At 69.9% G+C, this 57,671-nt stretch carries 53 protein-coding genes, 1 pseudogene and 1 riboswitch (2 of these 55 running past the window's edge); of the genes and pseudogenes, 18 read left to right on the forward strand and 36 right to left on the reverse strand.

Annotation, left to right across the window (positions count from 1 at the left end; all coding sequences use genetic code 11):
• The 18 genes from C7H75_RS14650 to C7H75_RS14735 all read right to left on the reverse strand — a co-directional run.
• Window positions 1-27 carry the beginning of a cell division protein SepF gene (locus C7H75_RS14650; protein ID WP_005512550.1) on the reverse strand. 561 nt of this gene lie to the left of the window's left edge, so the window shows 27 of its 588 coding nt (coding positions 1-27); the start codon lies at window positions 25-27; its stop codon lies beyond the left edge, outside the window.
• Window positions 28-124: 97 nt separating this feature from the next.
• The gene (locus tag C7H75_RS14655; protein WP_106851512.1) at window positions 125-853 is read right to left on the reverse strand and encodes a YggS family pyridoxal phosphate-dependent enzyme; all 729 of its coding nucleotides are present in this window, start codon (window positions 851-853) and stop codon (window positions 125-127) included.
• Window positions 854-875: 22 nt separating this feature from the next.
• On the reverse strand, window positions 876-1,601 hold the full coding sequence (pgeF, locus tag C7H75_RS14660; RefSeq protein ID WP_005512548.1) for a peptidoglycan editing factor PgeF: 726 nt from the start codon (window positions 1,599-1,601) through the stop codon (window positions 876-878).
• Window positions 1,602-1,612: 11 nt separating this feature from the next.
• Window positions 1,613-2,842, reverse strand: a complete 1,230-nt coding sequence (gene ftsZ, locus C7H75_RS14665) for a cell division protein FtsZ (RefSeq protein WP_013416358.1) — start codon at window positions 2,840-2,842, stop codon at window positions 1,613-1,615.
• 227 nt (window positions 2,843-3,069) lie between these two features.
• Entirely contained in the window at window positions 3,070-3,843 is a 774-nt protein-coding gene (locus C7H75_RS14670) for a cell division protein FtsQ/DivIB (protein ID WP_084845856.1), read from the reverse strand.
• 59 nt (window positions 3,844-3,902) lie between these two features.
• Window positions 3,903-5,399, reverse strand: a complete 1,497-nt coding sequence (murC, locus tag C7H75_RS14675) for a UDP-N-acetylmuramate--L-alanine ligase (RefSeq protein ID WP_005512544.1) — start codon at window positions 5,397-5,399, stop codon at window positions 3,903-3,905.
• Complete coding sequence (gene murG / locus C7H75_RS14680; RefSeq protein ID WP_106852019.1) at window positions 5,396-6,532, reverse strand: undecaprenyldiphospho-muramoylpentapeptide beta-N-acetylglucosaminyltransferase; 1,137 nt, start codon at window positions 6,530-6,532, stop codon at window positions 5,396-5,398. Before murG ends, murC begins: the two co-directional genes overlap by 4 nt.
• A gap of 5 nt (window positions 6,533-6,537) precedes the next feature.
• Window positions 6,538-8,034: a putative lipid II flippase FtsW gene (gene ftsW, locus C7H75_RS14685; protein WP_064078040.1), complete on the reverse strand. Its 1,497-nt coding sequence runs from the start codon at window positions 8,032-8,034 to the stop codon at window positions 6,538-6,540.
• Window positions 8,031-9,542 carry a UDP-N-acetylmuramoyl-L-alanine--D-glutamate ligase gene (gene murD / locus C7H75_RS14690; RefSeq protein WP_106851513.1) on the reverse strand — a complete coding sequence of 504 codons (1,512 nt, stop codon included), beginning with the start codon at window positions 9,540-9,542 and terminating at the stop codon, window positions 8,031-8,033. The genes ftsW and murD overlap by 4 nt, the downstream gene beginning before the upstream one ends.
• A gap of 3 nt (window positions 9,543-9,545) precedes the next feature.
• On the reverse strand, window positions 9,546-10,640 hold the full coding sequence (gene mraY / locus C7H75_RS14695) for a phospho-N-acetylmuramoyl-pentapeptide-transferase (RefSeq protein WP_005512540.1): 1,095 nt from the start codon (window positions 10,638-10,640) through the stop codon (window positions 9,546-9,548).
• On the reverse strand, window positions 10,637-12,157 hold the full coding sequence (locus C7H75_RS14700) for a UDP-N-acetylmuramoyl-tripeptide--D-alanyl-D-alanine ligase (RefSeq protein ID WP_106851514.1): 1,521 nt from the start codon (window positions 12,155-12,157) through the stop codon (window positions 10,637-10,639). The genes mraY and C7H75_RS14700 overlap by 4 nt, the downstream gene beginning before the upstream one ends.
• Window positions 12,154-13,797, reverse strand: a complete 1,644-nt coding sequence (locus tag C7H75_RS14705; RefSeq protein ID WP_106851515.1) for a UDP-N-acetylmuramoyl-L-alanyl-D-glutamate--2,6-diaminopimelate ligase — start codon at window positions 13,795-13,797, stop codon at window positions 12,154-12,156. The genes C7H75_RS14700 and C7H75_RS14705 overlap by 4 nt, the downstream gene beginning before the upstream one ends.
• A gap of 177 nt (window positions 13,798-13,974) precedes the next feature.
• Window positions 13,975-15,852 (reverse strand): peptidoglycan D,D-transpeptidase FtsI family protein, encoded by a 1,878-nt coding sequence (locus C7H75_RS14710; RefSeq protein WP_226347352.1) that lies wholly within the window; start codon window positions 15,850-15,852, stop codon window positions 13,975-13,977.
• Window positions 15,849-16,541, reverse strand: a complete 693-nt coding sequence (gene ftsL, locus C7H75_RS14715) for a cell division protein FtsL (RefSeq protein ID WP_106851516.1) — start codon at window positions 16,539-16,541, stop codon at window positions 15,849-15,851. The genes C7H75_RS14710 and ftsL overlap by 4 nt, the downstream gene beginning before the upstream one ends.
• Before the next feature lie 3 nt (window positions 16,542-16,544).
• Window positions 16,545-17,549: a 16S rRNA (cytosine(1402)-N(4))-methyltransferase RsmH gene (gene rsmH / locus C7H75_RS14720; protein WP_005512535.1), complete on the reverse strand. Its 1,005-nt coding sequence runs from the start codon at window positions 17,547-17,549 to the stop codon at window positions 16,545-16,547.
• Window positions 17,550-17,737: 188 nt separating this feature from the next.
• Window positions 17,738-18,169: a division/cell wall cluster transcriptional repressor MraZ gene (gene mraZ / locus C7H75_RS14725; RefSeq protein WP_005512527.1), complete on the reverse strand. Its 432-nt coding sequence runs from the start codon at window positions 18,167-18,169 to the stop codon at window positions 17,738-17,740.
• Window positions 18,170-18,632: 463 nt separating this feature from the next.
• A complete protein-coding gene (locus C7H75_RS14730) occupies window positions 18,633-19,073 on the reverse strand; it encodes an SCO2097 family morphological protein (protein ID WP_005512526.1) in 441 nt (146 codons plus the stop codon).
• A 248-nt stretch (window positions 19,074-19,321) separates the two neighbouring features.
• The gene (locus C7H75_RS14735; RefSeq protein WP_064078120.1) at window positions 19,322-19,753 is read right to left on the reverse strand and encodes an SAV_6107 family HEPN domain-containing protein; all 432 of its coding nucleotides are present in this window, start codon (window positions 19,751-19,753) and stop codon (window positions 19,322-19,324) included.
• A gap of 256 nt (window positions 19,754-20,009) precedes the next feature.
• Here C7H75_RS14735 and C7H75_RS14740 point away from each other — a divergent pair, with 256 nt between their 5' ends.
• The 5 genes from C7H75_RS14740 to C7H75_RS14760 are packed head-to-tail and all read left to right on the forward strand — an operon-like array spanning window position 20,010 to window position 25,011.
• The gene (locus C7H75_RS14740) at window positions 20,010-20,630 is read left to right on the forward strand and encodes a GNAT family N-acetyltransferase (protein WP_005512524.1); all 621 of its coding nucleotides are present in this window, start codon (window positions 20,010-20,012) and stop codon (window positions 20,628-20,630) included.
• Window positions 20,627-22,264 carry a phytoene desaturase family protein gene (locus tag C7H75_RS14745; RefSeq protein WP_106851517.1) on the forward strand — a complete coding sequence of 546 codons (1,638 nt, stop codon included), beginning with the start codon at window positions 20,627-20,629 and terminating at the stop codon, window positions 22,262-22,264. The genes C7H75_RS14740 and C7H75_RS14745 overlap by 4 nt, the downstream gene beginning before the upstream one ends.
• Complete coding sequence (locus tag C7H75_RS14750) at window positions 22,261-23,061, forward strand: carotenoid biosynthesis protein (RefSeq protein ID WP_081186659.1); 801 nt, start codon at window positions 22,261-22,263, stop codon at window positions 23,059-23,061. Before C7H75_RS14745 ends, C7H75_RS14750 begins: the two co-directional genes overlap by 4 nt.
• Window positions 23,062-23,093: 32 nt before the next feature.
• Window positions 23,094-23,828 (forward strand): LppM family (lipo)protein, encoded by a 735-nt coding sequence (locus C7H75_RS14755; protein WP_049799620.1) that lies wholly within the window; start codon window positions 23,094-23,096, stop codon window positions 23,826-23,828.
• Window positions 23,829-23,841: 13 nt separating this feature from the next.
• Window positions 23,842-25,011: a glycosyltransferase family 2 protein gene (locus C7H75_RS14760; protein ID WP_106851518.1), complete on the forward strand. Its 1,170-nt coding sequence runs from the start codon at window positions 23,842-23,844 to the stop codon at window positions 25,009-25,011.
• Window positions 25,012-25,014: 3 nt separating this feature from the next.
• Here the strand turns inward: C7H75_RS14760 and C7H75_RS14765 are convergent, their stop codons facing one another.
• Window positions 25,015-25,953 carry a methylenetetrahydrofolate reductase gene (locus tag C7H75_RS14765; protein ID WP_013416372.1) on the reverse strand — a complete coding sequence of 313 codons (939 nt, stop codon included), beginning with the start codon at window positions 25,951-25,953 and terminating at the stop codon, window positions 25,015-25,017.
• Between the two features lie 181 nt (window positions 25,954-26,134).
• On the opposite strand from C7H75_RS14765, the gene C7H75_RS14770 reads away from it, so the two are divergent.
• The 4 genes from C7H75_RS14770 to C7H75_RS14785 all read left to right on the forward strand — a co-directional run bounded on the left by C7H75_RS14770 (window position 26,135) and on the right by C7H75_RS14785 (window position 31,518).
• Window positions 26,135-27,256, forward strand: coding sequence for a polyprenyl synthetase family protein (locus tag C7H75_RS14770; RefSeq protein WP_317047790.1), 1,122 nt, complete (start codon window positions 26,135-26,137; stop codon window positions 27,254-27,256).
• A 14-nt stretch (window positions 27,257-27,270) separates the two neighbouring features.
• Complete coding sequence (gene crtI, locus C7H75_RS14775; RefSeq protein WP_175280037.1) at window positions 27,271-28,848, forward strand: phytoene desaturase family protein; 1,578 nt, start codon at window positions 27,271-27,273, stop codon at window positions 28,846-28,848.
• Window positions 28,849-28,933: 85 nt separating this feature from the next.
• Window positions 28,934-30,559: an alpha-(1->6)-mannopyranosyltransferase A gene (locus tag C7H75_RS14780; protein WP_005512512.1), complete on the forward strand. Its 1,626-nt coding sequence runs from the start codon at window positions 28,934-28,936 to the stop codon at window positions 30,557-30,559.
• A 38-nt stretch (window positions 30,560-30,597) separates the two neighbouring features.
• Window positions 30,598-31,518: a phytoene/squalene synthase family protein gene (locus C7H75_RS14785; protein WP_106851521.1), complete on the forward strand. Its 921-nt coding sequence runs from the start codon at window positions 30,598-30,600 to the stop codon at window positions 31,516-31,518.
• A gap of 30 nt (window positions 31,519-31,548) precedes the next feature.
• On the opposite strand, the gene C7H75_RS14790 is transcribed toward C7H75_RS14785, so the two are convergent.
• Window positions 31,549-31,917 (reverse strand): Rv2175c family DNA-binding protein, encoded by a 369-nt coding sequence (locus C7H75_RS14790; protein ID WP_013416376.1) that lies wholly within the window; start codon window positions 31,915-31,917, stop codon window positions 31,549-31,551.
• A gap of 122 nt (window positions 31,918-32,039) precedes the next feature.
• On the opposite strand from C7H75_RS14790, the gene pknB reads away from it, so the two are divergent.
• Entirely contained in the window at window positions 32,040-34,055 is a 2,016-nt protein-coding gene (pknB, locus tag C7H75_RS14795; RefSeq protein WP_084985190.1) for a Stk1 family PASTA domain-containing Ser/Thr kinase, read from the forward strand.
• 73 nt (window positions 34,056-34,128) lie between these two features.
• Here the strand turns inward: pknB and C7H75_RS14800 are convergent, their stop codons facing one another.
• Both C7H75_RS14800 and C7H75_RS14805 read right to left on the reverse strand, forming a co-directional pair.
• A complete protein-coding gene (locus C7H75_RS14800; protein WP_022596552.1) occupies window positions 34,129-35,514 on the reverse strand; it encodes a class II 3-deoxy-7-phosphoheptulonate synthase in 1,386 nt (461 codons plus the stop codon).
• A gap of 90 nt (window positions 35,515-35,604) precedes the next feature.
• On the reverse strand, window positions 35,605-36,096 hold the full coding sequence (locus tag C7H75_RS14805; protein ID WP_005512507.1) for a polyadenylate-specific 3'-exoribonuclease AS: 492 nt from the start codon (window positions 36,094-36,096) through the stop codon (window positions 35,605-35,607).
• Window positions 36,097-36,186: 90 nt separating this feature from the next.
• Between C7H75_RS14805 and C7H75_RS14810 the strand changes: the two genes are divergently transcribed.
• Window positions 36,187-37,500 carry a glycosyltransferase 87 family protein gene (locus C7H75_RS14810; RefSeq protein WP_106851522.1) on the forward strand — a complete coding sequence of 438 codons (1,314 nt, stop codon included), beginning with the start codon at window positions 36,187-36,189 and terminating at the stop codon, window positions 37,498-37,500.
• Window positions 37,501-37,533: 33 nt separating this feature from the next.
• On the opposite strand, the pseudogene C7H75_RS26225 reads toward C7H75_RS14810, so the two are convergent.
• From C7H75_RS26225 to C7H75_RS14850, 8 genes and pseudogenes are all read right to left on the reverse strand, one after another.
• Window positions 37,534-38,373: pseudogene (locus tag C7H75_RS26225) on the reverse strand (DUF8686 domain-containing protein); the annotation flags it as partial.
• A gap of 23 nt (window positions 38,374-38,396) precedes the next feature.
• Entirely contained in the window at window positions 38,397-39,053 is a 657-nt protein-coding gene (locus tag C7H75_RS14820) for a SanA/YdcF family protein (protein WP_084866444.1), read from the reverse strand.
• Window positions 39,054-39,060: 7 nt separating this feature from the next.
• Window positions 39,061-39,789 (reverse strand): lysophospholipid acyltransferase family protein, encoded by a 729-nt coding sequence (locus tag C7H75_RS14825; RefSeq protein ID WP_005512502.1) that lies wholly within the window; start codon window positions 39,787-39,789, stop codon window positions 39,061-39,063.
• A 114-nt stretch (window positions 39,790-39,903) separates the two neighbouring features.
• The gene (locus C7H75_RS14830; RefSeq protein WP_005512501.1) at window positions 39,904-40,890 is read right to left on the reverse strand and encodes an ROK family glucokinase; all 987 of its coding nucleotides are present in this window, start codon (window positions 40,888-40,890) and stop codon (window positions 39,904-39,906) included.
• A gap of 34 nt (window positions 40,891-40,924) precedes the next feature.
• Window positions 40,925-41,302 (reverse strand): hypothetical protein, encoded by a 378-nt coding sequence (locus C7H75_RS14835; RefSeq protein WP_081120730.1) that lies wholly within the window; start codon window positions 41,300-41,302, stop codon window positions 40,925-40,927.
• Window positions 41,299-42,537, reverse strand: a complete 1,239-nt coding sequence (locus tag C7H75_RS14840) for an ArsA family ATPase (protein ID WP_080559243.1) — start codon at window positions 42,535-42,537, stop codon at window positions 41,299-41,301. The genes C7H75_RS14835 and C7H75_RS14840 overlap by 4 nt, the downstream gene beginning before the upstream one ends.
• Window positions 42,534-42,971 (reverse strand): SRPBCC family protein, encoded by a 438-nt coding sequence (locus C7H75_RS14845; RefSeq protein WP_005512497.1) that lies wholly within the window; start codon window positions 42,969-42,971, stop codon window positions 42,534-42,536. The genes C7H75_RS14840 and C7H75_RS14845 overlap by 4 nt, the downstream gene beginning before the upstream one ends.
• Window positions 42,972-43,056: 85 nt before the next feature.
• On the reverse strand, window positions 43,057-43,443 hold the full coding sequence (locus C7H75_RS14850; protein WP_106851524.1) for a polyketide cyclase / dehydrase and lipid transport: 387 nt from the start codon (window positions 43,441-43,443) through the stop codon (window positions 43,057-43,059).
• Between the two features lie 170 nt (window positions 43,444-43,613).
• Here C7H75_RS14850 and C7H75_RS14855 point away from each other — a divergent pair, with 170 nt between their 5' ends.
• Window positions 43,614-45,425 carry an AMP-dependent synthetase/ligase gene (locus C7H75_RS14855; RefSeq protein ID WP_106851525.1) on the forward strand — a complete coding sequence of 604 codons (1,812 nt, stop codon included), beginning with the start codon at window positions 43,614-43,616 and terminating at the stop codon, window positions 45,423-45,425.
• Window positions 45,426-45,507: 82 nt separating this feature from the next.
• On the opposite strand, the gene C7H75_RS14860 is transcribed toward C7H75_RS14855, so the two are convergent.
• From C7H75_RS14860 to C7H75_RS14875, 4 genes are all read right to left on the reverse strand, one after another.
• Window positions 45,508-46,635 (reverse strand): glycosyltransferase family 4 protein, encoded by a 1,128-nt coding sequence (locus tag C7H75_RS14860; protein WP_069856497.1) that lies wholly within the window; start codon window positions 46,633-46,635, stop codon window positions 45,508-45,510.
• A 43-nt stretch (window positions 46,636-46,678) separates the two neighbouring features.
• Window positions 46,679-47,965, reverse strand: coding sequence for a peptidase MA family metallohydrolase (locus C7H75_RS14865; protein ID WP_106851526.1), 1,287 nt, complete (start codon window positions 47,963-47,965; stop codon window positions 46,679-46,681).
• Window positions 47,966-48,145: 180 nt separating this feature from the next.
• The gene (locus C7H75_RS14870; protein WP_044991208.1) at window positions 48,146-49,171 is read right to left on the reverse strand and encodes an NlpC/P60 family protein; all 1,026 of its coding nucleotides are present in this window, start codon (window positions 49,169-49,171) and stop codon (window positions 48,146-48,148) included.
• 267 nt (window positions 49,172-49,438) lie between these two features.
• Complete coding sequence (locus C7H75_RS14875) at window positions 49,439-50,047, reverse strand: C40 family peptidase (RefSeq protein WP_005512488.1); 609 nt, start codon at window positions 50,045-50,047, stop codon at window positions 49,439-49,441.
• A gap of 15 nt (window positions 50,048-50,062) precedes the next feature.
• Window positions 50,063-50,228, reverse strand: a riboswitch (cyclic di-AMP (ydaO/yuaA leader).
• Between the two features lie 480 nt (window positions 50,229-50,708).
• Between C7H75_RS14875 and C7H75_RS14880 the strand changes: the two genes are divergently transcribed.
• Both C7H75_RS14880 and C7H75_RS14885 read left to right on the forward strand, forming a co-directional pair.
• Window positions 50,709-52,442: a DEDD exonuclease domain-containing protein gene (locus tag C7H75_RS14880; protein WP_106851527.1), complete on the forward strand. Its 1,734-nt coding sequence runs from the start codon at window positions 50,709-50,711 to the stop codon at window positions 52,440-52,442.
• Between the two features lie 9 nt (window positions 52,443-52,451).
• Window positions 52,452-52,727, forward strand: a complete 276-nt coding sequence (locus tag C7H75_RS14885; RefSeq protein ID WP_005512486.1) for an Lrp/AsnC family transcriptional regulator — start codon at window positions 52,452-52,454, stop codon at window positions 52,725-52,727.
• Window positions 52,728-52,741: 14 nt separating this feature from the next.
• Here C7H75_RS14885 and trpD read toward each other — a convergent pair whose 3' ends face one another.
• Window positions 52,742-53,833 carry an anthranilate phosphoribosyltransferase gene (gene trpD / locus C7H75_RS14890; RefSeq protein WP_064057677.1) on the reverse strand — a complete coding sequence of 364 codons (1,092 nt, stop codon included), beginning with the start codon at window positions 53,831-53,833 and terminating at the stop codon, window positions 52,742-52,744.
• 79 nt (window positions 53,834-53,912) lie between these two features.
• A complete protein-coding gene (locus tag C7H75_RS14895) occupies window positions 53,913-54,356 on the reverse strand; it encodes a hypothetical protein (protein WP_005512483.1) in 444 nt (147 codons plus the stop codon).
• A gap of 126 nt (window positions 54,357-54,482) precedes the next feature.
• On the opposite strand from C7H75_RS14895, the gene ctaE reads away from it, so the two are divergent.
• The 4 genes from ctaE to qcrB all read left to right on the forward strand — a co-directional run.
• Window positions 54,483-55,094 (forward strand): aa3-type cytochrome oxidase subunit III, encoded by a 612-nt coding sequence (gene ctaE, locus C7H75_RS14900; protein WP_022596569.1) that lies wholly within the window; start codon window positions 54,483-54,485, stop codon window positions 55,092-55,094.
• 63 nt (window positions 55,095-55,157) lie between these two features.
• A complete protein-coding gene (gene qcrC / locus C7H75_RS14905) occupies window positions 55,158-56,021 on the forward strand; it encodes a cytochrome bc1 complex diheme cytochrome c subunit (protein WP_172504533.1) in 864 nt (287 codons plus the stop codon).
• Window positions 56,018-57,154, forward strand: coding sequence for a cytochrome bc1 complex Rieske iron-sulfur subunit (gene qcrA / locus C7H75_RS14910; RefSeq protein WP_005512480.1), 1,137 nt, complete (start codon window positions 56,018-56,020; stop codon window positions 57,152-57,154). Before qcrC ends, qcrA begins: the two co-directional genes overlap by 4 nt.
• A protein-coding gene (qcrB, locus tag C7H75_RS14915) for a cytochrome bc1 complex cytochrome b subunit (RefSeq protein ID WP_013416392.1) crosses the window boundary here: on the forward strand, window positions 57,151-57,671 show its beginning. 1,132 nt of this gene lie beyond the right edge of the window; only the first 521 of its 1,653 coding nucleotides appear in the window; it begins with the start codon at window positions 57,151-57,153; its stop codon lies off the right edge, out of view. The genes qcrA and qcrB overlap by 4 nt, the downstream gene beginning before the upstream one ends.

The raw sequence follows: 57,671 nt of genomic DNA on the forward strand, positions 1-57,671 counted from the left end.
AGCCTTGAACTTGTGCAGGCTGCTCATTGATCGACCTTCCTGGGCGCGGCGGACTGGTACTGGCTAATCCTGCGGTCGACCGCAGAAATCCGGGTGTGACTGGTGTTCCATGTGTGACTGGTGATCATTTCGAGACTATCGGTCGAGAGCCGAGCAGCGCAGTTCCGACACGCACGCACGTCGAACCGTGGCGGACGGCGGACTCCAGATCCCCGGTCATCCCTGCCGACAGCGTCCCCGCACCCGGATGCACCCGCATCAGGTCGGCGTGCACCTCGTGCAACTGCGCGAACGCGGCATCGGGGTCCGCGCCGAGCGGCGGAACCGCCATCAGGCCGGCGAGTTCGAGACCGGGCGCGGACGCCACCCGATCCGCGAGACTCTCGAGGTCCGCGACCGGGACACCACCACGCGACGGATCACCGTCGAGACTGACCTGGACGAGAACCTCGACGGCACTTGAACGCTCCCCCGCGTCCAGCGCGGCAGCGACGGCTCCGGACAGCGCATCGGTGAGCCGGCCGCTGTCGAGCGAATGGAGCGTGTCGGCCCAGCGCACCACGGACTTCACCTTGTTCCGCTGGAGCCGGCCGATCATGTGCCAGCGCACGGGTTCGGTGACGTCGGGATCGGCGGAGAACTCCGCGACCTTGGTGCTCGCCTCCGGTTCCCGTGACTCACCGAACGCCCGGCACCCGAGGTCGTAGAGAACCCGCACATCCGATGCCGGGAAGAACTTGGTCACGGGCAGCAGGGCGACCTCGGACGGCTCCCGACCGGCGTCCCGGCAGGCCGCATCGAGCCTGGCGCGCACGCGCGTCAGGGCCGACGCAACTTCTTCGTGCCTACCCATCCCGACAGTCAACTCTCTTCCGTCACTCCGACCCGGACGGATCCATCCAGATCACGGCGGCCAGCCTTCCGGTCGGTGCGCCCCGACGATGGCTGAACAGTGTCGGATCCTCGATCGTGCAGCGCGGGTCCTCCGCGACCCCGGAGACGCCCGCGGCGAGAAGCTGGCGCCGCAGGCCCGCCCGCAGATCGAGGCCCGGGGTGCCCTTCGCCGTCCGCGTCGCGCTGCCCGGAAGGAACTTCTCGACATCTGCCTGCATCGCGGCCGGCACCTCGTACTGGCGGCCACTGGCCGCGGGTCCGAGGAACGCTCCGATCCGCTCGGGACGCGCGCCCTGCTCGATCATGGCGCCGAGCACCTTCGGGACGATGCCGATGCGGGCACCGATGCGGCCGGCGTGCACCGCGGCGATCACGCCCGCCTCGTCGTCGGACAGCAGGATCGGGACGCAGTCGGCACTCAGCGTCACCAACGCCAGGCCGGGCACCTTCGTCACCAGCGCATCCGTCGCCGGCACGGGGCCGTCGACCGGCCCGTCGACGACGGTCACGTTGCGGCTGTGGATCTGCTCCATCCAGACGAGCCGCTCGAACGGCAGGCCGATGCCTTCGGCCAGTCGACGGCGATTGGCCTCGACCGCCGCGGGATCGTCGCCGACGTGGTCACCGAGATTGAACGAATCGTAGGGTGCCGCGGAGACCCCGCCGGATCGACTCGTGACGACCCGCCGGACCCGAACACCCGTCACAGCTGCCCCGCTCAACGGCGCATGAAGGAAGGCACGTCGACGTCGTCGTCCTCGCCGTCCTCGTTACCGACCGGCACGGCACGCGACCCCGTGGATCCGAGCGGCGGAAGGCTGGATCCGGTGGGCGTACCGACCGGCTCACGCGGGGCCACCGGCGGGGCCGGCGCCGGCTCGGCGGGCGCCGCCGGAGCAGCCGCGGCGGGGCGCTCGGACTGGCCGACCTCACCGGCACGGCCGGCACCGATGTTGCCGCGACCGATCGCGGACTGGACCTCGAGCGGACGCTTCACGGGAGCGCCGCCGTCGAAGCCCGCCGCGATGACCGTGACCCGCACCTCGTCGCCGAGCGAATCGTCGATGACCGTTCCGAAGATGATGTTGGCGTCGATGTGCGCGGCCTCCTGGACCAGCGACGCGGCCTCGTTGATCTCGAACAGGCCGAGATCCGAGCCGCCCGCGATCGACAGCAGCACGCCGCGTGCACCTTCCATCGACGCCTCGAGGAGCGGCGAGTTGATCGCCGTCTCCGCAGCCTTGATCGAGCGGCCCTCCCCGCGGGAGGAGCCGATGCCCATCAGCGCGCTGCCGGCACCGGACATGACGCTCTTGACGTCCGCGAAGTCGACGTTGATCAGACCCGGCGTGGTGATGAGGTCGGTGATGCCCTGGACACCGTTGAGGAGAACCTCGTCGGCGCTGCGGAACGCGTCCATCAGGCTCACCGCGGCGTCACCGAGCTGGAGCAGACGGTCGTTCGGGATGACGATCAGCGTGTCGCAGGACTCGCGGAGCGCGGAGATACCGGACTCCGCCTGCGAGCCACGACGCTTGCCCTCGAACGAGAACGGACGAGTCACGACACCGATCGTGAGAGCGCCGAGCTTGCGGGCGATGCTCGCGACGACGGGCGCGCCACCGGTGCCCGTACCGCCACCCTCACCCGCGGTGACGAAGACCATGTCGGCGCCCTTGAGGACCTCTTCGATCTCGTCCTTGTGATCCTCGGCGGCCTTGCGGCCGACCTCCGGGTCGGCGCCGGCGCCGAGGCCGCGGGTGAGCTCGCGTCCGACGTCGAGCTTGACGTCGGCGTCGGACATCAGCAGAGCCTGGGCGTCCGTGTTGACCGCGATGAACTCGACTCCCTTGAGTCCCTGCTCGATCATGCGGTTGACCGCGTTGACGCCGCCGCCGCCGATACCGACGACCTTGATTACGGCGAGGTAGTTGTGCGGGGGCGTCATGGGCTCTCGCCTTCCGTGAGTGGGTTTCGCGCTCGTACTAAGGGGGTGATTGCCGGAAAACCCTCAACCTCAACCACAGGGTCAAGGTTATGTCAAGTAGTCCCTCGAAGCGAAACGCTATGCAGTGGCACAGCAATCCGCCAGCAGGCGCGCCGACACGCGCCAAGTTTTTGCGGGCATTGGTTGCCGCTGACCTGGATTGCGGTGTGCGGCCCCAGGATCACCCATCACTTTACTGTGGGCAACTCGGGACTCGACACATCGAAGATCCGGCCGGGCTGCGTCAACAGCACGGACACCACCGCCGACTTCCTCTCGGAGCCGTCGGCACTGCCCCACACCACGACACGGCCGTCCACAAGAGTAACCGAGACACTCGAAATCGTCGGCGCGGCAACCTCGGAGACCTGGAAGCGCACGGACTCCGGTAGAGCCCCCAGCACCTCGAGCGCAGCCTGCGTCGCGTGGTCGTCGCGTCCCGGGGTGGGAGTCACCAGACGCACCACACCGAACGGCGGAGGCTCGATCGCGAAATCGACGCCGTTCTCGTCCATGAGGTGGGTGCCCTCCGGGGAATCGAAGAACACCACCGGAATCCGCTCGGTGACCGAGACCACGACGGTCGACGGATACTCGCGCCGCACCCGGGCCTCCGCGACCCGCGGCATGCCGGCGACCCGCTGCGCTGCCGCGGCCGTGTCGACCCGCAGCAACGGCCTGCCCTCCTGGATCCCGGCCTGCGCCAGTACTTCCTCGGACGAGAGCACGCCGTCGCCGACGAACTCGACGCTCCGCACCGACATCAAGGGGCTGAACCACAACGTAGCCGTGAGCGCGACGATCAGCACCGCCACTGTTCCGCCGATCAGGAAGACCTTGCGACGCAACGACCTGGCACGTGCCCGATCGACGGATCCCCGGCCCGACCGCTCCGCCGGCTCCGGCGAATCGACCTGCACGTACGAGCCCTGCGGAACCTGCTCGCTCGGTCGGGAACGCACCCGGCGGTCCCGCCTGGCGTCGGGTCGTCCGCCCCGCGAGCGACTCCGGCGATCGGAGGTCACATCCGCTCCGAACCGGATCCCGCTGCCGCCGAACGACTGCCGTTGGGGCGAGCCCGCAGTGCGTCGAGGATCTGACCACCGAGCATCGTCACGTCGCCCGCACCCATCGTGATCACGACGTCACCCGGTTCCGCCAGGCTCGCGACCTGACGCGGCACCTGCGACCGATCCGGCTGATAATGAACGGGTTTCGTCACCGACTGCGCGACCAGTGCCCCGCTCACCCCCGGCAACGGCTCCTCGCGGGCGCCGTAGACGTCGAGCACCACGACCTCGTCCGCCAGATCGAGCGCCTCACCGAATTCCTGCGCGAACGTGACCGTCCGCGAGTAGAGATGCGGCTGGAACACCACGACGACCCGGCCCGGCTGCCGGTCGTCGTCGACGAGATCGCTTGCCGCACCGAGGACGGCGCGCACCTCCGTCGGATGGTGCGCATAGTCGTCGAACACCCGAACGCCTCGCTCACGCCCGGTGAACTGGAATCGGCGATGGACTCCGCCGAACCCGGCGAGCCCCTCGAGCAGTTCGTCGATCGACGCCCCCGCGCCGCGACCGGCGAGCAGGGCGGCAAGCGCGTTGAGCGCCATGTGCTTTCCGGGGACCCCGAGGCGCAGAGTGCGCGCGGCGTCCTCACCGGCGAACCTGATCTGGGCCACTCCCCCGGTATCGCGGGCCTCCCACGACACCAGCTCGACGCCGACCGGCACGGGACCGGCGGCAGCCACACCGTCCGCGGTGCCGTAACCGACGACGCGGACGTCGTCGCGGCCCGCCTCGATCGTGCGGCGTGCGAGCGCCGCCGACCCGGGATCGTCGAGACACGCCACCAGCAGGCCGCCCGGCGCGATCCGCGCGACGAAGTCGTCGAAGACCTGGACGTACGCGTCGCTGGTGCCGAAGAAGTCGAGATGATCGGCCTCGACGTTGGTGACGATCACCACGTCGGGGTCGTACTGCAGCAGCGAGCCGTCGCTCTCGTCCGCCTCGGCGACGAAGACGTCACCGGTGCCGTGGTGCGCGTTGGTGCCCGCCTCGTTCAGCTCACCGCCGACCGCGAACGACGGATCGAATCCGCAGTGCTGCAGAGCGACCACGAGCATCGAGGTGGTCGACGTCTTCCCGTGCGTGCCCGACACGAGGAGCGTGCGGTGGCCCTGCATGAGGGACGCGAGCACCGCCGGCCGGAGGATCACCGGGATCCCCCGAGCCGCCGCCTCCACGAGTTCGGGATTGTCCTTCGGGATCGCGGCGTGGGTGGTGACCACAGCGGTCGGCCCGCCCGGCAACAGGTCGAGTGCGCTCGCGTCGTGGCCGATCCGCACCACGGCGCCGCGGGCGCGCAACGACAGCACCCCGCGGCTCTCCTTCGCGTCGGAACCGGATACCTGACCGCCGCGAGCGAGCAGGATCCGCGCGATGCCGGACATGCCCGCACCGCCGATCCCGACCATGTGCACCCGCTCGAGCCCCACGGGTAGCTGCTCACTCATCGGTTTCCCCTTGCTACGTCGACAACGATCTGCGCGACCGCAGCGGCTGCACTGCGGTGACCGGCGCCGGCGGCGCAGCGACCCATCTCGTCGAGTCGCGCCCGGTCTCCGAGCAGCGGTACGACGGTGTCCGCCACGAACTGCGGCGTCAGTTCCGCGTCTGCCACGATCATCCCACCACCCGCAGCGGCGACGGGCCGGGCGTTCAGTTCCTGCTCACCGTTTCCGTGTGGCAACGGCACGTAGACGGCGGGCAGACCGACCGCGGACACCTCGGCGACCGTCATCGCACCGGAACGGCAGATCACGGCGTCCGCCGCGGAGTACGCGAGATCCATCTGCTTGAGGTACGGCACCGCCACGTAGGGCGCCGCCGCCCCCGATTCGACGTCGACCGAATTCTTGGGCCCGTACGCGTGCAGCACCGACACACCCGCCGCGGCGAGCTGCGGCGCGGCGCCGACGACGGCCTCGTTGAGCGACCGCGCACCCTGGGAACCGCCGAACACCAGCAGCACCGGTCCTTCGGCGGGCAGACCGAAATGCTCGCGCGCCTTCGCCCGCAGCGCCGCCCGGTCCAGGCCCGTGATCGACGAGCGCACCGGAATACCCACCACCTCGGCGTCCGCCGCTCCCCGGGCCGCAACGCCCGAGCCGGGGACCGCCGCGAGCACGCGTCGGGCCCGGCGGGCGCCGATCTTGTTGGCGATACCGGCACTCGCGTTGGCCTCGTGAATGACGATCGGAATCCTCCGGCGCCGCCGCAGTAACCCGGCCCCGGCCGCCAGGTAGGCCGGCAGCGCGACGTACCCGCCGAACCCGACTATCACGTCGGCGTCGGTGCGGTCGAGCACCTCACGGGTGGCGGCGATGGAGCGTCGCAGCCTGGCCGGCAGGCGCAGCAGGTCCATCGTCGGTTTGCGCGGCAGTGGAACCGGCGGGATCAGTTCGAGGGGGTAACCGCGCTCGGGGACGAGAGTGGTCTCGAGTCCGCGCTGCGTGCCCAGCGCCGTCACCACGGCGGACGGGTCGAGCGCGCGGACCGCGTCCGCCACGGCCATCGCCGGCTCGATGTGTCCGGCGGTCCCGCCGCCGGCGACCACCACCGAAAGGGCAGTGTTCCTGCCGTTCACGCCGCTCACCTACGTATTCCTCGCTCTCCTGGACGCGGGTCGCGCGCACGCGTCGCGCGCCCCCGCTCCGTCATGGGGCTTCGCCCCTCGTTGTCGTCCGGCCGTCGGCCCCTGGCCGGCGGCGTTCGGCGGGCCGTGTCGTGTCCACGGCCCCGTGGTTGTCCGTACGGATTGCCGGCGCCGATCCGCTCGGTCCGAGCGGGGGCCCGCTCGCCGCGCGCCGGCTGGATCTTCCGATTCTCCTGCCCGCGGACCACCGCGGCGCCCCGCTTCCGAGGCGGGATGTACGCCGCCGGCTTCGGCAGCCGGAGCAGGCGCGCGACGCGGCCGTCCTGACCGCTGTGCAGCGCCGACACCGCCTCGGGTTCGTGCCGGGCCGCGTTCGCGACGAGGCCGAACATCAGTAGCGTCGTCGCCGTCGACGTGCCGCCCGCCGACACCAACGGCAACTGCAGACCCGTCACCGGCAGGACGCCGACGACGTAGCCGATGTTGATGAACGCCTGGCCGGTGATCCACGCGGTGGCGGTCGCGGTCAGCAGCTGCAGGAACGGGTCGGCCGACCGGCGAGCGATTCGCAGGCCGGTGTAGACGAACAACGCGAACAGTCCGATCACGGCGCCGGCGCCGATGAAGCCGAGCTCTTCGCCGATGATCGCGAAGATGAAGTCGTTGTGCGCGTTCGGGAGATAACTCCACTTGGCGCGGCTCTGGCCGAGTCCTTCGCCGAACAGGCTGCCGTCGGCGAGCGCGTACTTGGCCTGCCGCGCCTGGTAGCCCGCGCCCTGGGCGTCGTCACCCGGGTTCAGGAAGGACTGGACACGCGCGGATCGATACCCCGCGGTGAGCGCCAGTGTGGTCGCGGCAGTCGCGCCGGCCACCAGCAGGGACAGGAAGATCTTGAGCGGCAGACCGGCGAACCAGAGCAGCGCCAGCAGGATGATCGCGAGCGAGATGGTGGTGCCCAGGTCGGGCTGCAGGACGATCAGGAAGAACACCACCAGCGCCGCCGGCACCAGCGGTATCAGCATCTCCCTGAGCGGGGGGTTCTCGCGCCGCCGCGTAGCGAGGAGATGCGCACCCCACACCGCGAACGCGATCTTCGCCAGCTCCGACGGCTGCAGGGAGATCGGGCCGATCACGAACCAGCCACGCGTGCCCTGGGACTCCGTACCGATACCCGGAATCAACACCAGCACGAGCATCACGATGGTCACGCCGAACGCGGGCAGCGCCCACTTGCGCAGCAGGCGCACCGGAACGATCAGCGCGCAGTAGAAGATCACCAGACCGACCGTGGCGAAGATCAGCTGTGAGACGAACTTGCCGTACGCCGAACCGTCACGAGCCACCGACTCGACACTCGACGACGACAGAACCATCACCAGACCGAGGACGGTCAGCAGCATCGCGATCGTGACGACGAGATGGAACGACGTCAGCGGACGCGCAAGCCACGCACCGATCCTGGTGCGCGGCGCACGTTCGCCGGCCGTGGTCATCCCTCGATCCCCCGGCCGGTGTCGGCAGCGGTCAGCGCGGCGGCCGCCGCGGCGAAACTGCGTCCACGGTGCCCGTACGAGTCGAACATGTCGAGCGACGCCGCCGCGGGCGCGAGCAGGACGACGTCGCCCGGCGCAGCCAGCGCCGCAGCGGTCCGCACCGCCTCCGCCATCACGGTGTCCGCGTCCGCCGCGGGAAGATCGAGGTGGAGCGCCGGGTCGGCGCCTTCCTCGGGCCCGTCCACACCCTCATGGCCCCCATCGTCGCCCGCGCGGACGAGAACGACCGGAACCTCGGGGGCGTGTCGTGCGAGCGCGTCCGCTATCGCCCCGGCATCACGGCCGATCAGGACCGCCCCGGCGATCCGCTCGCCCACCTCGGCGACGAGGTCGTCCACGCGGGCGCCCTTGAGCAGGCCGCCGGCGATCCACACGACCGAATCGTGCGCGACGATCGACGAGCGCGCCGCATGCGGATTGGTCGCCTTCGAGTCGTCGACGAACGTGATCTCCGCGAGCGTGCGGACGACCTGCGCTCGGTGCGGGCCCACGCGATGCGCACGCAGTCCCGCGGCAACCGCATCGGTGGTGACACCGATCGCGCGGGCCAGCGCAGCGGCCGCCAGCGCGTCGGACACTCCCGCCGGCCCCGGCGGGCTGATCTCGTCCGCTGGAACGAGGGCTGCGCCGTCCGCGAACGCGCGATCGACGAGCACGCCGTCGACGACGCCGAGTTCGTTCGGGTCGGGTTCGCCCAGGCGGAATCCGATCGTGCGCCCGTCCCGCGAGCGGTCCGCGAGCGAGGCCGCCACCGGGTCGTCGAGCCCGACGACCGCGACGGCGCCCGTCAGAGCCTGTGCCTTGGCGTCGACGTATCCCGGCATGCCGCCGTGCCAGTCCAGGTGGTCCTCGGCGATGTTGAGCACGACCCCCGCCGCGGGCCGAACCGACGGCGCCCAGTGCAGCTGGAAGGACGACAGCTCGACGGCCAGCACCTCCGCCCGCGGCTGCGCCCGCAGCGCATCGAGGACCGGGAGACCGATGTTGCCGCACGCGGCGGACACGAAACCGGCCGCCTCGAGGATCGAGTGCAGCATCGACGTCGTGGTCGTCTTGCCGTTGGTCCCGGTGACGACCAGCCACTGCCGCGGCGGTCCGTACATCCCCGACCGGTCGACGTGCCACGTGAATTCGATGTCGCCCCACACCGGAACCCCCGCGGCCGCGGGGGCGGCCAGCACGGGTGCGTCGGGCCGGAAGCCCGGGCTCGTGACGACGAGCTCGAACTCGGCCATCCGCCGAGGATCCGCCGCCAGGTCGTCGACCGGCACCGTGGACGCCCCCGCCTCCGCGCAACGAGCGAGCGCGTCGGCCGCGGTGTCGGTGACGGTCACGTGTGCTCCGAGGTCGTGCAGCGGTGCGATGACTGCCCGACCGGAGATGCCCGCGCCGGTCACCAGGACCCGGGCACCGCGCAGCCCGTCCAGGTTCGCAGGATCGATCGGCATGGATCAGTCCCCGATCGCCGCGAGGTACTCGCTGTAGAACAACGCCAACCCGATCGCGGACGCGATCGCCGCCAGCAACCAGAATCTGATGATCACCTGGGTTTCCGCCCAGCCACCGAGTTCGAAGTGGTGATGGAACGGTGCCATCCGGAAGACCCTTCGGCGACTCGATCGGAAGACCGCCACCTGGATGACCACCGACGCGGCCTCGGCGACGAACAGCGCGCCGATGACGACCATCAGCAGTTCGGTGCGGGTCGTGATGGACAGACCCGCGAGCATGCCACCGAGAGCCAGCGAACCGGTGTCGCCCATGAAGATCTTCGCCGGCGCGGCGTTCCACCACAGGAAGCCGATGCACGCCGCGGCACCCGCCGCGCACAGCAGCGCCAGGTCCAGTGGGTCGCGGACGTCGTAGCAGCCCTTGGCGGGTCCGGCGGTGACTGGTCCGCCACTGCACGCGTTGCGGTACTGCCAGAAAGTGATGATGACGTAGGCACCGAGCACGAGGCTCATCGAGCCGGCCGCGAGACCGTCGAGCCCGTCGGTGAGATTCACCGCGTTCGACCACGCGCTCACCAGCAGGTACACGAACAGGATGAAGACGATCGAACCCATGCTGACGGTCGCGATGTCGCGCACGTAGGACAGGTGCACGCTGCCGGGTGTCAGACCGTTGCCACCGCGGAACTGCAGCGCCAGGATCGCGAAGACCACGGCCGCCACGAGCTGGCCGACCAGCTTGGCGGTCTTGTTCAGGCCCAGGTTGCGCTGCTTGCGGATCTTGATGAAGTCGTCGAGGAAGCCGACCGCGCCGAGCGCGGTCGTCAGGCCGAGGACCAGCAGACCCGACGCCGTCGGGCCCTCCGCGTCGTAGCCGATGCCGATCAGGTGCGAACCCCAGTAGCCGGCCCACAGACCGGCCAGGATGGCGACACCACCCATCGTGGGCGTGCCCCGCTTGGCCTGGTGGCTCGCGGGCCCCTCGACCCGGATCTCCTGCCCGAAGCCCTGCCGCGAGAAGACCTTGATCAGGACCGGTGTCAGCAGGATGGAGACGGCGAGCGCGATGCCCGCGGCGAAGAGGATCTGCCTCACTGCGGCGCCTCCTCGCCGGTCACCGAACCCGCCACGGGCGCCGCGAGCACGGCATCCGCGACCTCCCACAGACCGATCGACTGCGACGCCTTCACCAGCACCAGATCACCGGCCCTCAGTTCCTGCTCGAGCAGTGCGATCGCGCTCGCACCGTCGGGCACGTGGATCGCCTCGTCACCCCACGAACCTTCCATCACCGCTCCCTGGTACATCGCGCGGACGGGCCGGCCCGGTCCGACGAGGATCAGCTTGGTCACGTCCAAGCGCACCGCGAACCGTCCGATCGCGTCGTGCTCGACCACTGATTCTGGCCCCAGTTCCGCCATTTCACCGAGGACCGCCCACGTCCGGCGCGCCGGACCACGTCCCGACCGCGCCATGGACACCAGCGCCTTGATCGCGGCGCGCATCGAATCGGGGTTGGCGTTGTACGAGTCGTTGACGACGGTCACGCCATCGGACCGGTCCCGGACCTCCATGCGGCGGGCCGACACGGGCGCCGCGCCGCCGAGGGCCGCAGCGATCTGATCGAGGGTCGCACCGCACTCGAGTGCGACGGCGGCCGCCGCGAGCGCGTTGCCGACGTGGTGCTCGCCGTGGACCGCGAGAGTGACCGGGACCGCCCCGGCCGCGCACGTCAGCGTGAAGCTCGCGCGCGCCTGGTCGTCGAGGCGCACGTCGGTGGCGCGGACGTCGGCGTTGCCCGACAGGCCGACCATCACCACGCGCGCCTCGGTCCGGTCCGCCATCGCCGCGACCAGCGGGTCGTCGGCGTTGAGGACCGCCACTCCGCCGTCGGCCGCGGACGGCAGCGACGCGGGCAGTTCGCCCTTGGTCTCCGCGATCGCCTCGCGCGAGCCGAACTCGCCGAGATGCGCGGTACCGACGTTGAGGACCACTCCGATACGGGGTGGTGCGATCTCCGCGAGCGCCGCGATGTGGCCACGGCCGCGCGCGGACATCTCGAGCACCAGGAACCGGGTGTCGGCGTCGGCGCGCAGCGCGGTCCACGGATGTCCCAGTTCGTTGTTGAACGACCCGGGGGGCGCGACGACCGATCCCAGCGGCGACAGCACCGCGGCGAGCAGGTCCTTCGTGGACGTCTTGCCCGACGACCCCGTGACGCCCACGACCGTCAGCCCCGACTCGGTGGTGAGCCGGTCGACGCTGGCGCGGGCCAGCTTGCCGAGCGCCGCCAGCACCGCGGCCCCGGACCCGTCACGATCGTGTTCGAGGGCCAGTGCCCCGTTGCCCGACGTGCCGAGCGGCTCGACGACGATCGCGGGAACCCCGACGGGACGCGCCGCGAGCACCGCGACCGCACCGGCCGCGACCGCACCGGCCGCGTGGTCGTGGCCGTCCACCCGCGCACCGGGCAGCGCCAGGAACAGGCCACCCGGGGTGATCTTGCGGGAATCGAACTCCACCGTTCCCGAGACGGTTGCCGACGGATCGTCGACGTCGTGGAGCGTCCCGCCGACCGCCTGAGCGATCTCAGCGAGCGTCATCGGGATCATGCGTTTCCTCCGTGTGCGCGATCCTCGGGGACGATCCGTGCGATCGCCGCTGCCAGGACCTCGCGGTCGTCGAATGGGTATTTCACCCCGTGGACCTCCTGGCCCGACTCGTGCCCCTTACCGGCCACGAGCACCACGTCACCGGTCCGCGCCCAGCGGACCGCCGCGGCGATGGCCTCCGCGCGGTCACCGATCTCGCGGACCTCCCCGCGCTCGGCGTCCGGAACGGCCACGGCTCCGGCGAGCATCTGTGCGCGGATGGCGGCGGGGTCCTCGGTGCGCGGATTGTCGTCGGTGACCACCAAGAGGTCGGCGCCGCGGGCGCCGGCCTCGCCCATCAGGGGCCGCTTGCCGCGGTCACGGTCACCGCCGGCACCGACGACGACGGCGATCCGCCCCTTCGTCTGCCCGCGCAGGGTCGCGATGACGGCTTCCAGTGCTGCCGGCTTGTGGGCGTAGTCGACGACTGCGAGGAAGTCCTGGCCCCGCTCGACGCGTTCCACCCGACCCGGGACGTCGACGTTCGCGATCCCGGCCAGAGCGGCGTCCACGTCGGCTCCCGCCGAACAGCAGATCGCGGCGGCCAGCGCGGCGTTGGCGACGTTGTAGTGGCCGGGTAGGCGAAGTGTCGCGGTGCGCGGCGTGCCGTCGGGACCGGTGAGGGTGAAGACCTGGTTTCCGGTGTCGGACGACGACGTGGCGGTGGCCGTCCAATCGGCGGGCGGGTGCGTGGACACGGTCTCCACCGCGTCCGCGTCAGCGGGATGCGCGTGGCGGGCGATCTCGGCCATCCGGACGCCCCACCGGTCGTCGGTGCAGATCACTGCGCGCTGGGCGCACACCGCGGAGTCGGCGGCGAACAGCCGACTCTTGGCGTTGAAGTAGTCGTCGAAATCCTTGTGGAAGTCGAGGTGATCCTGCGACAGGTTGGTGAATGCCCCGATCGAGAATCGGACGCCGTCGACCCGGCCCAGCGCCAGCGCGTGACTCGACACCTCCATGACGACCGTGTCGATGCCGCGTTCACGCATCGCCGCGAACAGCGCGTGCAATTGCGGCGCCTCCGGCGTCGTCAGGGCGCTCGGCACCCGATGCCCCGCCACCCGCGTCTCGATCGTGCCGACCAGGCCGATCGTGTGCCCGGCCGCGGCGAGACCCGCTTCGACCAGGTACGACGTCGTGGTCTTCCCCGAGGTGCCGGTGATTCCGATGATCTGCATGTGCTCGGACGGGTGCCCGTAGATGGTCGCCGAGGCCTCGCCGAGGACCTGCCGCGGATCGGGGTGCACCAGCACCGGCAGCGACGCGTCCGACTCCCCGGTGCGCGCAGCGAGCATCGCGACGCCGGCGTCGTCGGTGAGAACGGCGGACGCACCGGCAGCGATGGCGACACCCACGAACTCCGCCCCGTGTGTGTGGGCTCCCGGCAGCGCGGCGAACAGGTCGCCGCGGCGCACCGCCTGCGCCCGCAACTCGACGCCCGTCACGTCACCGGCGTCGGCGCCGGGCGACCCGATCCACTCGAGTCGGGCACCGATCCGCGCCGCGAGGTCGGTCAGGGCAGTGAACGGTGGATTCTCCGGCCGGAGACCACCCACCGCCGCCGCGTCCGGCGTTGACGGCTGCGGACTCGGATGCACAGGCAGTAGGTCCTCTCGGGTCGCTTCGGATCGGGTATCCGATGGATTTCTTTCGGAACTTCACGCGGGTCACCGCGCGATGATCGACATGTCAGATTACCGGCGGCGACTCCCGCTGCACGAGTCAGCGTGCCCGGCACACGCCCGTCCGTGGGAATCGTCACGCCGACCGCCTCGTCAGTCCGCCTGGAGCACCAACCGCCGACCCGGATCCGGCGACATCGGAACGCTGTCGCGTTGCAGCAGCCACGACGCGATGTTGTGGAACAGCGGCGCCGCCGACTGGCCACCGCCGCCGTCGATCCCCCGCACCGGCGCGTCGAGCATGATGCCGATGACGTAGCGCGGATCATCGGCCGGAGCGATACCGGCGAACGTGATCCAGTAGTTCGAGTTGGAGTAGCACCGGCAGGCAGGATCCACCTGCTGGGCCGTGCCCGTCTTGCCGGTGATCTGGTAGCCCTCCACGGCCGCCTGCGGGCCCGTGCCCTGCTGGTAGCCCATCGGATCCTTCTGGGTCACCGAACGGAACATGTCGCGCACCGTACGCGCCGTTTCCTCACTGATCGCGCGTACGGGCTCGGGACGTTCGGTCTCGGTACGGGTGCCGTCCTCGTCGACCACAGCCTTGACGATCCGCGGAGAGATCCGTTCACCGTCGTTCGCGATCGCTTGATACATGCCGGTCATCTGCAACAGGGTCATCGAAAGACCCTGCCCGATAGGCAGGTTCGCGAAGGTTCCCCCCGACCAGTCCTCCAGGGCCGGGACACTGCCCGCACTCTCGCCGGGCAACCCGACATCGGTGACCTGGCCGAGCCCGAAGCGGTGGAGCATGTCGGCGAAGCGTTCCTCACCGACACGTTCCGCGAGCATCAGGGTGCCGACGTTGGACGACTTTCCGAAAACCCCGGTGCTGGTGAACGGCACCACGCCGTGCGCCCACGCGTCCTTGACGGAGACGCCGGCCATCTGAATGGTGCCCGGAACCTGGAGTACCTCGTCGGGGGTGGTGAGGCCGTACTCGATCGCCGCAGCGGCGGTGACGATCTTGTTCACCGAACCCGGCTCGAACGGCGAGCTCACGGGAAGGTTGCCCATCTGCGCGGTACGCGGGTTGTTGCCCACCCCGATCGCCGGATTGAACGTGCCGTCGTTCGCCATCGCGAGGACTTCGGCGGTCTTCGTGTCGAGCACCACGACGGACGCGTTCTTCGCGCCCGACAGGTCCTTGGCCTGCTGCGTCTGTTGCTGCACGTAGTACTGCAGGTCGGAGTCGAGCGTGAGTTCCACCGTGGACCCGTCGACCGCCTCGCGGAGATCACGCCGGCTGCCCGGGATGACCGCGCCGTCCGAACCCCGGTCGTGGGTCTCCGAGCCGTCCTTCCCCGCCAGCGTCGAGTCGAGGGACGCCTCCAGACCGAGCAGTCCGTGGCCGTCCCATCCGGTCGCCCCCACGACGTTGGCGGCGAGCGAACCTCCCGGATACTCGCGGATGTCCTGCCGTTCGAGCCCCACCTCCTGGAACTCGTCGCCGATGTCGGCGGCGATCGCCGGGTCGACGCTGCGCGCGAGATAGACGAAGGTCTCGTCGCTGCGCAGCTTCTCGAGCAGGTCGCTCTCGGAAACGGTGTCGCCGAGTCGCTCGTGGATACCCTCCGCGATCTCCTGCAGCCGCTCGTCGGGCTCGGGCTTCTCCGGGTTCTCCGCGTGCGCTTCCTCGAGCCTCTTCCGTTCGGCGACAGGCTGGAACGTGAGAGCCTTCGCGTCGAGGGTGTAGGCGAGCTTGTTGCCGTTGCGATCGACGACGGCGCCGCGGACCGCGGGCAACGTCACGGTCGTGGTGCGCTGATTGGCGGCCTCGGCGGACAGCCGCGGAGCCGCGATGCCCTGGACCCACAGCAGTTGGACCGCGACGATGGCCAGCGCGCCGAGCATCACGAGGCGCCCGCCACGGAGCCGGAACTCGAAGGAATCGCCGCGCTTCGTGCGCCCCCGCTTCGGACGTCGAGGCGGGGGTGCCGGCCGGCGACGCCGCGGAGCGGAGCCGCTCACTGGCGCGCGCCCACCGGAGGTTGGGTGATCACCGTCACGGGTGTCAATTGTTCACCCTGTGCCTGGATGCGGCCGTCATTGCTCGGCTGCGGCGTGGCGGGAGTACCCGGCGACGTGGTGCTCGGCGGCGTGGTCGGCGGGGCGGTGGTCGTCTGCTGCCGAGGACGCTCGGGGGCGACCGTCGGCGCCGATGTCCGGTCCAACGGAGCGACCGGCTTGCCCTCCGCGGGCTTCGGCGTGCCGACCACCTGGACCGACCCGTCCGACGCCTGCAGCAGCCGCGCCGGATCCTTCGCGGGAATCAGGCCCAACTCGGCGGCCTTCTGCGCGAGAACGGGCGCCGAGTTGCCGGCCTCCACCTCGCGCTTGAGGTCGACGGCCTGCTCACGAAGCGTCTGATTGTGCGCGCGCGTGGCGGCCAGCTCGTACGAATCCTCCGCCGAGCGCGTCGTGAGCAGCAGCGTGGCCGCGAGGCCCAGACACAGCAACCCGATGATGGTGGCCACGAACGGAATCCGGGCCACGACGTCCTTGGGTGTCGTCACGACCGAGGTGACACGCGTGTCCGACGCCGACGGGTGGCCCGCCACGGTGGCACGCTGCCGGCGGCGTTCGTAGGCACGCTGCGCGGCATCCGACCGGCGAAGACTCGCGGACCCGACACCGACGGGAGTCATCTGCACAGTCATGCGCTACGCCTTCCTCGCGATTCGTTCCGCTGCCCGCAGGCGGACCGGTGCCGCTCGTGGGTTGTCTTCGATCTCGGCCTCGGACGCCCTCTCCGCACCACGGGTGAGGATCTTGAACTCCGGACCCATCCCCGGCAGCTCCACGGGGAGCCCCTCGGGCGTCTTCGATTTCGCGCGCGGAGCGAGTTCCTGCTTGACCACGCGATCCTCGAGCGACTGGTACGACATGAACACCACACGCCCACCGACCGCGAGCGCATCCAGCCCCGCGGGGATCGCGTCGCGCAGCGAATCGAGTTCGCCGTTGACTTCCACCCGCAGCGCCTGGAAGGTCCGCTTGGCAGGGTGTCCCCCGGTGCGCCGGGTGGCGGCCGGGATGGTGTCGTAGAGGAGTTCCACCAGCGCAGCGCTGGTCGTGAACGGCTGCTTCTGGCGACGGCGCACGATCTCGGACGCGATCCGGCCGGCGAATCGCTCCTCGCCGTACGTGCTCAGGATCCGCGCCAGTTCGCCGTGGCTGTACGTGTTGAGGACCTCGGCGGCCGTGATGCCCGTCGTCGGATTCATCCGCATGTCCAGCGGCGCGTCGATCGAGTATGCGAAGCCCCGATCGGCCTCGTCGAGCTGCATCGAGGACACCCCGAGATCGAACAGGATCGCGTGCACCGATCCGACGGGATCGAGGCCCGCCTGACCGAGGGCCTCGACGATGCCGTCGTAGCGGGTGTGCACGAACGTCGTCCGGTCCGCGTAGGGCGCGAGACGGTCCGACGCGATGCGCAACGCCTCGGGATCTCGGTCCAGGCCGATGAGATGCAACCCGGGGTAGGTGCGCAGGAAATACTCCGAATGCCCGCCGAGACCGAGGGTCGCGTCGATCATGACGGCGCCGTCACCGCGCGGGTTGTCGGCCGTGATCGCCGGACCCAGCAGGTCGTCGGCACGATTGAGCAGTACCGGGACATGACCGAACTCGCCGGGGACCTTGCCGTCCTCGCCGTCGACCATGATTCCTCCGACTCTTCCGCGGTGTGTTGCTGTGCAGGGTGGGCGAATGCCTCGGGGTCCCTGTCCGATCGGGGACCTGGCGCTGGGGAAGTGCGTCAGGGTCCCGGCGGCGAACCTGACACTGGGGAAGTGCGTCAGGGTCACCTTCGGGCAGAGGCCTCGCGGCACTCGCCGATGGCGTCTCCGGGCTAGAAGATCCCTTCGAGCGCCTCGTCTCTGGCTTGCGAGTAGCTCTCCTCGTGCTCCGCGAGGTAGGACTCCCACGCTCGGGCGTCCCAGATCTCGAGGAATTCGATCTGACCGATCACCACACAGTCCTTCGACAGCCCCGCGTAGCGACGGTGGTCGGCGGACAGCGTGATCCGGCCCTGACCGTCGGGGTGCTGCTCGTCCGTCCCCGATGCAAGTCCGCGCACGAATGCACGGGCCTGCGGGTTGGTCCGGGAAGCCGCAGCAGCACGACGCGCGACCGCGGTGAACTCCTCGCGGGGGTACACCGCAAGGCTGTGGTCCTGACCTTTCGTGACCATCAACCCTCCAGCCAACGCGTCCCGGAACTTCGCAGGCAACGTCAGTCGCCCCTTGTCGTCGAGCTTCGGCGTGTAGGTACCGAGAAACATCTCGTCACCTCCCGCCGGAGCCCCTGTGGCGAATCTGTTGGGACCTCACCGGTTGGTGCGACCCAGCATTCATGCGGGTCGCTCCCACGATCCGCTGCGCACCACAGTACCCCACTTTCCCCCACCACGACTCCAAACTCGGGGCCGATTTGACAAGTTTCGAAAGATAACTGCAGTTCACACGCATGGGTCGAAGTGGGGGACGCGGCGAACGTGACCGCAAACACCCGGCCAGGCACGCGACATCCCTCACGGGGGCCACCCGAAAGCCGCCGAAACGCCCAGGTCGGAGCGCTCAATCACCCCGACGGGCGGCACCCTTTGCGGCCGGCCACGCTCGGTGGGGAACTGTGGGGACCCTGGTGGGTCGATGTGGGGGCACGGGTCGGACCGCGGCCACACACGCAAACGGCGGCGGCGCGACCCATGGGTCGCGCCGCCGCCGTTCGGAAAGTGTGCCGGCCTATTCCTGTTCGAATCTCTTGCGGAACCTGTCTTCCATCCGCGACGAGAATCCGCCGGACTTCTTACCTCCGTGCGGCTTGCGTTGATGCGAGCCGCGGTTGGCATCTGCCCCACCGGAGCCTGAGTCGTCTCCGTCGGGAACCGCCGCCAGATGGCTCTTTCCTCCGCCGACGAGGAAGAGAACACCGGCACCGAACATCACGACGAACCCGATCACACTGACGATCGGGAAATCGCCCAACCTCAACACATCGACAGCCACACCCACGATGAGAAGAACGAGACCCAGAACGAACAGGGCCGCCGCCTGCAATCGGCGCTTGCTGGAGGCGACGCGAATACGTCCGCCCCTCACTGTGGACGCGAACTTGGGATCCTCGGCGTAGAGAGCGCTCTCGATCTGGTCGAGCATGCGCTGCTCGTGCTCGGAGAGTGGCACGGTACCTCCCCCGGCACTAAGAGTTGGCACCTCACCGCGGTGCGGAGAGGCGGGTAACGGACTGGCGGTTACCTGGATTCAATAATACGAGTAGAACCAGCCCCCCACCACCTACTCCATCGACGAGTTCTCATCGAATAGGTGACTATCTGGGGCAGCCCGGCGGGTGGACGCCCGGAGGTGTCCGGAATCACCCGCTCGCGCACGCGGATCGGACCCGGCGGCACCTGCGGAAACCGGCACGGTAGTCAGCGCCCGAGAAGGTCCTCGACGTCGAACAGGAACCTCCCGACCTCGGCGTAGAAGCCGTCCACCTCCTCCGCGTCGACGGTGCGGGTGATGCCCGCCTCCAGGTCCGCACGCAGTCCCGAGTAACCGGCGAAGTAATCCGCCCACGCACCGAAGCCGGGTTCGGCACGCGCCATCAACACCCACGCGCTGCGGGAGCGGGGTCGGCGCGCCCCGCCGGCCGACGTCCCCTCGCTCGCGGCCAGCACGGCCGCTGCGCCACGCAGTGCGCCGACGTACGCGGTGCAGAACCTCTCGGCGGGATGGGACGCACCGGCAGCCTCCGAGAGCAAGCTGTCGGCCCGGCGCAACAGATTCACCGCCTTGGCAGGCGCCGACAGCGGACCCCGCACGGACGCCCCGCCCTTGGGGCCCGACATCCCTGAAGGCACCGAGGACACCGACCCCGACGCCGCCCCAGACGACCCCCGCACCCTCACTCTCGGACCTGATGTCCGCGACTGGACCTGGACCACGATTCGCGCACCTCCCAGAAGTACGAACCTCGGGACCGGTGAGCCGGTGATGTTCGCTTCCCTCGAACATCACCGGCATCACCGGATCACCAATATCGAACATGCGTTCGACCTATTCAATATAGCTGGCCCCACCGACACGTCGTCAAGAGAGAGAAGGGTGAGCCCACTCATGGATGCGAACCCCGGCGAGAGTCCCGGTATCGACCCGGACCCGACGCCGGTCGTCGTCGACCTGTCGGTATCCGACATGCGTGCCCGCTTACCGGAGGCCCTGTCGATCTACGTCGAAGCCATGAACTACCCCCGCGGGACGGAGTTCCACCGCGCGCCGCTGTGGACCGAACACACGCAGCGCCCGGGATGGCGAGCGGTCGGTGCCGTCCGTCCCGATCCGGCGCAACCCGATCGGCCCGGTCCGCTCGTCGCGATCGCCTACGGGTATCGCGGCGCCCCCGACCAGTGGTGGCAACAGCAGGTCCGCCACGGAATGCAGGCGACGGGGTGGAGTCGGGACCAGATCGAGTACATCCTCGGCAGCTACTTCGAACTGACCGAACTGCACGTGCACCCGAGCGCCCAGGGGCATCGTCTCGGTGAACGACTGCTGCGCCGACTCCTCGCCGACCGCCCCGAACGCGGGGTCCTGCTGTCGACGCCCGAGGTGTCCGAGGAGGACAACCGGGCCTGGCGCCTGTACCGGCGTACCGGATTCCGAGACGTCGTCCGGCACTTCACGTTCGCGGGCGACCGCCGCCCGTTCGCCGTCCTCGGAAGGGGTTTGCCGCTGTGAACGGACAACCGCAGGAAATCCGTCGGCGCTCGGATGCGGCCCTCGACACCGTCGTGATCGGCTCCGGGCACAACGCACTGGTCGCCGCCTGCTATCTCGCGCGGGACGGCTGGTCGGTCGAGGTGCTCGAGCGCGACACCGTCGTGGGCGGCGCCGTCTCGACGGTCGAGCGATTCCCCGGGCACAAGGTGGATCGGGGCTCGTCGGCGCACATCATGATCCGGCACACCGGGATCATCGAGGAGCTCGATCTCGCGGCCCACGGTCTGCGCTACATCGACTGCGACCCCTGGGCGTTCGCGCCGGCGCCCGCGGGCTCCGAGCGACCCGGAATCGTCTTCCACCGCAGCCTCGACCGCACGTGCAGATCGATCGAAGAATCGTGCGGACGCGCCGACGCCGACGCCTACCGCCGCTTCGTCGGCACGTGGGGTCCGCGGTCCGAACGCGTGATGCGCTCGTTCTCCGCGCCGCCCACCGGCGGTCACCTGCTGCGTTCGTTCTGGGGCCTCGACACCGGAGACGGCGGTGCGGCGCTGTCCCGCGAGTTCCTCGCGTCCGGCGACGCGCTGCTCGACGAGTACTTCGACAGCGAACCGCTCAAGGCAGCCCTGGCCTGGTTCGGGGCCCAGTCCGGTCCCCCGATGTCCGAACCCGGCACGGCGCCGATGGTCGGCTTCGCCGCACTCATGCACACGCTGCCCCCCGGTCGCGCGGTGGGCGGCAGCGGCGCCCTGACCGCGGCGCTGTCGGCACGACTGACGGCGGACGGTGGCACCGTCCGCCTCGGCGACGGCGTCACCGAACTGTGCCGGACGGCGGACTGCTGGACGGTCGTCACCGAATCGGGCCGGCGCGTGCGCGCCCGGAACGTCGTCGCCGGCTGCCACATCCTGACCACCCTCGATCTGCTCGAGCGCGGCGGCTACGACCGCGCCACGCTCGACGGCTGGCGGCGCCGGATCCGGGTCGGCCCCGGCATCGGGATGGTGCTGCGGCTGGGCACCGATGCCCTGCCGTCGTATCCGAGCGCACCCGCCGACGCGTCCGCGACCACCACGACGTCGGGCCTGCAACTGCTGGTCTCCGATCGCGCACAACTGCGCACCGCCCACGGCGCCGCGCTCGCCGGCGAACTCCCGCCCGAGCCCGCGGTCCTGGCGATGAGTTTCAGCAGCATCGACCCCAGCATCTCCCCTGCCGGCGAGCACCAGGTGACGTTGTGGTCGCAATGGCATCCGTACCGGCTGTCGGGCGGACGGGACTGGGCGAGCCTGGGCGAGAGCGAGGCCGACCGGATCGTGGCGGGCGTCGACGCCCTGGCACCGGGGTTCGCGGACAGCGTCCGGCACCGTCACGTGCAGACACCGGCGGACATCGAACGCGAGATGGGGTTGCTCGGTGGCAACGTCATGCACGTGGAGATGTCGCTCGACCAGATGATGCTGTGGCGGCCGCTGCCCGAACTCGCGGGCCAACGCGTGCCCGACGCCGACAACCTCTACCTCACGGGGGCATCGACGCACCCCGGCGGAGGCGTGTCCGGGGCCAGCGGCCGCAGCGCCGCCCGGATCGCGCTGTCGGACGCGCGCGGGGGCCGGTGGCGTCGGGCGCTGCGCAAGAAACTCCGGTGAACACCACCGTGCGGCGGGCCTCGGCCGTCGTCGCGATCGCCGCCGTGGGCGCCCAGATCGCGTACCCGCTGGTCCACAGCGATCCCCGCGACGCCGTCACGGTCGCCGTGGTGGCCCTGCTCGCCGCCGCCTCGATCCTGCACGCGATCGCCGTGCGCGGAAAGCTCTGGGCGGCGGGCATGGTCGCGGCGACCGCAGGTATCGGTCTGCTGTCGGAGGTGGTCGGCACCGCGACCGGCATCCCGTACGGCTGCTACGAGTACGCCACCGGACGTCTCGGCTGGTCGATCGCCGACGTCCCGCTCGTCGTTCCGTTCGCGTGGACCGCGGGCTTCTACCCGGTGTGGTGCGTCGCGTCGCGGCTGACGCGGCAGCGGCTCTCGCGGATCGTCCTCACCACGGTCGGCGTCGTCGGCTGGGACCTGTATCTCGACCCGCAGATGGTCGCGGACGGTCAGTGGCAGTGGTGCGTCACCGACGCCGGTCTGCCCGGCGTGGCCCACATTCCGCTGACCAACTACGCGGGCTGGCTTCTCGTCGCTGCGGTGATGGCCGTCCTGGTCGATCTGCTCGATCGCCGAACGGAGACCGTGTCCGCGTCCGACGCGGTCCCGATCGCGCTGTTCCTGTGGACGTGGCTCGGGTCGGCGTTGGCTCACACCGTCTTCCTCGACGCGCCGGAACTGCGTTACTCGGCGGTCTACGGAGCCGTCGCGATGGGTGTCCTCGGAGTGCCGCTCCTCGTGAACCTCACCCGCACACGCCGAGCCGAGCAGCACAACACCCCTACCGCCTGACACGTATCCCGGTGCCTGGCACGATGATCGCTGTGCAGCCGCCTTCCCGCCCGACTCCCCCACTGTCGTCCCGCCGCCCCCGCACGCGGGTGCTCGGTGCCGCTGTTCTCGCGCTGCTGCTCGTGCCGCTGCTGGCCGGCTGCCTGCGGGTGCAGGTCTCGATGGGTGTCTCGGCGGACGACAAGGTGTCGGGCCAGATCGTCGCAGCCACCGTCCCGAAGGACGACGACGACAAGGGGCCGCAGCTGACGCCACCCGACTCGCTCGCCGACCGGATGAGGGTGCAGGAGTACGACAAGGACGGTTACGTCGGCACCCAGGTGTTCTTCAGCGGACTGTCGTTCGGCGAGGTACGTGATCTCGGCTCGATGTCCGCCGACACCTCCGGCGTACTGCAGTTGTCGCTGCAGCGAGCCGGCGACCTGGTGAGCCTCGACGGCCGCATCGATCTCGAGGACGTTCCGGCGCAGGGCACCGACGTCCAGTTCACGATCGCGTTCCCGGCCCGCGTGGCCACCACCAACGGCACCCGGGACGGGGATTCGACCGTCACGTGGAAGCTGCCCGCGGGAGAGGTCACCAATCTGCGCGCCGAGGTTCGCTACGCGGACCCCAGCACCCGCAGCTTCGCCGGCTGGGCCGGCATGTCGGCGGGCGTGGCGATCGGTGTCGCGCTGATCGTGGGCGGCATGGCCTGGCTCCACCGCAACCGCAACACTCCGCCGCGGCCGCAGCGCGACAGATCCCTGGAGACGTCGACGCGGTAGCCGGTCCACTCCGATGGCAGCCCCACTCCGTCCACTGCGTTCGTCTCTGCTCGTGACCCGGAGCGCGGCGCTCGTCGCGCTGTCGGGGGCGGCGATCGCGGCCGTCAACGCCTGCACGATCCCCCGTCTCCACGCACGCCGCGTCACCGAACCCGTCACGGTGGTGGTGCCCGCCCGGAACGAGGAGAGTCGCATCGGCGATCTGGTGGCAGATCTTCGGCGGCAGACTCTCCTCGACACCCTGCGCGTGATCGTCCTCGACGACGAGTCGGCCGACCGCACCGCGGCGGTCGCGACGTCGGCGTTCGCGGGCGACGGCCGGTTCGCCCTCGTCCCCGGCGACGGTCCGCCGCCGGGATGGCTCGGGAAGAACGCGGCGTGCCACGAGGGCGCCACCCGCGCAGCCCGTCTGATGGACCCGGCCCGGCCCGGCGTGCTGGTCTTCCTCGACGCCGACGTGCGTCTGGCGGCCGACGCCCTCGCCGCGGCGGTGACCGCGCTGCGCGACTGCGGAGCGGACCTCGTCTCACCGTGGCCGCGGCAGGATGCCGCGACGGCCACCGAGCGACTGATCCAGCCCCTGCTGTGCTGGTCGTGGTTCTCGACGCTGCCGGTGACCGTCGCCAATCGCAGTACCCGCCCGTCGACCGTCGTCGCATGCGGGCAGTTCCTGGTGTTCGACGCCGCCGCCTACTACCGCATGGGCGGGCACGCTCCTGTCGCCGGCAGCCACACCGAGGACCTCGACATCGCGCGCGCCGTGCGCCGCCGCGGCGGCCGCACCGTCGTCGCCGCCGCGCAGGAGCGGGCGCACTGCCGGATGTACACGGACGCGGACGCGCTGCGGGACGGGTACACGCGCTGGCTGTGGACCGCCTTCGGGTCGCCCGCGGGCGCGGCCGTGGTGACGACCCTGGTCGCGGCGACCTACGCCGTCCCGCCGCTCGCGATGCTGTTCGGTCGCGGCCGCACCCGCGTCTGGGGCACCGCCGGCTACCTGGCCGCGATCGCCTCACGCATCACCGCTCGGGCCGTCGAACGCGGTTCACCGCCGAGTGGCCGGGATGTGGCCGATGCGGCGGCACATCCGGTGTCCGTCGCCGCCTTCGTGCGACTGGTCGCGGTGTCGCACCGCGACCGCCGCCGCCGGCGACTGCAGTGGAAGGGTCGACAGCTGACCTGACGGTCAGACCGACGCCGAGGCCGACATCCCGAGGTTCGCCAACACCTCGCCGGTGGCCCGCGCGAAATTGAGCGTGATGAAGTGCAGGCACGGCGCGCCCTCGGCGATGAGCCGCTCACTCATCTCGGTCGCGACCTCGATGCCGATCTCGCGCACCGCGGCCCGGTTCTCGTCGGGTCCGTCGCCCGCGGCGCGGGTGAGACGTTCCTCGAGCGCGGGCGGCAGACTCGAACCCGACAGTTCCAGGCTGCGCCGCGCCGAGCGCAGCGACGTGATCGGCATGATCTCGGGGATGATCGGCTTCTCGCCCTGCTCGCGGTCGTACGCGACGACGCGGTCGCGCAACCGCAGGTAGTCCTCGACGTCGAAGAACATCTGGGTGATCGAGTACTCGGCACCCGCTCGCAGCTTCTGCACCAGGTATTTGGTGTCGTGATCGAGGTCGGGCGCGCGGTAGTGGCCCTCGGGGAAGGACGCCACACCGACGTGGAAGTCGCCCATGTCGCGCACCAGACGCACCAACTCCTCGGCGTACTCGACGCCGTCGGGGTGCTTGACCCAATCGCCGAGCGGATCGCCCGGCGGATCCCCACGCAGAACCAAGATGTTGCTGATGCCGCGGTCGGCGTACGCCCCGCACATCGCGCGCAGTTCGTCGATGCTGTGCCCCACCGCGGTCAGGTGCGCAACGGGCAGAAGGGTGGTGTCGTCCGCCAACTGACCCGTGACGCGGACGGTGCGGTCACGCGTCGACCCGCCGGCGCCGTAGGTCATCGACACGAATGCCGGTCCGAGTCGCTCGAATTCGCGAACCGCACGCCACAGCCGCGCTTCGGCGGCCTCGTCGCGGGGCGGCGAGAACTCGACGGAGAAGGGAATCCGACCGCTCTTCGAAGCTTCGGACGAGCGGATCCGGTCCACGATCGAGGGGGTCTGAGTCACGAATCCCGCGCTGTTGCGCCCCCGGACGGCATCGAATGTCACCCGCCAAGCATAGGTTCAGTGCACTGGTCGGACCGCATCGCGTCGGCTCCCCGTCTCACGTGCCGGGACCTGGGCAGCACCCGACGCGACCGTGGAGAGGACCACTAAGGTTGGTCGGGAGGCTTTTCGAGAACTCGATTTGGAGGCTGTCCTGTCCGCTGGAGCCGGTGAGTCCACTCGCCCTTCGCCGTCCGTCCCACCGTTCACCGATACCGTCGAGGACGCCTTGCGGGAGTTCTTCGTCTCGCGCGCCGGCACGGTCGAGACCGTCGGCGGCGGCTACGCCGAGGCGGTCGCCGCGCTCGAGAGTTTCGTGCTGCGCGGCGGCAAGCGGGTGCGTCCCATGTTCGTCTGGACCGGCTGGCTCGGGGCCGGCGGGGACGCCACCGGGCCCGAAGCGCCGGCGGCGCTGCGGGCCGCGTCGGCCCTCGAACTGGTGCAGGCGTGCGCACTGGTCCACGACGACATCATCGACGCCTCGACGACGCGGCGCGGCTTCCCCACCGTGCACGTCGAGTTCGCCGACCAGCACAGTGCCCACCACTGGATCGGCGGATCGGCGGAGTTCGGCCGGGCAGTCGCCATCCTGTTGGGCGATCTGGCGCTGGCATGGGCAGACGACATGATCCGGGAGGCGGGACTGTCGCCCGACGCCCAGGCGCGTATCTCGCCGGTGTGGTCGGCCATGCGCACCGAGGTACTCGGCGGCCAGTTCCTCGACATCAGCAGCGAGGTCCGGGGCGACGAGACCGTCGAAGCTGCGTTGCGGGTCGACCGATACAAGACCGCCGCCTACACGATCGAACGTCCGCTGCACCTGGGCGCGGCGCTCGCCGGCGCGGACGACGCACTCGTCGCCGCTTACCGGACGTTCGGCACCGACATCGGCATCGCGTTCCAGTTGCGCGACGACCTGCTCGGCGTGTTCGGCGACCCCGAGGTCACCGGCAAGCCGTCCGGCGACGATCTCCGCGCCGGCAAGCGCACCGTCCTGTTCGCGGAAGCGCTGCAGCGGGCCGACGCGTCCGATCCGGCCGCCGCGGCGCTGCTACGCGAGTCGATCGGCACCGACCTGTCCGACGCCCAGGTCGCGACACTGCGCTCGGTCATCACCGATCTCGGCGCCGTCGACGACGCCGAGCGGCGCATCAGCGAGCTCACCGACAGCGCTCTCAGTGCGCTCGACGGCAGTACCGCCACCGACGAGGGCAAACTGCGCCTGCGGGAGATGGCCATCGCGGTCACCCGACGAGACGCCTGACCGCGGTGGTCGGCGTGCGCGTCGTACCCGGGGCGACGGACCGGGTCGTGGTGGTGGGCGCCGGGCTGGCGGGATTGGCCGCCGCCCTCCATCTGCGCGGCAGCGGACACGAGGTGACGGTCCTGGAACGGAGCGATCATCCGGGCGGCCGGGTCGGGACGTACCGATTCGCCGACCACGTGATCGACAACGGCGCGACCGTGCTGACCATGCCGGAACTGGTCCGTGACGCCCTCGCCGCGGTGGGCGCCGACTTCGATACGACGACGCCTCCCCTGCGTCTACACCGCCTGTCGCCCGCGTACCACGCCCGGTTCGCCGACGGCTCCTCGATCGACGTGCATTCGGACCCGGATCGGATGGTCGCGGAGGTGACCCGGGTCTGTGGGGCGGACGAGGCGCGCCGGTACCTGGAACTGCGCCGCTGGCTCGGTCGCGTGTTCGACGCCGAGTTCGACACGTTCATCGACGCGAACTTCGATTCCCCACTGGACCTGTTCGCCACGCGCGCCTCCGCGACGGACCTGGCCAGGCTGATCGCCGCGGGGGGCTTCGGCCGCCTGGGCAATCAGGTCGCCCGCCGGATCCGCGACCCGCGCCTGCGCCGGATCTTCACGTTCCAGGCCCTCTACGCCGGGGTGGCGCCGGCGAAAGCTCTCGCCGTCTACGGCGCGATCGCGCACATGGACACCTCGATGGGCGTCTCCTTTCCCGAGGGCGGGATGCACACCATCGCCGAAGCGATGACCGACGCGTTCACCTCGGCAGGTGGGCGGATCGAGTTCGGGGCGGAGGTGGTGGCACTCGAGCAGTCCGGCGATCGGGTACACGCGGTGCGCACCGCGGCCGGAGGGACGTTCGGGTGCGACGCCGTGGTGCTCACTCCGGACCTGCCGATCGTCGACGACTTGCTCTCCGCCCGCCGGCCCCGACGGCTGCGGATCTCGCCGTCCGCCGTGGTGCTGCACGGCACCGTCCCGTGCGACGTCTCGGCAGCCTGGGGCGCACCGCACCACCACACGATCGACTTCGGCGCCGAGTGGGAGCGCACGTTCGCCGAGATCGCGGCGCGGCCGGGTCGCGGCCGGTTGATGAGCGATCCGTCGCTGCTGATCACCCGACCCGCGGTCACCGATCCGGGTTTGCTGGTCGAACGCGACGGCGTCCGGCACGAACCGCTGTCGGTGCTGGCACCGTGCCCCAATCTCGACAGCGCCCCGTTCGCGTGGGACACCCTGGCCGGGCCGTACGCCCGTGAACTGCTCCGCACCCTCGAGCAGCGCGGATACCGCGGCATCACCGGCGGTTATGTCGTTGATCACATCGACTCGCCCGGGACGTGGGCCGCGCAGGGCTTGGCGGCGGGCAGTCCGTTCGCTGCCGCGCACGTGTTCCGGCAGACCGGGCCGTTCCGTCGTCGAAACCTGCCTCGACACCCGGTCAACGCGGTTCTGGCGGGCTCCGGCACGACGCCCGGTGTGGGCGTCCCCACGGTGATCGTGTCGGGGAAACTGGCCGCCGAACGCATCGACGGACGCGGACGGAAGCCGCGTTCCGGACTGCATGCCGAACATTCCGGTGGGACACACTAAACTGACTAGCCGTCCAGTACCGCGCGGCCGTCCAGCGTCGGCCGACGGTGATCGAGCACCTCATCCGGGGGAGGAATCTGTACCGATGTCGGCCCCTTCCGGACCCCTCGACACCGCGTCCGACCGTTCGTGGCTGCGCGCCGCCGGCGACTATCTGCGCACTCCCGAAGGCCACGCCACCGTGCTCGGGTTCATCGGCGCCCTGATGATCACGTTCGGCGGCTTCGGTGCCGGCAGCGTGCGCCGGCACGACCCTCTGCTCGAGGACGCCAACCTGTCGTGGCTGCGGTTCGGGCACGGCTACGTGTTGTCCACGATCGTCATCTGGGCGGGCGTCCTCGCAATGGTTGCCGCGTGGGTGCGACTGGGCCGCTCCGCGATCAAGAGCCGAGTCGGGGTTCGTGCCCTCATGTGGACGGTGCCGATCTGGACCGCCCCGATGCTCCTCGCGGTGCCGATGTTCAGTCGCGACGCCTACTCGTATCTGGCTCAGGGCGCGCTCCTGCGGGACGGGTTCGACCCGTACGCGGTGGGGCCGGTCGCCAACCCCGGCATCCTGCTCGACAACGTCAGCAATGTGTGGACCACGACGACCGCGCCGTACGGGCCGATCTCGCTGCTGCTGGGCCAGGGCATCACCAGCCTCACCGGCGACAACGTGATCGCCGGCACCATGATGCTGCGCCTGACGATGCTCCCGGGCCTCGCGCTGATGATGTGGGCGCTGCCCCGCCTCGCTCGGCAGTTGGGCGGCAACCCGGCGATCGCGCTGTGGCTCGCGGTGCTCAATCCACTGGTCCTCATCCACCTCGTCGGCGGCGTCCACAACGAGCTGCTCATGGTCGGCCTCATGGTCGCCGGCGTCACGCTGGCCCTCGATCGCAAGCATGTTCCGGCGGTGGCGGTCATCGCGATCGGAGTCGCGGTCAAGGCGATGGCCGGGATCGCGCTGCCGTTCATCGTGTGGATCTGGATGATCCACGAACGCGAGCGCGCCCAGGCCGAGGGCCGCGAGCCCGCCACCCCGCTGGCATCGTTCGTGAAGACGGCCGGCATCGGTGTCGCGGTGTTCGTCGCGGTCTTCACCGCGGCGTCGGCGGTCGCAGGTGTCGGGCTCGGCTGGCTCACGGCGCTGCAGGGGTCCGCGAAGATCATCAACTGGCTGTCGCTGCCGACGATCATGGCGCATCTCGTGACCGTCGGCACGGGCTGGTTCACCGGCGCGACGCTGGCCCCGGTCCTCGAGGTCACCCGCGCCATCTGCGCGGTCGCCCTCGTCACGACCCTCGTCTGGGTGTGGTGGCGCTTCCGGCGCACCGAACGCGACGCGGTACTGGGCATCCTCATCGCCCTCGTCGCGATCGTGATCCTGTCCCCGGCCGCCCTGCCCTGGTACTACTCGTGGCCGCTCGCGATCGCAGCCGGCTTCGCGATGTCGACCCGCACCCTGCAGGTCCTCGTCGGCCTGTCGACGTGGCTCATGCTCGTCTTCCAGCCCGACGGATCGATCGGCCTCTACACATTCCTGCATGTCGCGCTCGCGACGTTCGTCGCGGTCGTGGCCGCGGTGTCCCTCAAGACGGTCGATCCGCTGCGACTGCGGTCGGTCGCCGAGCCGACACCGGACATCCGCCTGCCGGAGGCACCGGAAGCCACAGCCGTCTCCGAGGCACTGGTCAGCGGTCCCGATCGGCGGCCGTCACCGCTGTGACACCGCCACGGGACTCCGATCTGGGCGCGGCCTATCGGATGTGCCGTGAACTCGCCGCCGAGCACGGTAGGACGTACTACCTCGCAACGCGACTGCTGCCCGCGGATCGGCGGCCGGCGGTGCACGCCCTGTACGGGTTCGCCCGCACCGTCGACGACGTCGTGGACGTGGACAGTGCCGACAACGCGGCCGACCCGGCCGCCGAGCGGATCGCCGCGGTCGACCGAATCGAGGCCGAGCTCGCCGCCGCGCTCGCCGGACGTCCGGTGACCGACCCCCGGTCCGGGCCGGTCGTGCGGGCGGTCGCGGACACCATCGACCGGTACGCGATTCCGGTCGAGTACTTCCGCGCATTCCTCGCTTCGATGCGGATGGACATCCCGGGCACCCCGGACTTCCAGGACGGGTACCCGGACATGGCGACATTGCGGCGCTACATGTACGGATCGGCGGTCGTGATCGGGCTGCAGATGCTGCCGGTCCTCGGCACCACGACACGTCTCGACGAGGCGAAGCCGCATGCCGCGGCGCTCGGCGAGGCCTTCCAGCTGACGAACTTCGTGCGCGACGTCGGCGAGGATCTCGCGCGGGGCCGGGTGTATCTGCCGGCGGACGACCTCGCCGCCTTCGGCGTGGACACGGAGCTGCTGCGGCACTGCAGGGAGACGGGCCTCGTCGATCCGCGAGTGCGGCGAGCACTGGGACACGTCGCGGCCCTCACCCGGGCGCTCTATCGCGAGGCCGAGCCGGGGCTGAACATGCTCGATCCGCGGGCCCGGCCGGGCATCCGGGCGGCCTACACGCTCTACTCGGAGATCCTCGACGAGGTGGAACGCAGCGGGTTCCGGGTGTTCGATCGTCGCGCGGTCGTGTCGAGGCGCCGACGGCTCGCGGTGGCGCTGCCGCTGCTGGTGCGCGCCACCCGGGCGAGAGCAGGTACGGCCGGGCGACAGGTCTGACCCGCCGCCCGGCCGCTACGCGGTGCTGTGTCAGAAGGCCATCGACTGGGCGCGGCGAACCACTTCACGCGCCTGGTCGGTGTGCATCGTCTCGATGGGCGTGGCGGACAGCGACTCGTCCTCGGTGAAGAGCCAGCGCAGAATCTCCTCGTCGTCGAATCCGCCGTCGCGCAGCACGACGATGAGGCCCGACAGCAGCCGGACCGGCTGGCCGTCGTCGCCGAAGAACGCCTCGGGAACACCGACGACGCTGTCGCGGCGGACCGCGATCAGCTTGTGGTCGCGCAGCAGCTGATGGACGTGGGTGACAACGATGCCCATCTGCTTCGACACGTCCGCCAACTGAAGCAGCGGGATCGAGCGGTCCAACACGTCATCGCAGTAAGGGATAGCACTCACTCCCGTAACGTTATCGGGTCGGCGGAGACGGTACGACCAGGGTCCCGCCGTGGAATCGGGTCGGGCGGCGTCTGCTGACTACGATCGAGATGAATCTGTGCACGGAAGCGAGGGGCGCGAGCGTGAATCCCGGAGGTCGACGGTTGATCGGTGTGGTGCTGGACAGGCGCTACCGCATCGATGCGCCGATTGCGCGGGGCGGCATGTCCACCGTCTATCGCGGCATGGACCTGCGTCTGGATCGCCCCGTCGCGATCAAGGTGATGGATCCGCAGTTCGCCGCCGATCCGCAGTTCCTGGCCCGGTTCGAGTTCGAGGCCCGGGCGGTGGCCCGCCTGGCCCATCCCGGGCTGGTGGCGGTCCACGACCAGGGCAGCGACGGCGAGCACGCCTTCCTGGTGATGGAGCTCGTCGAGGGCGGCACGTTGCGCGAACTGCTGCGCGAGCGCGGGCCCATGCCCCCGCACGCCGCGGCCGCCGTCGCGCGGCCGGTGCTCGAGGCGCTCGCCGTCGCGCACCGCGCCGGCCTGGTGCACCGCGACATCAAGCCCGAGAACGTCCTCATCTCGCACTCCGGCGACGTGAAGATCGCCGACTTCGGACTGGTCCGGGCGATCGCCGCGGCCGGCACGACGTCGCGCAGCGTGATCCTCGGTACTGCCGCATATTTGTCACCCGAGCAGGTCACCACCGGGACCGCGGATGCCCGCAGCGACGTCTACGCGGCCGGGGTGCTGCTGTACGAGATGCTGACCGGCGCCACACCGTTCACGGGCGACACGTCGCTGTCGATCGCGTACCAGCGGATCGACAACGACGTCCCGGAGCCGAGCACCGTCATCGACGGCGTGCCGGCGGAGTTCGACGACCTGGTGGTCCGCGCGACCGAACGCGATCCGGAGCAGCGCTTCGCCGACGCCGGCGCGATGGCGGCGCAACTGCGCACGGTGAGTACGCAGCTGGGGCTGCCGGACTACCGGGTGCCCGCGCCGCGCCGCTCCGCGCAGCAGTCCGCGACGCCCACGGCCGTCACACCACGCGCGCCCGGAGCGCCGGGACCGTACGCCGAGCCCGGGAGTCGGCCCGTCCCGGCCGCCGACGCACCGACCACGGTCACCCCGGCGGCGGCCCCCCAGGACGGCGTCCAGCACACCAAGGTCGTGACGACGGTGACGCCGCGGCCTGCCGACGACGATGTCTCACCGCTCGACGCTCCCCCGGACCGGCGCCCCTTCGGCGCGCCCGGGTCGCCGCAGCACGGTTCGCGGCGGACAGTTCTGGTGTGGCTGCTGGTGATCCTGTTGGTCGCCGGCGCGCTCGGTTTCGGTGGGTGGTGGCTCGGGTCGGGTCGCTACGCTGCGATTCCGGCCGTCGACGGTCTCGACAAGGCCGGCGCCACCTCGCAGATCGAGGCGGCCGGTCTGAGCGTGGAGACCCGCGGGGCGTACTCCGACACGGTGGCGATCGACACGCCGGTCGGCACCGATCCCGCGGCCGGTGAGCGCGTGACACGCGGGTCGTCGGTGGTCCTGCTGGTCTCGCTGGGGCGCCCGACGGTGCCCGAGGTCGGTGGCCGCGGCGACGTCGCGGCCGTGGAGGCGAGCCTGCGCGAGCGCACCTTCGTGCCGGTCGACGGTGGGGAGGCGTTCAGCGCGCGGGTTCCCGTCGGCGGGATCGCCGCCCTCGAGCCCGCGCCGGGCACCGTGCTCTCGGTGGGCTCCGAGGTCCGGATGCTGCGCAGCAAGGGCGCACCGCCGGTCGACGTCCCCGGGGTCGAGGGGATGTCGGAGGACGCGGCCCGCAAGGCGCTCGACTCGGTCGGCATCACCGTCCGCGACGTCCAGCAGGTCTTCGACGACAAGATCGACGCCGGCGACGCCGTCGGCACCGATCCTGCGGCGGGTACGTCCGTCAAGGCCGGTACCAGCGTCGTGCTGAAGGTGTCGAACGCCGTGAAGGTTCCGGCGCTGCTCGGCCGCTCGGTCTCGTCCGCCAAGTCCGAACTGGACAAGCTGGGGCTGCAGTACGAGGTGCGCCAGATCGTCAGCTCGGACCGCTCACTGATCATCTCGCAGAGCCCCGGCGCCGGCGACCGCGTCGCCCCCGGCGGCACCGTCACCATCACATCCCTGCTCTGACGATTTCCCGAAAACAGCTGAAGGGCCCCTTCGTGCGCTGCGAGCGTACGAAGGGACCCTTCAGCTGTTCGGGCTAGTCGCGCAGCATCTCCGCGACGAGGAACGCCAGTTCGAGCGACTGCTGGGTGTTCAGGCGCGGATCGCATGCGGTCTCGTAGCGACCGGACAGGTCGAGATCGGAGATGTCCTGCGCGCCGCCGAGACACTCGGTGACGTTCTCACCGGTCAGCTCGACGTGGATGCCGCCCGGATGGGTCCCGAGTCCGTTGTGGACCTCGAAGAAGCCTTGGACCTCGTCGACGATGCGGTCGAAGTGGCGGGTCTTGTAGCCGGTGGTGGCCTCGTGGGTGTTGCCGTGCATCGGATCGCACTGCCAGATCACCTGGTGACCGGTGGCCTGCACCTTCTCGATGATCGGGGGCAGCAGGTCGCGCACCTTGCCGTTGCCCATGCGGGAGATCAGCGTCAGCCGGCCCGGCTTGTTGGTCGGGTCGAGGCGCTCGACGTATTCGACGGCCTGCTCCGGCGTGGTCGACGGGCCGATCTTGAGGCCGATCGGGTTCGCGACCAGTTCGGCGAACGCGACGTGCGCGCCGTCGAGCTGCCGGGTGCGATCGCCGATCCACAGGAAGTGCGCCGACAGGTCGTACAGCTTGGGGTGATCGTCGGTGTTGTCGAGACGCAGCATGGCGCGCTCGTAGTCGAGCACCAGCGCCTCGTGGCTGGCGTAGATCTGCGCCGACTGCAGGTTCGGGTCGGTGACGCGGCACGCGTTCATGAACCGCAGGCCGCGGTCGATCTCGGCGGCCAGCGCCTCGTAGCGGGCGCCGGCGGGCGAAGACGAGACGAACTCACGGTTCCAGTCGTGGACCTTGTGCAGGTCGGCCATCCCCGAACCGGTGAGGGCCCGCACGAGGTTCATCGCCGCGCTGGCGTTGGCGTAGGCCCGCACCAGGCGTGACGGATCGTGGACACGCACGGCCTCGTCGGCGACGAGCGAGTTCACCATGTCGCCGCGGTACGACGGCAGACCCAGCGCGTCGGTGTTCGACGAGCGCGGCTTGGCGTACTGGCCGGCGATTCGCGCCACCTTCACGACCGGCATGCTCGCACCGTAGGTGAGCACGACGGCCATCTGCAGCAACGTACGAATGTTGCCCTTGATGTGCGGTTCGGTGTTGTCCGCGAAGGTCTCCGCGCAGTCGCCGCCCTGCAGCAGGAAGGCCTCACCGCGAGCCACCTCGGCCAGCTTCTGCGACAGCGCCTCGACCTCACCGGCCACCGTGATGGGAGGCACGCTCTCGAGGACGGTACGCATCGCGGCCGCCTGGTCGGCGGGCCACTGCGGCTGCTGCGCGGCGGGCTTGGCCAGCGCCGCATCCAGCTGATCTCGCATGGCTGCGGGCAGCGGCGGGAGTTCGGGCAAGCGGTCGATCGGAACGTCGACAGTCCAGTTCACCACTACAGGATATTCGCCTCGCCCGGGTGGGGTGAGCGAAGGCCCCCATTCACACGGAATCGTTGCCCCGGCCGGGGCTCGTGATTCGCGTCACCGGACCGAGCGGAACGCCTCGATCGCCTCGAACTTCGCGAGGTTGTGCCGGGCGTCGGCGAGCGCGTCGTGGGCGTCGTCGGGAACCGGCGGCAGCGGCGGGGAACCGTTCGTCTCCCAGTGCTGACGCAGTTCACGGGTGTAGCGCGGCATGCACGACGGCAGCTCCGTCATCGCGCCCCACAGCTGGCACAGCACGACGTGGTCGTACGCCGCCACCCATGCCCACAGCTCCGGTTCGATGCCCGGCCGGGGAACCAGGAACTTCATGAGGTCGTCACGGATGCGTGCGCGGCTCTTCCAGACCGGCGACGACGGCGAGGGCAGCTTCGGCAGCACGTTGCGGCGCACCCACTTGCCGGCGCGGTCCGGATCGAACTCGGTGGAGACGGCGTAGAACTCACGCCCGTCCTCGCACACCACACCGATCGAGACCAGCTCGATTGTGCGACCATCCTCGATGAACTCGCAGTCGTAGAAGTAGCGCACGGTGGGGAGCCTATGCCCCGGATCCCGAGCCCTCGACACTGCCCCGCTCGCGGGGTCACTCGACACCGTGCCCCGTGTTCGTAGAAGGATGTGGTGGTGCACAACCCCACGAGCGACTTCGCCGGCCCCTCCCCCGCGGACGACGGCGCACCGCCGAAGACGACGTGGAGCCCCGCCGCCGTCCTCGCGGCCAGGGTCGTCGTGGCCGCCGCGTTCACCCTCGGGGCCCTCTTCTACCTGGTCGGTTTCCCGGGTGTGCGCGACGTGGGCTTCCAGTACCACATCGATCTCGACGTCTACCGCCTCGGCGGCGCCGTCTTCGCGGCCGGGGACCCGCTCTACGGCGAGCTGCCGCCGACGTTCTTCGGCCAGCACCTGCCGTTCACGTATCCGCCGCTCGCCGCCGTCGTGTTCGCCCCGATGTCGTGGATCTCGCTGCAGGCGGCCGGCGCGGTGCTCACCGTGCTGTCCCTGGCCGCACTGGTCGCGACGCTCGTACTGGCGCTCGCGTCGGTGGGTGTGCGTCCGCGCACGACCCTGGTGTGGACGGCGCTCGGCGGCACGGCGGCCGCTCTCACGTTGGAGCCGGTCAGCTCGACGTTCGACTACGGCCAGGTCAACATCCTGCTGATGGTGTTCGTGGCAGCCGACTGTCTGATGAAGAAGACTCCGTGGCCGCGCGGCATCCTCATCGGATTCGTCGCGGCCGTGAAGCTCACCCCCGCGGTGTTCATCCTGTACTTCCTGTTCCGCAAGGACTTCCGGGCCGCGGTCACGACCGGAACGAGCTTCGTGGCGTTCGGCGCCATCGGCTTCCTCGTCGCCCGCGCCGACTCGTGGGAGTACTGGACCGAGACGCTGTTCGACTCGAGCCGCATCGGCGGCCCGGCCTACCCCGCGAACCAGAGCCTCACCGGCGTCCTCGCCCGGCTCGGGCTCGACCCGTCGATGCGGACCGTGCTGTGGCTGGTGCTGAGCGTGGCCGTGCTCGCGCTCGCCGCCGTCGCGATGCATCGGGCCTTCGCGGCCGGGCTGCCCGTCGTGGCGCTGTTCGTCAACGCGTTGTTCGGTCTGCTGGTCTCGCCCGTGTCGTGGTCACACCACTGGGTCTGGGTCGCGCCTCTGCTGATGGTCCTCGCCGTGGCCGCCTACCGGCGCCGCAGCGTCGTCCTCGGCGCCGCCGTCGCTGCCAGTTTCGTGCTGTTCGTCCTCGCCCCGCACTGGGAGCTCGGCGTCGGCCGCTGGGACGGGACCGGCTGGCCGCTGTGGGACCAGTTCCTCGCGTCGTCCTACGTGTGGTGGGCACTCGCCGTGATGGTCGCGGTGACGCTGTCCCTCGGCCGGCGGGCCCGTCTCCGCGCCGGGGTCGCCGACTCCCCCACGCAGCTGGCGCCCACCGCCTGACACGGTCTCGCCCGCGGTGTCGCGCCACCAGCAGTAGACGTACAGCGCCAACGACACCACGAGGGTCACGATCACCCATACCGTGACGGTGATGTCGACCCAGGCGCCGATCGGGGGCGCGCCGGGCAGGATGTTGCGCATCGGGATCACCGCGAAGACCATCGCGGCCATCCAGCCCAGCATGTCGGTGTGCACGACGCGGCGGCGGCGCGCGGTCTGGATCGACACGAACGCCGCCAGCGCCGCCAGGATCACCATCATCGCCAACAGCAGCGCCGAGTAGACGAGGATGCCGCCGGACCGGTGCACCTCCACGCGTACCTCCTGGACGTCCTGGCCGTCCGCCGAGAGCACGTCGTCGCCGACGGTCCAGCCCTCGGCTTCCCCGTCGACGAGCACACGGGTGGGATGGGCCTGCACGCCCGATCCGGATCCGGTGTACGCCGTCACCACGAGGGGATCGACGACGAACCGGTCGAAGGGCCACCGTCCGGCCTGCCCGTCGAGCAGCACCTGGGTGTCGAACGTCGTCACCGACGTCCCTTGTGGGAGGACGAGTTTCGTCCGGGCGATACTCGGCGAGACGAGGACGGTCATCTCGCGCGCGAGATCGGCTCCGCCGGAATCGAGGAAGCTGGCGCCGGGCGCCACCGAGACCTCGACGTCGACCCGCGACGTGCTGGGACGGACCTCGGTGAGGGAGACGATGACGAGCACCTCGTCGGCATCGGGCGTCACCTCCGTCCATCCGGCATCACTGTCGTCACTCGCGGCGTAGACACCCAGCGACGACAGATACAGGGCGACGACGAGTGCGGCGATCAGCGACCAGAACAGGCGGGGCCGAGTGCGGGCGAACGAGACGACGGACACCCACGGAACATACCGTCAGGTCGTCATTTCGGGCGGTGACTCGACAGTGCTGCCGTCACCGAATCGTCCGGCGCGGAACCGACTTCCGGATCTCTCCCCGACAGGACGTCCCGTGCCGCCTTCGGATACGCCAGCATCTCGCGCACCGTGTTCCTCACCAGTGTGGATCTCCTGCCGCCGGCCCGGCCCGCGTACACCCCGTGGGCCTCGATTCCGGCGGCGCGGGCGAGCGCGACGGTGCGTGGCAGATGGAAAGGCTGAGTCACGAAGAGCGCGTTTCGGATTCCGAACGTTTCCGCCGCCCGCACACACGTGTCGTAGGTGTCGAGCCCATAGGGGTCGGCGACGATCGACGTTCGCGGAACTCCCACCTCGACGAGGTACTCGACCATCGCGGCGATCTCGTCGCCCGACCGCCCGTGCGCGTCGCCGGAGACCAGCACGACGGCCACCTTGCCGTCCCGCACCAGACGTGCGGTCGTGTCGAGACGTCCTTGGAGGAACTTCATCGGGCGGCCGTCCCGTACCCGCGCACCGAGCACGACCGCGACGGGCGCCCGGGGGGCTCGGGCCGCACGGTGCATGCGCCCAGCCGCGACCGCGCCGATCCACACGGCGGGACCGACGAGGGCGAGCAGCCCTGCGGCGGCGGCCGATCGGCCGAGCCGACCGAGCGTCACCCGCCCGCTACCCGGCGCGCGTGTCGGGCACGCGGTCGATGTCGGTCACCGGCTCGGCGGCGGGCGCCGGGTCCTTGAGGCTGGCGGCATAGATGTCGACGTACTCCTGACCGGACAAGCCCATCAGCTTGTACATGACCTCGTCGGTGATGGCACGTTCGACGAAACGGTTGCCGCCCATGCCCTCGAACCGGGAGAAGTCGATCGGCTCGCCGATGCGGACGGTGACCTTCGCCGGCCGCCACATCTTGGAACCGATCGGATTGACCTTCGCGGTGCCGATCATCGCGACCGGGATGACCTTGACGCCCGACTCGAGTGCGAGGCGCGCCATGCCGGTCTTGCCCTTGTACAGACGGCCGTCGGGCGAGCGGGTGCCCTCCGGGTAGATGCCGAGCAGCTTGCCCTGGCCGAGGACCCGCAGCCCGGCGTCGAGCGCGTCCTTGGCGGCGTCGGCACCGGTGCGGTCGATCGGCACCTGACCCACGGCCGAGAAGAACCACTTCTGGAAGGCACCCTTGAACCCGGTGCCGGTGAAGTACTCGCTCTTGGCGAGGAACGTGATCCGGCGCGGGCAGCGCAACGGAAGGAAGAAGGAGTCGAGTACAGCCTGGTGGTTGCTGGCCAGAATCGCCGGGCCGTCCGTCGGAATGTTCTCGGCGCCTTCCAGTTTCGGCCGCCCGAGGAGCCACATGACAGGACCCAACAACACGTACTTAAACAGCCAGTACCACATGGCGTCCTTCCGTCCGAGCTCGTTCCCCCGAGGCCTGCCAGGGCGGCCACCTACGCAATGACTGTACTCAGCAGTCTGGACGGCTGCCACACCGTGTTGGTGCGCTCCGCTGCGTCAACGCGGACCGGCCAGCGCCCGGCGCGCGAGGTCGGCGGCACCGATCATTCCGGCCGCCTCCCCCAACTGGGTGTGCCGGATCCGAGCGAGCGGCCGGTGCCCCGCGCCGGTGACCAGTCGCGCGTAGTGCTCGCGCGCCTCGTCCAGGAACAGCGATGCGGAACTGCCCACGCCGCCGCAGATGACGACGAGGTCCGGATCGAAGATGTCCGACACCGTCGCGAGCCCCACCCCGAGCCACCGCGCGAAGTCCGCGAACGTCGCGAGCGCCACCGGGTCCCCCTCCCGCGCGGCCGCCGCGATCCGTCGGCCGGTCAACGCGCCCGGATCGACGGCGACGTCCCGCGCCAGGACCGTCGAGCCGGACGGCTCGGCCGCGAGCATTTCGAGTGCGGTGTCCACCAGCGCGGTCCCGCTGCAGTACCGCTCCCAACACCCGCGCTTGCCGCACGCGCACACCCGGCCGTCGGGCACGACCTGCAGGTGTCCGAGTTCCGGTGCCACGCCGAAGCTGCCCCGGTACAAGCGGCCGTCGATCAGCAGCGCTGCCCCGATACCCGTCCCGATCGCCACGACCACGACGTTCCGGCCACCTCCGGCCGCACCGAAGCGGCTTTCCGCCCAGGCCGCCGCGTTCGCGTCGTGTTCGAGCACGACCGGCAGCGAAAGCCGGTCTCCGAGACGGCGAGCGACGGGTGCGTCCACCCACGGCAGGTGCGGCGCGAACCGGACCGTGGTGCGGTCGTAGTCGACGAAGCCCGCCACCGCGAGCCCCACCGCCGCAATCCGGTGCCGTGACGTGAGCTCCCGGACGGCGCGGGTGATGCCCTGTTCGAGGGCGTCGGCGGAGTGCGGCGTCGGCGCCTGCGCGGTGTCGACGACCTCACCGCGGACGTCGACCACCGACGCGCGGATACTCGTCCCCCCGACGTCCACTCCGACGGTGAGCTCTTCGACGCTGTTCACGTCGACGATTGTGCCCACACCGCTGCGTGCGGTCGCCGCCGGGCGGTGCGGATCAGTCCTTGATCGTGATGTGGATCGGCACGAAGGCGGAGGCCTGTTCGGGCGGCTCCGGCGCCTGCCCCGCGCGCGCCGCGGCGGCGTCCTGCTGCCCGTCGAGCACCTCACGCAGCACCGCGAGCAGGGCCGACGCATGACCCGCCACCGCCGTGACGAGGTCGTGCTGCTCACCCCGGATCAGCGCGGCGAGGGCGCACAGCGGACACCACGAACAGCTGCTGCATCCCGTCTGGCCGGCCGACTCGGGCCCGTCGGATTCCGCGGCGGCCTCGGCGCCCCGCGCCGCCTTCTGCAGGATCGGCTCGATCCGCTCGAGAACCGTCTCGGCCAGGGCCCTCAATTCCGCGACCATCTCGGCGTGCTCACCGGTCACTGCGGCCACACCGCCGGGTCCGGCACGAACCGCACGACCAGGTCGGTGCCGTCGAAATCCGCGTCGCGCACGGTGCACCGTCGGAGCACCGATGCCAGCCTGACGCGACGGCGCTTCCCGTCGGCCCCCACCACCAAGTCGTCCTCCACTCGTCCCAACGTCAATGCCCGGGGGTCCGCGAGCGGCAGGTGCATGCGCATCGCATACACCGATTCGAGGCCACCCGATCCTGATTCGAGCGCTACCCGGATGGGTTCGGTATCGGCGGTGAGCGCCGCCGACGGGCGGGATACGCCCGGGTAGAGGATGCGCGCCACGCCGTCCAGAGCCTTCAACCCTATCGGCTCGGTCGCCAGCTGGTCGACGGGAAGCACGACGGCGTCCCCGGCGGCCACGCGCAGATCCGCGAGAACCGAGTCCTGCGCACCGCGGCGAGCGCGGTACCAGCCGCCGGCATTGGACTCGTCCGCTTCGATGTCCGGCAGCAGCCCGTTGACGATCACGGCATCGACCCGCAGCGCCCCGAGAGCCAGCGCCGACAGCAATCTGCGTGTCTCCGCCGCCGCCATCCGCTCGGCCGTCGTCACCACCCGGATCGTCGTCCGCTCCCGATCCGAGAGCAGCGCCGCGATCGCCGACGCGGTCTCCAGCACGCGATCCACCATCGCGACGACCACGGCGATGCCGGTGTCGCCCGAGGTGAGTGCCGCCATGCGGCGGTGCTGGGGCCACACCCGCTCGATGTATCCGGCCACCGATTCGGGCAGGGACAGCAGGCGTTGCGCGTCGGAGGTGGCGGGGCAGTCGACGACGATCGTGTCCCAACGTGATTCGTCGGCCGACCGCACCACCTCGCCGAGCCCGAGTACGTCCTCCACGCCCGGCAGTCCGGTCAGCTCCTCCGGCGCCAGGTCGGTCAGGTCGGCGCCGTGATCGTGCGCTCCGCCCAGTGCCAGCAGCGCGACCAACCCCCGGTAGCGCTCCTCGAGCAACGCCAGCGTGTCGATCTCGAGGACGTCCAGTGCGGGTGCCACGCGCGTCGGTTCTCCCGGCGCGATCGGGTGGTCCAGCATGTCGGCCAGCCCGTGCGCACGATCGAGCGAGACCAGGAGGACGCGCTCACCGTTCGAGGCCGCGCCGACCGCCGTGGCAGCCGCCATCGTCGTCTTTCCGGCACCGCCCTTGCCGACGAAGAACCGGACTGCGGCACCCGATCCCGAAGCTGCGGCGCTCAGCCCTCGACCCGCTTCTTGAGTTCCTTGAGCGCCGTGTCGGTGATGACTCTCTCGGCCTTGCGCTTGAACAGCCCGATCATCGGGATCGTGAGATCGACGGTCAGTTCGTAGGTGACACGGGTCCCCCCGCCGGCCTCGGGCTCGAGCGTGTACGAGCCGTGCTGCGATTTCTGGATCTCACCGGACACCAGGTCCCAGCTCACCGCCATGCCGTCCGGCGCCCAGCGGTAGCGGAGCACGTAGGTGTCCTTGACCATTCCGGCGTCGAGGACGAACCGCACCTCGTCGGCGCGGCCGTCGGGTCCCGACGCGAGGACCTCCACGGACTTGGCGGCCTCCACCCAGGACGGGTAGGCGCCGAAGTCCGCGATCACACCCATCACCTCGGCGGCGGGGGCGTCGATGGTGATCGACCTCTTGGTCTTCTCGGCCATGCCTCGGACGCTTCCTTTCAGAACGACGCGGTGCGCGCGTACCGCTCGTTCATCTCACACGATTGCCGACCTCGCGCACAATTCGCTACGCGGGCGGCTCCCCGGCGGCGCGTCCCGCCTCGAGTTGCTGCTTGATCTCGAAGGTCATCGTCTTACCGGCGAGGCGGCGGGCGTGGTTCATCCCGGCCAGGTCGAGTGACGCGAGAGCCTGCGGCGATACCCCGGTCGGCTCCGCGTGCAGGAAGTAGTGCACGACGGTTCCGTCCATCACCGGCTCGAGCCACACCTCCATCGTTCCGGTGAGGGGTCCCGCGACGGTCCAGCGGACGCCCTTCTCGGCCCGGTCCTCGCGCACGTCGAGGACCAGATCCGGCCACCACGCGCGCCAACGCGCGGGCACGGACACGCGGGCGGCCACCTTCTCGGGGGCTGCGGCGACGAACGTCTGGTCGGCGACCTGAATGCTGCTCACCCTCACAGCTTCACACACCGCCTGCCAGGTCGGTGATCTGGACTACACCTGGACGGACGACCATGCGAGCAGCCGCAGGTAGGTGGCAGTGCCGCACGTCACGCGCGGGCCGTCTATCGTGAGGATCAGCAAGCCCTACTCGTCAGTATCTTCAGTGTTCGGAGGTCGTCGTGCCCGAGTTCAGCGTTCCTGCCACATTCACGATTCCGGAGGACGCGTCCGCGGTCGACTCGGTCTACGAGTACGCAGCGACGAAGCTCGATCACGTGGTCTTCCGCAGACTCGTGAACGGATCGTGGGTCGACGTGACGGCCCGCGAGTTCGCGGAACAGGTGACAGCCGTCGCGAAAGGCCTCGTGGCCCGCGGCGTCCAGCCCGGCGACCGGGTCGCCCTGATGTCGGCCACCCGCTACGAGTGGCAGCTCATCGACTACGCAATCTGGTCCGCCGGCGGCGTGACGGTGCCGATCTACGAGACGTCGTCCGCCGAGCAGGTGAAGTGGATCCTCGAAGACTCCGGCGCCATCGGCCTCGTCGTCGAGACCGATCAGCATTCGAAGACCGTGGCCGAGGTCGCCGAGGCGGCGCCCGACCTGCGCGCGGTCCTCCAGATCGAACCGTCCGGCGCGGACGCCGGTGCCGTCGAGGTGCTCACCACGCAGGGAACCGAGGTCTCCGACGACGAGATCCGCGCTCGCAGGGCAGCACTGAAGGCGAGCGATCCGGCCACACTGATCTACACCTCCGGCACCACGGGCCGCCCGAAGGGCTGCCAGCTCACCCATTCGAACCTGATCGCCGAGTCCAAGGGCATCATCGCCTCGAGCCTCGGGGATCTGCTGACCACGCCGGGCGTCAGCACGCTGATGTTCCTGCCGCTCGCGCACGTCCTCGCTCGCGCCGTGAGCATCGCAGCGTTCGACGCGGGCGCCTCGGTCGGCCACACGAGCGACATCCCCAACCTCGTCCCGACATTCGCCGAGTACAAGCCGGACTTCATCCTCTCGGTGCCGCGCGTGTTCGAGAAGGTGTACAACACCGCACGCCAGAAGGCCCATTCGGAGGGCAAGGGCAAGATCTTCGACGCGGCCGCAGCGACCGCGATCGCGTGGAGCGAAGCGAAGGACAACGGTGGACCCGGCCTGCTGCTGAACATCAAGCACGCGGTGTTCGACAAGCTCGTCTACTCGAAGCTGCGCGCCGCGCTCGGCGGCAACTGCAAGCTCGCGATCTCCGGTGGCGCACCGCTGGGCGCGCGCCTCGGCCACTTCTTCCGCGGCATCGGCGTCACCATCTACGAGGGCTACGGGCTCACCGAGACCACGGCGGCGTTCGCGGTCAACACGATCGGCAACCAGAAGGTCGGAACCGTCGGAAAGCCCTTGGCGGGCAACTCCGTCCGGATCGCCGAGGACGGCGAGATCATGCTGTCCGGCCCGGTGGTGTTCTCCGGCTACTGGCGTAACGAGACCGCCACGAAGGAAGCGATCGAGGACGGCTGGTTCCATACCGGCGACCTCGGCACCGTCGACTCCGACGGCTACATCACGATCACCGGCCGCAAGAAGGAGATCATCGTCACCGCCGGCGGCAAGAACGTCGCCCCTGCCCAGCTCGAGGACCACCTGCGGGCGCATCCGCTGATCAGCCAGGCAATCGTCGTCGGTGACCAGAAGCCGTTCATCGGCGCGCTGATCACGATCGACGCGGAGGCACTGCCCGCCTGGAACGAGCGCAACGGCAAGCCCGCCGGCACAACGGTTTCGGAGCTGCTGTCGGATCCCGATCTCACCGCCGAGGTCGACGCCGCCATCGCCGAGGCCAACAAGCTCGTCTCGCACGCGGAGGCGATCAAGAAGTACCGGATCCTGCCCGTCGACTTCACCGAGGAGACCGGCGAGCTCACCCCGACGATGAAGCTCAAGCGGGGCGTCGTCCACGAGAGCTTCGCGTCCGACATCGAGCAGATCTACAGCAAGTAGCCCACACCCGACGGCGCACGACGCCCGCGGCCCCGAAAGGGCTGCGGGCGTCGTGCGTTCCCGTTCTCCGGCGCGGGACCGTTCAGGACAACAGGTGGCGCAGCCGGGCGCCGAGCACGTCCCAGCGCCAGTGCGCCTTGACGAACTCCCGGCCCGCTGCGCCCATCGCCGCTGCGCGGTCGCGGTCCTCGAGCACCTCGACGAGCGCAGCCGCGATGTCGTCCACCGAGGTCCCGTCGACGACGTACCCGGTCTCGTTCTCGCGCACCGTCTCCGGTGCGCCACCGGATCGTCCCGCGATCACCGGCACGCCGCTCGCCGACGCCTCGAGGTAGACGATGCCGAGACCTTCGACGTCCAACCCGGCGCCGCGGGTACGGCACGGCATCGCGAACACGTCCGCGATCGTGTGGTGCGCCGCCAACTCCGCCGCGGGGACACCCCCGGTGAACACCACGTGTTCGGCCACCCCGCACTCGTGCGCGAGGGCCTGCAGGCGCTCCGCGTACGGTCCGCCACCGACTATCACCAGCACGGCGCCGTCGATGCGGCGTCGCACCGCCGACAACGCCCGGATGAGCTGATCCTGCCCCTTGCGGGGCACCAGGCGGGACAGGCACAGGATCGTGGGCCGCTCCCCCAGCCCGTATCGGGCCCGCAGCTCCGCGCGTGCCGCCGGGTCCGGGCGGAACACGTCGGTGTCCACACCGGGGGGCAGGTGTTCGAGCGCGGCACCGGCCCCGAACGCCGACGCGAAGCGCCCACGGGTGTACTTGCTGACGAACGTGACCGCGTCGGTGGTGTCGCCGATCCGCCGCAGCGCCTGCCGGGCACCGGGCAGCATCGACCAGCCCACCTCGTGGCCGTGGGTGGACGCGATCACCCGGTCCGCGCCCGCCCGGCGCACCGTCGGCGCGAGCAGTGCCAGCGGCGCCGCCGCACCGAACCACACGTTCGAGCACGCGTACTCGCGCACCAGCTTCGCGGCCCGGCGCGCGACGAACGGCGTCGGCACCATGAGCGTCGTGGGATGACGCACCACGCGGTAAGGCTGCTCGGCGTCGAAACGGATGTGGCTGTCACCCCGCCAGCGGGGCGCGTAGACCACCAGCTCGTCCGGCGGCAACTGGGCGGCAAAGGTGTGCAGGTACGACTGGATCCCGCCGGGGCGGGGGGGAAAATCGTTCGTCACCAACAGGGTTCGACGCATGCGTCCACCGTAGGTCCCGCGGACGGGGCGGCGGCCACCAGGGTCAGGACAGTTGTTCCTTGACCCACACACCCCACGCGTGCACCAGCTCGTCGGTCCCGACCCCCAGCACGCTGCGGATCCTGCGGTCGAGTTCCGCGTCGGCAACCGGCCCGCGGGCCAGCTCCCGGTACAGCGCACCCAGCTGCCCCTCGCCGTACTGCGACGCGATGAAAGTCGCCAACGACCACGACGATTCGTATGCGAGCCGAGCAGTGTCGCCACCGCCACGGAAGTCGCCGTCGACGGGCAGCCTGCTCGGCGGCCCGGACTTCGCGACGTCGGCCGCCAGGGTGGGTGCGAGCTGACCGAACTGCGCCTCGATACCCCGGTAACCGACGTAGTCGGCGTACCCCTCGAGCATCCACATCGGCGACCCGTCCTCGGTCACCGGACGCGCGGCGATGTGGGTGAGCTCGTGCCGCAACACCGACACCCTCGTCAGGTCGGTCAGTCGCCCCGCCGACTCCGGGCTGAACACGATGCGCTGACCGGACGCCGTCCGCGAGCGCCGGTCGACCGCGTCGGACACGGCGACCGCAGCGATGTCCGCCCCGCTGTGATCACTGCCGACGAGCGAGGAGAACTCCTCCTGCGAACCCGCGACCATGACCACGGCCCGGCGCGACCAGTCCTCACCCCACACGTCGGTGACGTGACCGACGGCGTCGCCGACCTCGCTCGCCAGCAGGTCGATCATCGGCGCCTGCGTCGTCGGCCCCAGCACGAACGACGGCCGACCTTCCTCACCGTCCACCCGACGAACCGCCACCGGACCGAAATCCCAAGGGCCACGCCAGGTCTCACGATCGGAACCCGGCACGCCGGAATCGCTGACGAGCTTCCACTCGTCGCCGTGCCGCGCCAGGAGCAGCGCCACCGGTTTGCGGGTCGACTGCGCGTCGGCCCCCGCGATCGAGTAACGCAGGTACACCGTCGGCGCCCACACGTCCGAAGCCCCGAGTTCGTCCGCGGTCGCGGACGCCACCGGCGTCTCCGGCTCGACACCGATGTCGTAGGCGAACTCGCCGAACGGAACCCCCGCGGCGTTGTTCGCTCGGCGGATCTCCGACTCGAGGAAGCCGGGTTCGGCGTTCGGATCGAACAGCGCCGGCAACGAATCGGTGTCACCGGTGCGCACCGCGGCGGCCCACTCGTCGAGCAGGGCCTGCGCGCCCGCGCGTCGCGCATCCTCGTAAGGGTTGCCCACGGGGGCGGCACCCGGCGGGGCGGCTGGTTCGTCGTCACCGTGATCGAACGCCGACAGGCTCAGCACCAGCGCGACGGCCACACCCAGCCCGAGCAGACCCGCCCACTCCCACCGCCGAACACGCCGCCGGGGCGTGGCAGTGGACGAACGATCTTCAGCGGACACGTCCGAGAGTGTATGAGCCTCGGACGACACCGGACCCGATACCCCTGGGTATCGGGTCCGTTCGAGGGCCGTGTATCGACCGGGTCGGGCTGCGGGTCAGTACCGGCGTGCACCGTAGAACGGCATCGACGCCATCGAGTCGACCTTCACGGGCGTGCCGTAGGTGGAGGCGTGCAGTACGTTGCCGTCGCCCGCGTACAGCCCGACGTGCGAGGCGTCCTCGTAGAACAACACGACGTCACCCGGCTGCAGCTGACTCTTGTCCACCGGCGTCCCGCCACCCGCCTGCGCCTGGCTCGAGCGCGGCAGCACCTTGCCGATCTGCTTGTACGCCCACACGACCAACCCGGAGCAGTCGTAGGCGTCCGGGCCGGTGGCGCCCCAGCTGTACGGCTTCCCGATCTGCGTCATCCCGGCCTGCAGCGCCGCGGAGCCGGTGCCGGGCGCCAGGTTCCCCAGGATGCGTCCGGCGTCGAACCCGGGCGGGAAGGAGCTACCGGCCAGCTGAGCCCGCTCGGCGCCGGTGAGACGGTCGAACGCCTGTGTCACCGACTCGATCTGCTTCTGCAGCTCACTCTGCTTGTTCTGCAGATCGTCGCTGACGACTCTGGCCTGGTCGGTGGCCGATCGCGCCGCGTCCGCGGACACCCGCGAGGCCTCGGCGGCGGCGGACGCCTCGACCGACGCCTGCTTGAACCCCGCGACGGCCTTCGACGTCTCGTTCGAAATGGCGTCCAGCGCAGCCATCTGGTCCAGCAACTGCTGCGGCGAATCGCTCAGCATCAGCGCATAGAGCCGATTGGTCCGCGCGCCTTGGTAACTCGCGGCCGCCAGCTTGCCGACCGTGGGCCGGAACTGATCGATCCGGGATTCGGCCGCTGCGAGGGCGTCCCGGTCGCGCGCCAACCGCGCCTCCGCGTCCCGCTGGGCCGCCTGCTTGCCCTCGAGATCGATCTGGGCATTGTGGAGAGCTTCGGTGGTCCGTTCGGATTCCCGGGAGAGTTCCGCGAGGCGGTCGAGCGCCGCGGTCGGATTGCTCAGCACGGGATCGGCACCCGCCGAGCCTGCGGGCAACCCCACGAGGGTCAGGGAGAGCACCCCCGTCGCCAGAGCAGTACACATCGAGCGCTTGAACTTGAGCGAGGACTTGTCAGCGGGCACAGCTGCGCGACACTCCGTTTCTGGATTCAGTCTCCATCGCACGGCGATGGGCTCCGTAATGTCTCGAATAGGTTACGGAAGGGTATATGTCCGTGTCTACCCACCGGTACAACAGAACGCCGCACAGTCGCGAATGCCACAGCTGACGCGGTGCGAACGGCGTTCGGATACGGCTCGGGGCGGGTCCGAAACCGGACCCGCCCCGAGAACCGAGAACTGTTGTGTCGACTACGCGTAGCGGCGAGCGCCGTCGAAAGGCATCGACGACACCGGCGCGAGCTTCACCGGCTGGCCGGCGGTCGACGCGTGGATGACGTTGCCGTTGCCGGCGTAGATACCCGAGTGGCTGCCACCGTAGAAGGAGATGACGTCGCCGACCTGCAGATCGTCACGTGCGACAGACCAACCGGCCGCGGCCTGGTCGTAGCTCGTACGCGGAAGGTTGAGGCCGGCCTGCTTGTAGGCCCACTGCACGAGGCCCGAGCAGTCGAACGCGTCCGGACCGGCGGCACCGTAGACGTAGGGGGCGCCGAGCTTGCTCTCCGCTGCCTGCAGGGCCTGCTGGCCGGCGCTGAGGATCGGCGCGACCGAAGCCGGAGCGGCGGGCGCGAGATCGGCGGAGCCGGTAGGCAGCGCAGGCGCGACGATCGGGGCGATCTGCGCGACGGCCGCGTCGACCTGAGCCTGGTTCACGCCGGGGAGGTCGACCGTGCCGACGCCCGGGACGTTGACGGGATCGGCGATGGCCGGGGCCGCGGAGACCGCGACGGCTCCGATTGCAAGTGCGCCGGCGACGGCTGCGCGCTGCGCGGAACGCTTGAGATTGGATGACGCCACGAGAAAGGTAACTCCGTTTCTTCCGTTCGTCCGCCGACCGAGTTAGCTGACGGGTTCGGGCTGGGAAGATCAGCCCTACCCGTCGACACCGCACACGCGGCTTCGACGGGATTCACCCCAAAGGAAACTTGGGTTCCCGGCACGTCCCCTCGATGAGGTTTCGATTAGGCGGGCCCAGCGATGCCGTTCCGGGTGGGACGGCAAGACTCCGCTAGGTCTCGAGAAGATTACGAAAGCGCATCCTCCGTGTCGACCCGGACGCGCCGAATCGGCACTTTTCAATCGTTTGGCCGGGGTTCGAGGCATCCTCCCGGCCCCAACATCACGGACGGATAACAACCAGTTCGGTTCCGCTCCCACAGGGCGTTCACCCCGCTTCCCCCACGCGGCGGCGGCGAACGCGCGCGACGAACGACGAACCGCCGGTCGCCACTGGTCAGCGCGAGATCCACGGGGGCCGCCGAAGACCACACCCCGGCCCGCCCGCGTCCGTCACGACCACGCCGCAACGGCCCGAAACCGAACTCGCCCAACAGCGATCGCACACGATGCGATCCGGGCGCCGAGAACGGCGGGTGTGATCCTCGTCTCTCCACGCCCGCGGACGGGTCCGATGCGCCACCGGAGCCGTTGTCGGAGGGGCTCTCTAAGGTCTGCGGTCGTGAGCAGATCGCCGAACGCCCGAACCGCCGACGGCCTCCAACTGACTTTCGACGAACTCGACACCCCTTTGCGCGAGACGACCTTCGTCGTCGTCGACCTCGAGACCACCGGCGGAAGCTCGGAGTCCGACGCGATCACCGAGATCGGGGCCGTGAAGGTGCGTGGCGGCGAGGTGCTCGGGGAGCTCGGCACCCTCGTCGATCCCGGCCGCGCGATTCCGCCGTACATCGTCGAACTCACCGGGATCACGACGGCGATGGTGCGCACCGCGCCGCGGATCGACACGGTGCTCCCGGCCTTCCTCGAGTTCGCCGGTGGTGCAGTACTCGTCGCGCACAACGCCGGCTTCGACGTCGGGTTCCTCAAGGCGGCAGCCGCCCGACAGGGTCTGCCGTGGCCCAAGTTCCAGGTGCTGTGCACCGTGAAGCTCGCGCGCCGAGTCCTGGGCCGTGACGAGGCGCCCTCGGTCAAACTGTCGGCGCTCGCGGCGCTGCTGGGGGCGGACACCACACCGACGCACCGGGCGCTCGACGACGCCCGGGCCACCGTCGACGTATTGCACGCGCTCATCGGGCGGGTCGGCAACCAGGGCGTGCACAGCCTGCCGGAACTTCTCGACTACCTGCCGCGCGTGACGTCGGAACAACGCGCCAAACGCACCCTGGCGAGCCACCTTCCGCGGTCGCCGGGCGTGTACCTGTTCCGCGGGCCGTCGGACGAGGTGCTCTACGTGGGGACCGCGTCGGATCTGCGACGACGCGTGCGCAACTACTTCACCGGATCCGAGACTCGCGGACGGATGAAGGAGATGGTCGCGCTCGCGACCCGGGTCGACCACGTCGAGTGCGCGCATCCGCTCGAGGCGGGGGTGCGCGAGTTGCGCCTGCTGAGCGCGCACGTGCCGCCGTACAACCGGCGCTCCAAGTTCCCGATGCGCGGCTGGTGGATCACGCTCACCGACGAGGCTTTTCCGCGCCTCTCCGTGGTCCGTACGCCCACCGCAGACGCCCTGGGCCCCTTCCGGTCCCGGACGGACGCCACGGACGCCGCCGCGACGGTGGCCGAGTTCTGTGGGCTGCGGACCTGTACGACGCGGATCGGGAAGGGGCAGCGGCACGGACCGAAGTGCCCGCCGCGGGACATCGGAGGTTGTCCTGCGATCGCCGACGACGAGGGGGGCTACCGCGTCGCGCCCGAGACGGCACGGGCGCTGATCCGGGGCGAGGACGACGCGCCGCTGCGGCGTGCGCGCGCTCGCATCGAGGAACTCGCCGCCGCCGAGTTGTTCGAGAGCGCGGCCCGTCTGCGGGACCGCGTGGCGATCCTCGGCCTCGCCCTGCGCCGTGTGCAACGGCTCGCCGCGCTGGCCGCCGTCGACGAACTGGTCGCCGCCCGGCCGGCTCCGGAGGGCGGTTGGGAGTTCGCCGTCGTCCGGGCCGGACGCCTCGCGTCCGCGGGTGTCTCGAGGCGTGGCGTCGCGCCGATGCCGGTGGTCGAGGCACTGGTCGCATCGGCGGAGACGGTCCTCCCCGATCCGGTGCCACTGCGGGGTGCCTCACCCGAGGAGCTCGCAGTCATCGCGCGCTGGCTCGACGCCGACGGTGTGCGGATCGTCCGGACCAGCCACGGCTGGTCCGAGCCCGCACACGGCGCCGGATCCTGGGAGGACTGGTGCACGCTCGCCCGGACAGCCCGAGCGCCTACTGTGTCTGTCGAACGACAGCAAAGCTGAAGGAGCGCCATGATCAACGCGATCGTCATGATCCACGCCGAGGCCGACCGGATCCCCGAGACTGCACAGGCGGTCGCCGACCTGGGCGGAGTCTCCGAGGTCTACTCGTGCGCCGGCGACGTCGATCTGATCGCGATCGTCAAGGTGCGCGACCACGCCCAGATCGCCGAGGTCGTGACCGAGCGCATCAACAAGGTGCGCGGCGTGACCAAGACCGCGACGCACATCGCGTTCCAGTCGTACTCCAGCGCGGACATCGAGGCCGCCTTCTCGCTCGGCGAGTAGGCGGCCCCGCGCGTCTAGTGGTGGGCGGCCAGTTCCGTGGTGAGCGCCGCCCACCGCTCGAGCACCGTGGCGGCGGCACCCGAATCGATTGCCCGGGCCGCCTTCTCGAGACCTGCGGCCAGCGATTCCTCGAGGCTGTCGCCGACGCCGTCGAACGCGGCGAGCGCACCGGCCGCATTCAGCAGCACCGCGTCGCGGACCGGCCCCTCGTCGCCGGCGAACACACCGCGCGCGACCGCCGCGTTGGCCTGGGCGTCGCCCCCGCGCAGCGCATCCAGCGGCACCCGCGCGATGCCCAGATCCGTCGGATCCAGCTTCCGGGTGCGCACGGTGCCACCCGAGACCACGTGCACCACCGACGTCGTCGACGTGGTGAGTTCGTCGAGTCCGTCGTCGCCGCGCACCACCAGCGCCGAGTTGCCGCGCTCCGCGAGCACCCCGGCGACCACCTCGATGAGATCCTCGAAGGCGCAGCCGATCAGTCCGGCGCGCGGGCGGGCAGGGTTCGTCAGCGGCCCGAGGACGTTGAACACCGTCGGGATGCCGATCTCCTTGCGTGGCGCTCCCGCGAAGCGCAGTGCCGGGTGGAACACCGGCGCGAAGCAGAACCCGATCCCCACCTCCTCGACGCAGCGCGCGACCTCCTGAGCGCCGAGATTGATGTGCACGCCCAGCGCCTCGAGGACGTCGGCGCCACCGCTCTTGGAGGAGGCGGCACGGTTGCCGTGCTTGACGACCCGGACACCCGCCGCCGCCACCACGACCGACGCCATCGTGGAGATGTTCACCGTGTTGGAGCGGTCACCGCCGGTACCGACCACGTCGACCACGTCCGGCGAGACCGGCACGCTCCGGGCGTGGCCGAGCATCGCGTCCGCGAGGCCGCGCAGTTCGGGCGGCGTCGCACCTTTCATCTTCAGGGCGACACCGAACGCGGCGATCTGCGCGGAGGTGGCGTTGTCGGACATGATCTCGTCCATCGCCCATGCGGCGTCGTCGGCGGTGAGATTCCTGCCGTCGGTGAGGGCCCCGAGAATCGCCGGCCAGGTCCGGTCGGCCGCGCCCGCCACTCGATTCACTGCCTGCGCTGCCGACTGCCGCACCATGACGACCCCTTCTGCTGTACGCCCACCAACCGGTCGGGCGGAGATTTGACGTTCCGCAGCTTAGTGCGCCCGTCCGAGCTCACCCCGCGGACGGCGGCTGCAGCCCCTCCCAGCCCAGCGCGGTGCCCCCGAGCCGCTGGGCCAGGCCGGCCATCCGCGACCGCTCCTGGGAGCAGTGCAGGGCGTCGAGAAGCTGCACCCGCTCGAGGAGCACCGTCGCGACCCCGTCCGCGTCCACCACGGGTTCGTCCGCGAGCGCGTAGTCGTCCTGACCCGCGACGTCCACCGCCTCCTGCACCCGATCCGACGGCAGACGGAGGTGATGCCGGAGCACGGCCTGGGCATCGGGCACCCATGCCGGCGCGCCCGCAGCGCCACGTTCGAGGGTGGTCGAGCATGCCTCGACGTCGTCGAAGCCGGACACCACCACCACGAGGTCCTCGCGCGTTCGATCGAGGGCCGCGGGCGAGCGCCTGGACAGAAATCCGCCAAACCAACGAGCGACACCGCTCCTGAGTTCCATGTGCCTACTTTGTCACGTCCACCGACGCCCGCCGGGACCGCCGAGGAATGGCCTCTGACGTGGGCCGACGCGCCGACACCGGACCCGGGTGGCTTTCCTTTACGACGAAGCGTCATACTTCTCAGCGTGACGAGCGCAGTAGGGACTTCAGGATCGGCAATCACCCAGCGCGTGCACTCGCTGAACCGGCCAAACATGGTCAGCGTCGGCACCATCGTGTGGTTGTCAAGCGAGCTCATGTTCTTCGCAGGGCTCTTCGCCATGTATTTCGTTGCACGAGCACAGGCGAATGGGAACTGGCCACCGGAGCCGACGGAGCTGAACCTCACGTTGGCCGTGCCGGTCACGCTGGTGCTGATTGCGTCTTCCTTCACCTGCCAGATGGGTGTCTTCGCGGCAGAAAAGGGTGACGTCTTCGGTCTCCGGCGTTGGTACCTGGTGACTCTTGCCATGGGCACGTTCTTCGTGCTCGGCCAGGGGTACGAGTACTACCACCTGGTGCACGAGGGAACGACGATCTCGAGCAGTGTGTACGGATCGGTCTTCTACATGACGACCGGCTTCCACGGCCTGCACGTCATCGGCGGTCTGATCGCGTTCGTCTTCTTGATCGTCCGCACCAAGGTCAGCAAGTTCACGCCTGCACAGGCCACTGCGGCGATCGTCGTTTCGTACTACTGGCACTTCGTCGACATTGTGTGGATCGGCCTGTTCGCCACGATTTATTTCATCCGTTAGCCAGCTGAACGACCAGGCAGCCCCCTGACGCTTCAGTCGTCCCGACATACCAAAGGGATACAGATGAGTTCATCCCCCCCTCCCGCAATCGAGGGTGACATGCCCGACCGCACCACCGCCGCCAAGGCGCGCCGCCAGCGCAAGCTGCGCCGGCGCGTCACCGGCGCGTTGATCCTGATGATGGGTCTCGTGAGCGCCGGATTCCTCGCCTCCGCACTGACGCCTGCACCGCAGGTCGCCACCGCGAGCGACGATTCCGCCGCGCTGATCCGCGAGGGCAAGCAGCTCTACGACACCTCCTGCATCACGTGCCACGGCGCGAACCTGCAGGGTGTCCAGGACCGCGGCCCCAGCCTCATCGGTGTCGGCGAGGCAGCCGTGTACTTCCAGGTGTCGTCCGGTCGTATGCCGGCCGCTCGCAACGAGGCCCAGGCTTCCCGTAAGCCGGCCAAGTTCGACGCCCGTCAGACCGACGCCATCGGCGCCTACGTGCAGTCCCAGGGCGGCGGCCCGACCGTCATCCGCGACGAGAACGGCGAGATCGCGCAGTCCTCGCTGCGTGGCGGCGACGTCGCCCGCGGTAGCGAGCTCTTCCGCCTCAACTGCGCGTCGTGCCACAACTTCACCGGTCGCGGCGGTGCGCTGTCGTCCGGCAAGTACGCCCCCGTTCTGGACCCGGCCAACGAGCAGCAGATCTACGCCGCCATGGTCACGGGCCCGCAGAATATGCCCAAGTTCTCCGACCGTCAGCTGACGCTCGAGGAGAAGAAGGACATCATCGCCTACGTCAAGCAGTCCAGCGAGAACAAGAACCCCGGCGGCTACGGCCTCGGTGGAATCGGACCGGGTTCCGAGGGTCTCGCGATGTGGGTCGTCGGCATCGTCGCTGTCGTCGGTGCAGCACTGTGGATCGGAGCAAGGTCATGAGCGACGCCGGCAGCGGCGATACGCCGAAGAAGTACACGGACGACGAACTCGACCGTATGAGCCGTGACGACCTCGTCAAGCTCGGTACCAACCTCGACGGCGTCGATGTCGCGTTCCGCAAGGACCGCTGGGCGGTCAAGGGCACGAAGGCCGAGAAGCGCGCAGAGCGTTCGGTTGCCTTCTGGTTCATCCTGGCGGGCGTCTCGGCGATCGCGTTCATCGCGATCTTCCTGTTCTGGCCGTGGGAGTACGCCGGTCCGGGTGAGGACACCTACTCGGCGTACAACCTGTACACCCCGCTGATCGGCCTCACCATGGGTCTGGCGATCCTCGGTGTCGGCGTCGGCGCGGTGAAGTTCACCAAGAAGTTCGTCCCCGAAGAGGTCTCGATCCAGGACCGCCACGACGGCGGCTCGGCCGAGGTCGACAAGCGCACGCTCGTCGCGCAGCTCGGCGACACGCTCGACAGCTCGACGATCGGCCGCCGCAAGATGATCAAGCGCAGCCTGATCTTCGGTGGCGGCGCCATCGGCGTCATGTCCGTCATGCCCCTCGGCGGCATGATCAAGAACCCGTGGGCCAAGGGCGACGACTCGCCGCTGTGGGTGTCCGGCTGGACCCCGCGCTACGAGGGCGAGACCATCTACCTGCGTCGCGACACCGGACGTCCGCACGACATCGTGCTGGTTCGCCCCGAGGATCTCGACGCCGGCGCCATGGAGACCGTCTTCCCCTTCCGTGAGTCCGAGCGCGGCAACGACGAGGAGCTGTTCAAGGCTCTGCGTGGCATCCGCAACTCGGTCATGCTGATCCGTCTGCGCACCGAGGACACCCAGAAGGTCATCAAGCGCAAGGGCCAGGAGAGCTTCAACTACGGCGACTACTTCGCCTACTCGAAGATCTGCACCCACCTCGGCTGCCCCACCTCGCTCTACGAGCAGCAGACCAACCGAATCCTGTGCCCCTGCCACCAGTCGCAGTTCGACGCGCTGCAGTACGGCAAGCCGCTTTTCGGTCCCGCCGCTCGTGCTCTTCCGCAGCTGCCTATTACAGTGAACGAAGAGGGCTACCTCGTCGCCAACGGTGACTTCATCGAAGCCCTCGGCCCGGCATTTTGGGAGCGTCGACCGTGACCACTACCACTCAATCCAGAGTTGCCGCCCAGGCAGAGGGAGTCGACTCCCGCTACCACCTCGCGGCCGGTATGAAGCGGCAGATCAACAAGGTCTTCCCGACGCACTGGTCGTTCATGCTCGGCGAGATCGCGCTCTACAGCTTCATCATCCTGTTGATCTCGGGTGTCTACCTGACGCTGTTCTTCGACCCGTCGCTGGCCGAAGTCACGTACAACGGCGCCTACGAGCCGCTCCGCGGCGTCGAGATGTCCCGCGCCTACGCCACGACCCTCGACATCTCGTTCGAGGTTCGCGGCGGTCTGTTCGTCCGCCAGATCCACCACTGGGCTGCGCTGATGTTCGCCGCGTCGATCATCGTGCACCTGCTGCGCATCTTCTTCACCGGCGCGTTCCGTCGCCCGCGTGAGGCGAACTGGGTCATCGGCTCGCTGCTGCTGATCCTGGCGATGTTCGAGGGCTTCTTCGGTTACTCGCTGCCCGACGACCTGCTCTCCGGTACCGGCCTGCGCGCCGC

The organism is Rhodococcus (subgen. Prescottella) equi, from assembly GCF_003013675.1.
GTDB classification, from domain to species: domain Bacteria; phylum Actinomycetota; class Actinomycetes; order Mycobacteriales; family Mycobacteriaceae; genus Prescottella; species Prescottella equi.

What these genes read in the sequence shown, in the direction of transcription:
- C7H75_RS14655 (WP_106851512.1), bottom strand. Translation starts at nt 853, where the DNA reads ATGGGTAGGCACGAAGAAGTTGCGTCGGCCCTGACGCGCGTGCGCGCC.
- C7H75_RS14870 (WP_044991208.1), bottom strand. Translation starts at nt 49,171, where the DNA reads ATGTGTACTGCTCTGGCGACGGGGGTGCTCTCCCTGACCCTCGTGGGG.
- murD (WP_106851513.1), bottom strand. Translation starts at nt 9,542, where the DNA reads ATGCCGATCGATCCTGCGAACCTGGACGGGCTGCGCGGTGCCCGGGTC.
- C7H75_RS14760 (WP_106851518.1), top strand. Translation starts at nt 23,842, where the DNA reads ATGGCAGCCCCACTCCGTCCACTGCGTTCGTCTCTGCTCGTGACCCGG.
- C7H75_RS14780 (WP_005512512.1), top strand. Translation starts at nt 28,934, where the DNA reads ATGTCGGCCCCTTCCGGACCCCTCGACACCGCGTCCGACCGTTCGTGG.
- C7H75_RS14895 (WP_005512483.1), bottom strand. Translation starts at nt 54,356, where the DNA reads ATGGAACTCAGGAGCGGTGTCGCTCGTTGGTTTGGCGGATTTCTGTCC.
- ftsL (WP_106851516.1), bottom strand. Translation starts at nt 16,541, where the DNA reads ATGACTGTGCAGATGACTCCCGTCGGTGTCGGGTCCGCGAGTCTTCGC.
- trpD (WP_064057677.1), bottom strand. Translation starts at nt 53,833, where the DNA reads ATGGTGCGGCAGTCGGCAGCGCAGGCAGTGAATCGAGTGGCGGGCGCG.
- C7H75_RS14785 (WP_106851521.1), top strand. Translation starts at nt 30,598, where the DNA reads ATGTGCCGTGAACTCGCCGCCGAGCACGGTAGGACGTACTACCTCGCA.
- C7H75_RS14740 (WP_005512524.1), top strand. Translation starts at nt 20,010, where the DNA reads ATGGATGCGAACCCCGGCGAGAGTCCCGGTATCGACCCGGACCCGACG.
- ftsZ (WP_013416358.1), bottom strand. Translation starts at nt 2,842, where the DNA reads ATGACGCCCCCGCACAACTACCTCGCCGTAATCAAGGTCGTCGGTATC.
- C7H75_RS14845 (WP_005512497.1), bottom strand. Translation starts at nt 42,971, where the DNA reads ATGGCCGAGAAGACCAAGAGGTCGATCACCATCGACGCCCCCGCCGCC.
- rsmH (WP_005512535.1), bottom strand. Translation starts at nt 17,549, where the DNA reads ATGGTCGACGGCGAGGACGGCAAGGTCCCCGGCGAGTTCGGTCATGTC.
- murC (WP_005512544.1), bottom strand. Translation starts at nt 5,399, where the DNA reads ATGAGTGAGCAGCTACCCGTGGGGCTCGAGCGGGTGCACATGGTCGGG.
- mraZ (WP_005512527.1), bottom strand. Translation starts at nt 18,169, where the DNA reads ATGTTTCTCGGTACCTACACGCCGAAGCTCGACGACAAGGGGCGACTG.
- C7H75_RS14885 (WP_005512486.1), top strand. Translation starts at nt 52,452, where the DNA reads ATGATCAACGCGATCGTCATGATCCACGCCGAGGCCGACCGGATCCCC.
- C7H75_RS14825 (WP_005512502.1), bottom strand. Translation starts at nt 39,789, where the DNA reads ATGTGGTACTGGCTGTTTAAGTACGTGTTGTTGGGTCCTGTCATGTGG.
- qcrC (WP_172504533.1), top strand. Translation starts at nt 55,158, where the DNA reads ATGAGTTCATCCCCCCCTCCCGCAATCGAGGGTGACATGCCCGACCGC.
- C7H75_RS14860 (WP_069856497.1), bottom strand. Translation starts at nt 46,635, where the DNA reads ATGCGTCGAACCCTGTTGGTGACGAACGATTTTCCCCCCCGCCCCGGC.
- ftsW (WP_064078040.1), bottom strand. Translation starts at nt 8,034, where the DNA reads ATGACCACGGCCGGCGAACGTGCGCCGCGCACCAGGATCGGTGCGTGG.
- C7H75_RS14700 (WP_106851514.1), bottom strand. Translation starts at nt 12,157, where the DNA reads ATGATCCCGATGACGCTCGCTGAGATCGCTCAGGCGGTCGGCGGGACG.
- qcrA (WP_005512480.1), top strand. Translation starts at nt 56,018, where the DNA reads ATGAGCGACGCCGGCAGCGGCGATACGCCGAAGAAGTACACGGACGAC.